At 68.9% G+C, this 56,210-nt stretch carries 50 protein-coding genes and 1 tRNA gene (2 of these 51 only partly in view); 25 read left to right on the top strand and 26 right to left on the bottom strand.

What is annotated here, in order from left to right; genetic code table 11:
* The 3 genes in view from ACQY46_RS06655 to ACQY46_RS06645 are tightly spaced (each overlapping or abutting the next) and all read right to left on the bottom strand, a layout consistent with a single transcriptional unit that may run on beyond the window.
* A protein-coding gene (locus tag ACQY46_RS06655; protein WP_428699483.1) for a sensor histidine kinase crosses the window boundary here: on the bottom strand, positions 1–1,391 show its 5' portion. Its footprint begins 46 nt before the window's first position; only the first 1,391 of its 1,437 coding nucleotides appear in the window; it begins with the start codon at positions 1,389–1,391; the stop codon falls past the left edge of the window.
* Positions 1,388–2,053 (bottom strand): response regulator transcription factor, encoded by a 666-nt coding sequence (locus ACQY46_RS06650; protein ID WP_428699482.1) that lies wholly within the window; start codon positions 2,051–2,053, stop codon positions 1,388–1,390. Before ACQY46_RS06650 ends, ACQY46_RS06655 begins: the two co-directional genes overlap by 4 nt.
* Positions 2,053–2,376: a PepSY domain-containing protein gene (locus ACQY46_RS06645; protein WP_428699481.1), complete on the bottom strand. Its 324-nt coding sequence runs from the start codon at positions 2,374–2,376 to the stop codon at positions 2,053–2,055. The genes ACQY46_RS06650 and ACQY46_RS06645 overlap by 1 nt, the downstream gene beginning before the upstream one ends.
* A 136-nt stretch (positions 2,377–2,512) precedes the next feature.
* Between ACQY46_RS06645 and ACQY46_RS06640 the strand changes: the two genes are divergently transcribed.
* Together ACQY46_RS06640 and ACQY46_RS06635 are read left to right on the top strand one after the other, a co-directional pair.
* Positions 2,513–2,806 (top strand): PepSY domain-containing protein, encoded by a 294-nt coding sequence (locus ACQY46_RS06640; RefSeq protein WP_428699480.1) that lies wholly within the window; start codon positions 2,513–2,515, stop codon positions 2,804–2,806.
* The gene (locus ACQY46_RS06635; RefSeq protein WP_428699479.1) at positions 2,806–3,402 is read left to right on the top strand and encodes a cytochrome b/b6 domain-containing protein; all 597 of its coding nucleotides are present in this window, start codon (positions 2,806–2,808) and stop codon (positions 3,400–3,402) included. Before ACQY46_RS06640 ends, ACQY46_RS06635 begins: the two co-directional genes overlap by 1 nt.
* A gap of 34 nt (positions 3,403–3,436) precedes the next feature.
* On the opposite strand, the gene ACQY46_RS06630 is transcribed toward ACQY46_RS06635, so the two are convergent.
* On the bottom strand, positions 3,437–5,329 hold the full coding sequence (locus ACQY46_RS06630) for an SLC13 family permease (protein WP_428699478.1): 1,893 nt from the start codon (positions 5,327–5,329) through the stop codon (positions 3,437–3,439).
* A 158-nt stretch (positions 5,330–5,487) separates the two neighbouring features.
* On the opposite strand from ACQY46_RS06630, the gene ACQY46_RS06625 reads away from it, so the two are divergent.
* Complete coding sequence (locus ACQY46_RS06625) at positions 5,488–6,486, top strand: class I SAM-dependent methyltransferase (RefSeq protein ID WP_428699477.1); 999 nt, start codon at positions 5,488–5,490, stop codon at positions 6,484–6,486.
* A gap of 372 nt (positions 6,487–6,858) precedes the next feature.
* On the top strand, positions 6,859–8,691 hold the full coding sequence (gene pabB / locus ACQY46_RS06620; RefSeq protein ID WP_428699476.1) for an aminodeoxychorismate synthase component I: 1,833 nt from the start codon (positions 6,859–6,861) through the stop codon (positions 8,689–8,691).
* Here the strand turns inward: pabB and ACQY46_RS06615 are convergent.
* The 5 genes from ACQY46_RS06615 to hemP all read right to left on the bottom strand — a co-directional run bounded on the left by ACQY46_RS06615 (position 8,619) and on the right by hemP (position 14,558).
* Positions 8,619–9,437 carry a nucleotidyltransferase family protein gene (locus ACQY46_RS06615; protein WP_428699475.1) on the bottom strand — a complete coding sequence of 273 codons (819 nt, stop codon included), beginning with the start codon at positions 9,435–9,437 and terminating at the stop codon, positions 8,619–8,621. The genes pabB and ACQY46_RS06615 overlap by 73 nt on opposite strands.
* A 174-nt stretch (positions 9,438–9,611) precedes the next feature.
* Positions 9,612–12,032 carry a phenylalanine--tRNA ligase subunit beta gene (gene pheT / locus ACQY46_RS06610; RefSeq protein WP_428699474.1) on the bottom strand — a complete coding sequence of 807 codons (2,421 nt, stop codon included), beginning with the start codon at positions 12,030–12,032 and terminating at the stop codon, positions 9,612–9,614.
* A gap of 62 nt (positions 12,033–12,094) precedes the next feature.
* Entirely contained in the window at positions 12,095–12,763 is a 669-nt protein-coding gene (locus ACQY46_RS06605; RefSeq protein ID WP_428699473.1) for a phenylalanyl-tRNA synthetase subunit alpha, read from the bottom strand.
* Complete coding sequence (pheS, locus tag ACQY46_RS06600; protein WP_428699472.1) at positions 12,760–13,842, bottom strand: phenylalanine--tRNA ligase subunit alpha; 1,083 nt, start codon at positions 13,840–13,842, stop codon at positions 12,760–12,762. The genes ACQY46_RS06605 and pheS overlap by 4 nt, the downstream gene beginning before the upstream one ends.
* 494 nt (positions 13,843–14,336) lie before the next feature.
* Positions 14,337–14,558: a hemin uptake protein HemP gene (gene hemP, locus ACQY46_RS06595; protein WP_428699471.1), complete on the bottom strand. Its 222-nt coding sequence runs from the start codon at positions 14,556–14,558 to the stop codon at positions 14,337–14,339.
* Positions 14,559–14,824: 266 nt separating this feature from the next.
* Here hemP and ACQY46_RS06590 point away from each other — a divergent pair, with 266 nt between their 5' ends.
* The 4 genes from ACQY46_RS06590 (at position 14,825) to argS (ending at position 19,604) form a co-directional block, all read left to right on the top strand.
* The gene (locus ACQY46_RS06590; RefSeq protein WP_428699470.1) at positions 14,825–16,120 is read left to right on the top strand and encodes a DUF2325 domain-containing protein; all 1,296 of its coding nucleotides are present in this window, start codon (positions 14,825–14,827) and stop codon (positions 16,118–16,120) included.
* Entirely contained in the window at positions 16,120–16,434 is a 315-nt protein-coding gene (locus ACQY46_RS06585) for an antibiotic biosynthesis monooxygenase family protein (RefSeq protein ID WP_428699469.1), read from the top strand. The genes ACQY46_RS06590 and ACQY46_RS06585 overlap by 1 nt, the downstream gene beginning before the upstream one ends.
* A gap of 149 nt (positions 16,435–16,583) precedes the next feature.
* Positions 16,584–17,687 carry an S-methyl-5-thioribose-1-phosphate isomerase gene (gene mtnA / locus ACQY46_RS06580; RefSeq protein ID WP_428699468.1) on the top strand — a complete coding sequence of 368 codons (1,104 nt, stop codon included), beginning with the start codon at positions 16,584–16,586 and terminating at the stop codon, positions 17,685–17,687.
* 90 nt (positions 17,688–17,777) lie between these two features.
* A complete protein-coding gene (argS, locus tag ACQY46_RS06575; RefSeq protein WP_428699467.1) occupies positions 17,778–19,604 on the top strand; it encodes an arginine--tRNA ligase in 1,827 nt (608 codons plus the stop codon).
* 710 nt (positions 19,605–20,314) lie between these two features.
* Here argS and ACQY46_RS06570 read toward each other — a convergent pair.
* The 5 genes from ACQY46_RS06570 to ACQY46_RS06550 all read right to left on the bottom strand — a co-directional run bounded on the left by ACQY46_RS06570 (position 20,315) and on the right by ACQY46_RS06550 (position 24,950).
* Positions 20,315–20,502, bottom strand: a tRNA-Pro gene (locus ACQY46_RS06570).
* 20 nt (positions 20,503–20,522) lie between these two features.
* The gene (locus ACQY46_RS06565; RefSeq protein WP_428699466.1) at positions 20,523–21,281 is read right to left on the bottom strand and encodes a class I SAM-dependent methyltransferase; all 759 of its coding nucleotides are present in this window, start codon (positions 21,279–21,281) and stop codon (positions 20,523–20,525) included.
* Positions 21,278–22,444 carry a saccharopine dehydrogenase NADP-binding domain-containing protein gene (locus ACQY46_RS06560; RefSeq protein ID WP_428699465.1) on the bottom strand — a complete coding sequence of 389 codons (1,167 nt, stop codon included), beginning with the start codon at positions 22,442–22,444 and terminating at the stop codon, positions 21,278–21,280. Before ACQY46_RS06560 ends, ACQY46_RS06565 begins: the two co-directional genes overlap by 4 nt.
* Positions 22,438–23,460, bottom strand: a complete 1,023-nt coding sequence (locus ACQY46_RS06555; protein ID WP_428699464.1) for a TIGR01459 family HAD-type hydrolase — start codon at positions 23,458–23,460, stop codon at positions 22,438–22,440. The genes ACQY46_RS06560 and ACQY46_RS06555 overlap by 7 nt, the downstream gene beginning before the upstream one ends.
* The gene (locus ACQY46_RS06550; protein WP_428699463.1) at positions 23,457–24,950 is read right to left on the bottom strand and encodes an aminotransferase class I/II-fold pyridoxal phosphate-dependent enzyme; all 1,494 of its coding nucleotides are present in this window, start codon (positions 24,948–24,950) and stop codon (positions 23,457–23,459) included. The genes ACQY46_RS06555 and ACQY46_RS06550 overlap by 4 nt, the downstream gene beginning before the upstream one ends.
* A 250-nt stretch (positions 24,951–25,200) precedes the next feature.
* Between ACQY46_RS06550 and ACQY46_RS06545 the strand changes: the two genes are divergently transcribed.
* Complete coding sequence (locus ACQY46_RS06545) at positions 25,201–26,256, top strand: dipeptidase (RefSeq protein ID WP_428699462.1); 1,056 nt, start codon at positions 25,201–25,203, stop codon at positions 26,254–26,256.
* A 77-nt stretch (positions 26,257–26,333) separates the two neighbouring features.
* Here ACQY46_RS06545 and ACQY46_RS06540 read toward each other — a convergent pair whose 3' ends face one another.
* Positions 26,334–26,630 carry a hypothetical protein gene (locus ACQY46_RS06540; protein ID WP_428699461.1) on the bottom strand — a complete coding sequence of 99 codons (297 nt, stop codon included), beginning with the start codon at positions 26,628–26,630 and terminating at the stop codon, positions 26,334–26,336.
* Positions 26,631–26,786: 156 nt separating this feature from the next.
* Between ACQY46_RS06540 and ACQY46_RS06535 the strand changes: the two genes are divergently transcribed.
* Entirely contained in the window at positions 26,787–27,626 is an 840-nt protein-coding gene (locus ACQY46_RS06535) for an ion channel (protein ID WP_428699460.1), read from the top strand.
* 40 nt (positions 27,627–27,666) lie between these two features.
* On the opposite strand, the gene ACQY46_RS06530 is transcribed toward ACQY46_RS06535, so the two are convergent.
* Complete coding sequence (locus ACQY46_RS06530) at positions 27,667–28,437, bottom strand: sterol desaturase family protein (protein WP_428699459.1); 771 nt, start codon at positions 28,435–28,437, stop codon at positions 27,667–27,669.
* A gap of 349 nt (positions 28,438–28,786) precedes the next feature.
* Between ACQY46_RS06530 and ACQY46_RS06525 the strand changes: the two genes are divergently transcribed.
* The 4 genes from ACQY46_RS06525 (at position 28,787) to ACQY46_RS06510 (ending at position 32,356) form a co-directional block, all read left to right on the top strand.
* Positions 28,787–30,211, top strand: a complete 1,425-nt coding sequence (locus tag ACQY46_RS06525; RefSeq protein ID WP_428699458.1) for a cytochrome ubiquinol oxidase subunit I — start codon at positions 28,787–28,789, stop codon at positions 30,209–30,211.
* 4 nt (positions 30,212–30,215) lie between these two features.
* Positions 30,216–31,223 (top strand): cytochrome d ubiquinol oxidase subunit II, encoded by a 1,008-nt coding sequence (cydB, locus tag ACQY46_RS06520; protein WP_428699457.1) that lies wholly within the window; start codon positions 30,216–30,218, stop codon positions 31,221–31,223.
* Positions 31,223–31,369, top strand: a complete 147-nt coding sequence (locus ACQY46_RS06515; protein ID WP_428699456.1) for a DUF2474 domain-containing protein — start codon at positions 31,223–31,225, stop codon at positions 31,367–31,369. Before cydB ends, ACQY46_RS06515 begins: the two co-directional genes overlap by 1 nt.
* A gap of 114 nt (positions 31,370–31,483) precedes the next feature.
* Positions 31,484–32,356, top strand: coding sequence for an alpha/beta hydrolase family esterase (locus tag ACQY46_RS06510; RefSeq protein WP_428699455.1), 873 nt, complete (start codon positions 31,484–31,486; stop codon positions 32,354–32,356).
* A 32-nt stretch (positions 32,357–32,388) separates the two neighbouring features.
* Here ACQY46_RS06510 and ACQY46_RS06505 read toward each other — a convergent pair whose 3' ends face one another.
* Together ACQY46_RS06505 and ACQY46_RS06500 are read right to left on the bottom strand one after the other, a co-directional pair.
* Entirely contained in the window at positions 32,389–33,702 is a 1,314-nt protein-coding gene (locus ACQY46_RS06505; RefSeq protein ID WP_428699454.1) for an OpgC family protein, read from the bottom strand.
* A gap of 118 nt (positions 33,703–33,820) precedes the next feature.
* Positions 33,821–35,245 carry a tetratricopeptide repeat protein gene (locus ACQY46_RS06500; protein WP_428699453.1) on the bottom strand — a complete coding sequence of 475 codons (1,425 nt, stop codon included), beginning with the start codon at positions 35,243–35,245 and terminating at the stop codon, positions 33,821–33,823.
* 285 nt (positions 35,246–35,530) lie between these two features.
* Here ACQY46_RS06500 and ACQY46_RS06495 point away from each other — a divergent pair, with 285 nt between their 5' ends.
* Positions 35,531–36,703 (top strand): YeeE/YedE family protein, encoded by a 1,173-nt coding sequence (locus ACQY46_RS06495; protein WP_428699452.1) that lies wholly within the window; start codon positions 35,531–35,533, stop codon positions 36,701–36,703.
* A 145-nt stretch (positions 36,704–36,848) separates the two neighbouring features.
* Positions 36,849–37,325, top strand: coding sequence for a DUF302 domain-containing protein (locus ACQY46_RS06490; RefSeq protein ID WP_428699451.1), 477 nt, complete (start codon positions 36,849–36,851; stop codon positions 37,323–37,325).
* A gap of 19 nt (positions 37,326–37,344) precedes the next feature.
* On the opposite strand, the gene ACQY46_RS06485 is transcribed toward ACQY46_RS06490, so the two are convergent.
* The 6 genes from ACQY46_RS06485 to mdoH form a co-directional block, all read right to left on the bottom strand.
* On the bottom strand, positions 37,345–37,533 hold the full coding sequence (locus tag ACQY46_RS06485; protein WP_428699450.1) for a helix-turn-helix transcriptional regulator: 189 nt from the start codon (positions 37,531–37,533) through the stop codon (positions 37,345–37,347).
* Positions 37,530–37,925 carry a hypothetical protein gene (locus ACQY46_RS06480; protein ID WP_428699449.1) on the bottom strand — a complete coding sequence of 132 codons (396 nt, stop codon included), beginning with the start codon at positions 37,923–37,925 and terminating at the stop codon, positions 37,530–37,532. The genes ACQY46_RS06485 and ACQY46_RS06480 overlap by 4 nt, the downstream gene beginning before the upstream one ends.
* Positions 37,926–38,036: 111 nt before the next feature.
* Positions 38,037–39,665, bottom strand: a complete 1,629-nt coding sequence (locus ACQY46_RS06475; protein ID WP_428699448.1) for a thiamine pyrophosphate-binding protein — start codon at positions 39,663–39,665, stop codon at positions 38,037–38,039.
* Positions 39,662–40,966: a CaiB/BaiF CoA transferase family protein gene (locus tag ACQY46_RS06470; RefSeq protein WP_428699447.1), complete on the bottom strand. Its 1,305-nt coding sequence runs from the start codon at positions 40,964–40,966 to the stop codon at positions 39,662–39,664. The genes ACQY46_RS06475 and ACQY46_RS06470 overlap by 4 nt, the downstream gene beginning before the upstream one ends.
* 44 nt (positions 40,967–41,010) lie before the next feature.
* The gene (locus ACQY46_RS06465) at positions 41,011–41,505 is read right to left on the bottom strand and encodes a hypothetical protein (protein ID WP_428699446.1); all 495 of its coding nucleotides are present in this window, start codon (positions 41,503–41,505) and stop codon (positions 41,011–41,013) included.
* 168 nt (positions 41,506–41,673) lie between these two features.
* Positions 41,674–43,572: a glucans biosynthesis glucosyltransferase MdoH gene (gene mdoH, locus ACQY46_RS06460; protein WP_428699445.1), complete on the bottom strand. Its 1,899-nt coding sequence runs from the start codon at positions 43,570–43,572 to the stop codon at positions 41,674–41,676.
* Between the two features lie 90 nt (positions 43,573–43,662).
* Between mdoH and ACQY46_RS06455 the strand changes: the two genes are divergently transcribed.
* From ACQY46_RS06455 to ACQY46_RS06440, 4 genes are all read left to right on the top strand, one after another.
* A complete protein-coding gene (locus ACQY46_RS06455; protein ID WP_428699444.1) occupies positions 43,663–44,664 on the top strand; it encodes a zinc-dependent alcohol dehydrogenase in 1,002 nt (333 codons plus the stop codon).
* A gap of 68 nt (positions 44,665–44,732) precedes the next feature.
* Positions 44,733–45,131 (top strand): 6-pyruvoyl trahydropterin synthase family protein, encoded by a 399-nt coding sequence (locus ACQY46_RS06450; protein WP_428699443.1) that lies wholly within the window; start codon positions 44,733–44,735, stop codon positions 45,129–45,131.
* Positions 45,131–46,288, top strand: a complete 1,158-nt coding sequence (locus tag ACQY46_RS06445; protein WP_428699442.1) for a glycosyltransferase family 4 protein — start codon at positions 45,131–45,133, stop codon at positions 46,286–46,288. The genes ACQY46_RS06450 and ACQY46_RS06445 overlap by 1 nt, the downstream gene beginning before the upstream one ends.
* Positions 46,285–47,112 (top strand): class I SAM-dependent methyltransferase, encoded by an 828-nt coding sequence (locus ACQY46_RS06440; RefSeq protein ID WP_428699441.1) that lies wholly within the window; start codon positions 46,285–46,287, stop codon positions 47,110–47,112. The genes ACQY46_RS06445 and ACQY46_RS06440 overlap by 4 nt, the downstream gene beginning before the upstream one ends.
* Before the next feature lie 67 nt (positions 47,113–47,179).
* Here ACQY46_RS06440 and pcaF read toward each other — a convergent pair whose 3' ends face one another.
* Positions 47,180–48,385: a 3-oxoadipyl-CoA thiolase gene (pcaF, locus tag ACQY46_RS06435; RefSeq protein ID WP_428699440.1), complete on the bottom strand. Its 1,206-nt coding sequence runs from the start codon at positions 48,383–48,385 to the stop codon at positions 47,180–47,182.
* Between the two features lie 409 nt (positions 48,386–48,794).
* Between pcaF and ACQY46_RS06430 the strand changes: the two genes are divergently transcribed.
* The 5 genes from ACQY46_RS06430 to ACQY46_RS06410 are packed head-to-tail and all read left to right on the top strand — an operon-like array spanning position 48,795 to position 54,684.
* Positions 48,795–49,052 (top strand): acyl carrier protein, encoded by a 258-nt coding sequence (locus ACQY46_RS06430; protein WP_428699439.1) that lies wholly within the window; start codon positions 48,795–48,797, stop codon positions 49,050–49,052.
* A gap of 5 nt (positions 49,053–49,057) precedes the next feature.
* Positions 49,058–50,239 carry an acyl-CoA dehydrogenase family protein gene (locus ACQY46_RS06425; protein WP_428700426.1) on the top strand — a complete coding sequence of 394 codons (1,182 nt, stop codon included), beginning with the start codon at positions 49,058–49,060 and terminating at the stop codon, positions 50,237–50,239.
* Positions 50,240–50,253: 14 nt separating this feature from the next.
* Positions 50,254–51,165: an amino acid--[acyl-carrier-protein] ligase gene (locus ACQY46_RS06420; RefSeq protein ID WP_428699438.1), complete on the top strand. Its 912-nt coding sequence runs from the start codon at positions 50,254–50,256 to the stop codon at positions 51,163–51,165.
* Positions 51,166–51,171: 6 nt separating this feature from the next.
* Complete coding sequence (locus ACQY46_RS06415; protein ID WP_428699437.1) at positions 51,172–52,170, top strand: DUF1839 family protein; 999 nt, start codon at positions 51,172–51,174, stop codon at positions 52,168–52,170.
* Positions 52,171–52,194: 24 nt separating this feature from the next.
* Complete coding sequence (locus tag ACQY46_RS06410) at positions 52,195–54,684, top strand: glycosyl hydrolase 2 galactose-binding domain-containing protein (protein WP_428699436.1); 2,490 nt, start codon at positions 52,195–52,197, stop codon at positions 54,682–54,684.
* Here ACQY46_RS06410 and ACQY46_RS06405 read toward each other — a convergent pair.
* Positions 54,669–56,210, bottom strand: the 3' portion of a protein-coding gene (locus tag ACQY46_RS06405; protein ID WP_428699435.1) for an alpha/beta fold hydrolase. It continues 264 nt past the right edge of the window; the window shows 1,542 of its 1,806 coding nt (coding positions 265–1,806); its start codon lies off the right edge, out of view; it ends in the stop codon at positions 54,669–54,671. The genes ACQY46_RS06410 and ACQY46_RS06405 overlap by 16 nt on opposite strands.

Here is a 56,210-nt window from a genome sequence, read left to right as displayed (position 1 = left end):
GGTGCTTCGTCCTCATCGCTGTTGCCGATCGACAGCCGCCCGCCCCAGGCCTCGGCAATGTCGGTGACGATGGCAAGGCCGAGACCGGCGCCGCTGCCTGTCCCCGGGCCGGGGCGCCCGCTTTCGGCACTTGTCCCCGCCGCGCCGCTTCCGGCGAGATCGAGCCGGCCGCCGCGCCCGACGAGTTCGGCGACCCGCTCCCGCGCCATACCGGGACCGTCGTCGCGCAGGACCAGCGCCGCCATGCGGGCGCCCGGTTCCGCCTCCAGCGTGAAGGCGACGCGCGAGCGCGCATGGCGGGCGGCGTTCTCGGCGAGATTGCCGAGCGCCTCGGCAAGATCGTCCGGGTCGATGCGCAGGCTGGCAGCCCCGGGAATGTCAATCCGCCAGTCGAGGCGACTGCCCGCCGGCGTGCGGGCGACGACAGCAACGACGCTGCGGGCGACATCGGCGGGACGCGCCGCCACGGAAAGGTCGACCACCGCCCGGCCGGAGGCGATGCGGGCGCGCACGAGCTCGCGCTCGACATGGCGCCGCATGGCGGTGGCGACGGTTTCGATCTCGCCGGCGATCTCGCTTTCGCCGCGTGCCCGCAGCCGCTCCACGTCGCCGGCAAGCACCTGCAAGGGCGTGCGCAACCCGTGGGCAAGATCGCCGGCCCGCGCCCGGGCACTGGCCACCTGTGCCTCGCGTGCCGCAATCAGCCCGTCGAACTCGCCGGCCAGCGGCCGGATCTCGTCCGGGAAAGCATCTCCGAGGCGGCGGCGGTCGCCCGAGCGGATCGCCGCAAGCCCGTCGCGCACCGCCTTCAACGGGTGCAGGCCGACGCTCACCTGGGCAAAGGCGGCGACAAGCAGGAACAGCGCCAGAACCGCCAGATAGGGCACGAGGTCGAAGGCGAAGGCCCGAACGGCCGCGTCGATCTCGGCCCGGTCGAGCGCCGCCGCCACCCGGGCCGTGCCGCCGCCGAGCCGTTCCGGCAGGGAGATGCGGCGCTCCAGCGCGAGAAGACGGGCCCCGTCCGGCCCCGCGATCATGTGCCTGTGCAACTCGCCGTCGACAGGATCATCGAGGGGAAGGGCTAGATCGCCGTCCCACAGCGAGCGGGAGCGCAGCACGAGACCTTCCTGCTCCACCCGCCAGTAGAGGCCGGACAACGGCAGGGCGAAGCGCGGATCGCCCGGCGGCCGGGCAACGTCAAGCGCATCGCCGCCCGGTCGTTCGAGACCGGCGATCAGCTGGTCGAGATGGACGGAAAGCTCCTGATCGATGCGCCGGTCGACATGACGCTCGAACAGCAGCACGAGACCGGCGGCGGACAGCGCCAGCGCCAGCAGGATCGAGATGGCGCCGGCCAGGAGGAGGCGCAGGCGCAGCGAGCCGTGCCTCACGGCGCCGCCTCCTCGACCAGGTAGCCGAAGCCGCGACGGGTCTCGACGGCACCGGGGCCGAGCTTCTTGCGCAGCCTGGCGATCACGGCTTCCAGCGCGTTGGGGTCGCGGGCGTCGTCGTCGCCGTAAAGATGCTCAAGCAGTTCGGTTGCCGGCACGACGCGGCCCTTGTGGTGCATCAGATAGGCGACGAGCCTGTATTCCAGCGGCGACAGGGCGAGCGGTGCGCCGTCGCGCGAGACGCGCATCTGGCGGGTGTCGAGCAGCAGGGGACCGGCCGCGATCGCCGCGCTGGCAACGCCGACGGAGCGGCGGATGAGGGCGCGGGAACGGGCGAGAAGCTCCTCCATGCGAAACGGCTTGGGAAGATAGTCGTCGGCGCCCGCGTCGATGCCCTCGACGCGCTCGGACCAGGAGCCGCGCGCGGTGAGGATCAGCACCGGCATGGCGCGACCGCCGGCGCGCCAGCGTTTCAGCACCGACAGCCCGTCCAGCACGGGCAGACCGAGGTCGAGCACCACCAGGTCGAAATCCTGGGTGTCGCCCGAGAACCAGGCCTCCTCGCCGTCCCGCGCGACCTCGACCAGATAGCCGGCCCCCTCGAGCGTCGCCGTCACGTCGCGGCGGATGCGCGCGTCGTCCTCCACGACCAGCACGCGCATCAATCGTCCTCGATCTCGACGACGCGGCCGCTGGCGGCGTCGACCATCACCTCCAGCAGGCGGCCGGAGGTCGTCACCATCTTGAACTCGTAGAAGTAGCGCCCGTCCTCGCGTTCCAGCTCGACCTCCAGGACGCGGCCGCCGATCCGGCTCTCGATGCCCGGAAGGATCTCCGCGAGCGGCAGCGCCCGCCCCTCGCGCACGGCACGCATGGCCTTCTCATGATCGCTGCCGGCGAAAGCGGAGGCACCGGCAAGGGATGCGCCCAGCAGAAGGGCGAGCGACAGGGCGGCGAACCGGCGGCGGGCGGGAGCTTGTTTCATCACAGGAGATCTATAGCGCGCCGAAACTGACAATTCACTGACTTCGCGCAAAGGCCTGACGTCAGGGTCGATGGCGCATTATCACTTCCATCGCCGGTGGCACGGGCCGCACGGCAGACCAACAGGAGACCGACACATGCGCAAGCCCATCCTTCTTTCCGTTCTCGTCCTGATCCTCGCCGGCACGGCCGGTGCCGCGTTCGCCGGCAATGACGGCCGCCAGCGCTTCAACATTGACGCGCCGCGCGACCAGTGGATGAGCGTCGCCCAGATCGCCGAGAAATACGAGGCGCAGGGCTTCAAGGTTCGTCAGGTCGAGCTCGACGACGGCGTCTACGAAATCTACGCCATCAACGCCCAGGGCCTGCGTCTCGAGGCCTATGTTCACCCGGTCACCGGCGAGATCCTCGCCCACGACAATGACGACTGATGACCTCGCATGAGGGCACGGCCCTGCCGGGCGGCGAGATGTCGCCCGGCGGCCAGACAGGCGAACCCGGCGCCGCCACCGTCCGGGTCTGGGATCCGCTCGTCCGCCTCTTCCACTGGTCGCTGGTCGCCGGCTTCACCGTCGCCTATGTCACGGCGGACGAGATCCAGCGCATCCACGAGCTTGCCGGCTACACGATCGCCGGCCTTCTCGTCCTCCGCATCCTCTGGGGCTTCGTCGGCACGCCGCACGCCCGCTTTTCGGATTTCGTCCGCCCGCCCGGCGAAGTGGCCTCGTTTCTTATCGACAGCATCCGCCTCAAGGCCCGGCGCTTCATCGGCCACAATCCGGCGGGCGGCGCCATGGTGCTGGCCCTGATCGCGGCGCTCGGCGGCGCCTGCGCCACGGGCTACATGATGACGACCGACGCCTTCTGGGGCACGGGCTGGGTCGAGGACCTGCATGAAGTGCTCGCCAACGGCGCGCTGGCGCTCGTCTTCCTGCATCTTGCAGGCGTCCTGCTGGCGAGCTTCGAGCACCGCGAAAACCTGGTCCTCTCGATGATCACCGGCCGCAAGCGCGGCGGCGGGACCTGATCCCGAGCCCCGGGGTTGAGCCGGCACGCGTTCGTCAGAGCGGCCAGACGAGCAGCAGCAGCGGCAGCGCCACCGCGGTGACGACCACCTCCAGCGGCAGGCCGAGGCGCCAGTAATCGCCAAAGCCGAAGCCGCCGGGACCGAGGATCAGCGTGTTGTTCTGGTGGCCGATCGGGGTCAGGAAGGCGCAGGAGGCGCCGATCGCCACCGCCATCAGGAAGGCATCGGCGGCAACCCCGAGCGCGGCGGCGATGCCGATGGCGATGGGGCACATCACCGCCGCCGTCGCCGCGTTGTTCATCACGTCCGACAGGAACATGGTGACCAGCATGACCATCGCCAGCGCGACGACGGGATGACCCTGGGCCACCGTGCCGACAAGGAAGGAGGCGAGGAGTTCGGCCGTGCCGGTCGCCTCCATCGCGCCGGCCACCGGAATGAGCGCTGCAAGCAGCACGACGATCGGCCAGTCGATCGCCGTGTAGACGGAGCGCAAGGGCACCGTCTTCAGCACCATCGAGGCCAGCACGCCGGCGGAGAACGAGACGGCGGCCGGCAGCAGGCCGAGCGCCGCGACAAGGATCGACAGGCCGAGAATCACCGCCGAAATGAAAGCCCTGCGCTTGTTCGGGATACGCAGCTCGCGTTCGGCCAGCGGAACGCAGCCCATGTCGGAGGCGAAATCGGAAAGCGCATCCGTGGGCCCCTGCATCAAGAGCAGGTCGCCGGACTGCAGCGCCATCGTCCTCAGCCGCGCGGTCGAGCGCCGGCCGTTGCGCGACACGCCCAGCAGGTTGAGCCCGTAGCGGGTCCTGAGCGACAGGTCGCGGGCCGAGCGGCCGACGATCAGAGAGCCGGGGCGCACGACGAGTTCGCGCAGCACGATCTCCTCGCTCTCGCTGGTCTGGCGGCTCTCCTGATGGTTCTCCCTGGAATTTTCCTGGCGGTCGTCCTCGCCGCCTTCCGCGGCCTTGTCCGTTTCGTTGCCGCCGTTGCCGTCTTCTGCGGTGTCGGCCTCGACAACCCTCGGCTCGGGTTTGACCTGTTCCTCCAGCTTGAGGTCGAGCTTCGACAGCGCCTCGGCGATGCCGTCCATGTCCGCTTCCAGCACGAGGATGTCGCCCGAGCGAATGCGGCGCGCGCCATGAGGGGCGCTGACGCGCACCTCGTTGCGCACCAGGCCGACGACCTGGGCAACGTCCGGGTCGAGCTTGGCCTCGATCTCGCGCAGGGTCATGCCGGCGGCCTTGCCGCCCTCCTTGACCCGGGCCTCGGTGAAATAGGCGCCGGTCTCGAAATCCTCGCCCGCCGCGGCCCGGGTCACCGGAACCAGGCGCCAGCCGGCGAAGACGACGAAGACAAGCCCGGCCAGCGCCACGCCGAGGCCGACGGGGGCGAAGTCGAACATGGCGAAGCCGCCGGCACCGGTCTCGGCCCGAAACCCGGAGACGATGAGGTTGGGCGGGGTGCCGATCAGCGTTGTCATGCCGCCCAGAATGGTGCCGAAGGCGAGCGGCATCAGCACCCGGCCGGGCGTCATCTCCAGTCTGCGGGAAAGCTGCAGGGCAACGGGCATCAGGAGCGCCATCGCCCCGACATTGTTCATGAAGCCGGACAGGGCTGCGCCAAGCCCGGTCAGCGCGGCAAGCGAGGCGGTGCGCCCGGCATTGGCCGGCAGAACCGTGCGGGCAAGCACGTCGACGGCGCCGGAGGACTGCAGCCCGCGGCTGAGCACGAGCACGCAGGCGACGGTAATCACCGCCGGATGGCCGAAGCCGGCAAACGCCTCGTCCGCCGGCACCAGGCCGGCGACAACGCAGGCGATCAGCGCGGCCAGCGCGACCACGTCATGGCGCAGGCGACCGGACAGGAACAGGCCCATCGTCGCCGCGAGAATGGCAAGGATCGCGATCTGGTCGCCGCTCATGGAGAACTCCCGGTTACGTCATCCCCTGTCTACAGGCTTGACACGCCAGTGGGAACGGCGCCGGCACAGGAATGGTTCCCTCCGGTGTTTACTTCCCGGAGAAACTTACTAGGGTCCGTCCGGGCTGATATTCTGGAAAACGGGAAACTGAGGGCGACATGGCAGACAATCCGGATGTGGGGCTGACGCTCGACAGCGAGCAGGCCTGCAGCATTTGCCATGGGCGCGAGCGGAAGGTCGTGTCGAAAATCGGCCGCGGCTTCGAAAAGCTCACCACGGTGATCTGCACCGGCTGCGGCCTTCTGCAAAGCCACCCGATGCCGACCGCGGCGGAGCTGGAACGCTTCTATGCGGTCGATTACCGCAAGAAATACAAGTCCACCCACGAACCGAAGCTGAAACACGTCTATCGCTATGCGCCGGGGGCGTATCAGCGGGTGGCGCAGCTCGCAGCACTCACCGGCCCCGAACAGCGCCGCTTCCTGGACATCGGCGCGGGCAGCGGCGAGATCCTCTACATGGCGCGCAAGATGGGGTTCGAGGTCACCGGCATCGAACCGAACACCGGTTATGCGCAATACACCCGGACAAAGCTCGACCTGCCGGTCCAGAACTGCAACTACGAGCAGGCGGGCCTGCCGAAGGACCACTTCGACATCATCAACCTGAGCCATGTTCTGGAGCACCTGCGCGACCCGCTCGCCTCGCTGCGCTTCCTCAACGGGTTGCTGCGGCCGGGCGGTATTTTGTGCGTCGCGGTGCCCGACATCGCCCATACCAGCCACGCGCCCTGGACCCGGTTCCACTACGCCCATGTCCACAATTTCAACCATGACACGCTGAAGGCCATGGTGCTGAAATCGGGTTTCGAACTGTTGCCCGAAAGCAATGACAGCACGACGCTGATCGTCCGCAAGACCGGCGCGGCGTTCTGCGACGTGCCGCGGCCGATGGAGGAAAACTATCGCCGGCTTTGGTCCGGCCTGACGGCATCGACCTCTGTTGCCGGCCATGTGGCGAGCCGGCGCGGGATCGGACGGTTCATCGGCAAGCTCTATCGCTACCCCAAGGAATATATCCTGGCCAAGACCCACGGCTCGCCGCGCGACATTCTCGACCACGTCTTCAAGCGGATGGACGCGGCCCGCAGGCCGTAGCGGCGACAAGGACGCTTATGCACCGCGCCCCGTCGCGCCGGCGCCTTTGCAACGCAGGCCAACTGCACTAGGACGTGAACTCATAATTCTGGCGAGAAACGGTATGAGGGAACGGACTGGATACCAGGAGCAAACCCGCAGGAAACCGCCCGGTTTTCAAGGGGGTGCGACGCCGTTGCCAGCCCGTTCCTTCATACCCGGAGGGCGCCCGTCCGGCTTCGACCCGCGGCGTCAGACCGCTTGACCGGGGTCCCGCCCCGGCCATCGCGGCCTTTCTGGCGGATCATTGCCGGACCGGACGCCGTTTCCGGCACAATTATGAGTTCACGTCCTAAGAGACGACCCGAGGGGCAGGGTTTGCAGGTTCATCCCATGAGCGAGACATCGAAGGCCGCCGGAACAGGGCTCGTCCTCGTCGACGCGATCGCGGGCGAGGCGCTGGTCTTTCCGCCGCCGCGCGAGGTGCTCGCCTGCCGGAAGATCGGCGAGGTCGAGGCGGTGCTGCAACGGGCCGAGGCCGCGGCCCGCGCCGGCGCCCATGTCGCCGGCTTTCTTGCCTACGAGGCCGGATTCGCCTTCGAGGAGAAGCTCCTCCCCCTTGCCCCCGCCGATCCCGCCCTGCCGCTTGTCTGGTTCGGCCTGCACGAGGCGCCCGAACGCCTGCCGATGGCGGAGGCGCTCGCCCGGCTCCTTGACGAGGAGGACGGTGCGCCGAACGAGGAAACCGGCGCCGGGATCGACGGCTTCGACATGTCGCGGACGGAGTATGACGCGGCCTTCGCCGCCGTGCGCGACCATCTGGCCAAGGGCGACATCTACCAGGCCAACCTGACGATGCGGGCGCACGGGCGCTGGCGCGGCAGCCTCGCCCGCCTGTTCACCCGGCTGATCGCCGCCCAGCCGGTCGGCCACGCCGCCTTCCTGCGGCTTGACGGCACCACGCTGCTGTCGCTGTCGCCGGAGCTGTTTCTCGAGCGACGCGGCTCCCGCCTCCTCACCCGGCCGATGAAGGGCACGGCGCGGCGCGGCGCAAGCGCCCCGGAAGACCGGGAGATCGCCGCCGAACTTGCCCGCGATCCGAAGTCCCGGGCCGAGAACGTGATGATCGTCGACCTGATGCGCAACGACCTGTCGCGCATCGCCGAGACCGGCAGCGTCCAGGTTCCGCGCCTGTTCGAGGTCGAGCGCTACGCGACGCTGTTCCAGATGACCTCGAGCGTGGAGGCCCGCGTTCCGGCGGAAACCGGCTTTGCCGAATGCATGCGGCAGCTCTTCCCCTGCGGCTCGATCACGGGTGCACCGAAACTGTCGGCGATGCAGATCATCCACCGGTTGGAGCACGGCCCGCGCGGCGTCTATACCGGTGCCATCGGGCATCTGGAGCCCTCCGGCGATTTCCGCTTCAACGTGGCGATCCGCACCATGGTTGCGCATGACGATGGCCGCTTCGAGATGGGTGCCGGCTCGGGTCTCGTCTTCGATTCCGCCGCCAGCCCCGAATATGACGAATGCCGGCTGAAGCTCGCCTTCCTGGAGCGGCCGGCGGCCGGTTTCTCGCTGTTCGAGACGATGGCCTGGCACCCGGGCGAGGCGGAAGGGCTTGCCGGCTACCTGCTGCTCGAACGCCATCTGGACCGCATGGCGACAAGCGCCGCGCGGCTCGGCTTCGCCTTCGACCGGCATGCGGCGAGCGCCCTGCTTGCCGGACACGCGACAGACTTTCCGGCGGCGCGCCGGGTGAAGCTGACGCTCGATCCGGATGGAACCTTGAGCCTTGAGACAGGCGAGATGCCGCCCGCGCCGGCGCGCTGGAAGGTGGCGCTCGCCGATGTCGCCATCGATGCCGGCGATCCCCTGCTTGCCCACAAGACGACGCGGCGGGCGCTATACGACGGCACGCGGGCGCGCCTTGCCGCCGGGACCGGCTGCGACGAGGTGCTGTTCGTCAACCGGGACGGGTACCTGACGGAGGGGAGCTTCACCAACCTCTTCATCGCCCGCAACGGGCGGCTGCTGACGCCCGCGCTGCGGCACGGCCTGTTGCCCGGCACCTTGCGCGCCGCACTGATCGACAGCGGACGCGCCTTTGAGGCGGATCTCAGGGTTGCGGACCTGGACGGCGCCGGGCGCATTTATCTCGGCAATTCGCTGCGCGGGCTGGTCGAAAGCGTCATCCAGTCGCGCTTGCGCGAGGCCGCCGAATGAGGCGCGGCCGCGTCGCCTGAGGGGGCGGCCGTGCCGGACCCCCGCACCTTCGGCGCCACCGGCCCGGGCGCGGCATCGCTTGCCGCCGCCGGCCAGGGCACGATCTCGATCTCCGGCCAGGCGGCCTTCATCCTGACCGCCTTTTCCATGTAGGTGGCGGCGTTGTCGAGCACCGGATTGGGCACCAGCCGCATGGCGAAAATGTCGGCCAGGCCGAAGGGCGCGACAATCGACAGGCGGCCGTCGGCCTCCAGCCGGACGGCGACCGCGTGGGTGCGCGCGGCATAGTTCAGCAGGGCCGCATCGGTGCAGGACAGGCGCGGATAGGAAATGCCGTGCTTTTCCGCGAACCAGAGATGGACACGGGCCTGGTTGCGGATCTCGAGCGGCGCCGGCAGGCCGGCGAACAGCGGCCGGGCGCGGGTGATGACCCGATCCTCGGCCTCGTAGCTGGTGTCGCCGTCGAAATAGATGAGGTCGAGATCCTTGATGCCGTGTCCGGCCGGGCGGCGGGTCAGCGCGTTCCAGACAGTCTGGTAGATCGCGCCGCTGGCCAGCCGCCAGTCGGGCAGCCCCAGGCGGCGCGCGGTCTTCAGCACCTGCATCACCACCGGATCCATGCGCAGAATCAGCTCCAGCACGCGCCGCCGGTCGTCCTCGCCGGTCAGCGCCGGATCGCCAAGCGTCGTGCGCCCGAAGGCAAGACCGGGGCCCCGGTCAACCGCCGCAGCCTGCGCCGCCGTCATCTGATCCCCTCGTCATTCGCGCCGCTTCGCGCAACGCATGCCCCCTGCCCGACAGGATGCGGGCTCATCGCGCGCGGTGCAAGCCTCCGAACGGGATCGGGATACGGCGCGAAAAGGGCACGGGATGTTCTCGCGCGCCCTTTCGTTCGCTTGTTTTCGTTCACCGGCGCCGGATCAGGCGCGCAAGGTGCCGCCGGTCGCCTTTTCCACCGCGGCGCGGATCTTCGCACCGACCGCGTCGATTTCCTCCTCGGTCAGCGTGTGCTGGCGCGGCTGGAGGGTGACGTCGATGGCCATCGACTTGGCGCCTTCCGCAACACCGGCGCCGCGATAGACATCGAACAGCGAGACGTCGACGATCAGCGCCTTGTCGGCACCGCGCGCCGCCTTGATCAACCGGTCGGCAGTCACCGCCTCGTCGACGACGAAGGCGAAGTCGCGGCGCACCGGCATCAGGTCGGAGGCCTCGAAGGCGCCCTTGGAGCGCCCCGGCTTGGCCTTGGGCTGCGGCACCGCGTCCAGATAGACCTCGAAGACGGCGAGCCGGCCGTCGAGATCGAGCGCCCTGGCAACGCGCGGATGCAACTCGCCGAAGCGGGCGAGCACGGTCTTCGGCCCAAGGCGCAATTCGCCCGACCGGCCCGGATGCAGCCAGGACGGGGCTTCTGCAAAGACCATCAGCTTGTCGACCGGCGCGCCGATGGCGGCGAGCGCGGCTTCCGCGTCGGCGCGGGCGTCGAAGACATTCACCTGCGGCGCGTTGCCCGACCAGTGGCGGTCCGACCCGGTCATTGCCGCGGTGCCACGGCGCACGCCGGCGGCAACCATCGACTGGCCCTCGGGCGTGTCGTTGGCGAAGACCTGGCCGACCTCGAACAGCGCCACATCGTCATAGCCGCGATCGGCGTTGCGCTGGGCGGCGGCGGCGAGACCCGGCACCAGGCTCGGGCGCATGTCGGACATGTCGGCGGAAATCGGGTTGGCCAGCTCCAGCAGACGCGATCCGCCGCCAAAGGCTTCCGCCTGGGTACGAGAGATGAACGACCAGGTGACCGCTTCCTTCATGCCGCGCACCGCGAGCGCGCGGCGCGCCTGCGAACGGCGCGTCTGGCCCGGCGTCAGCACGCGGCCGGCAACGCTTTCAAGGCGCGGCAGCGGCGTCGAGACGACCTTGTCGAGGCCGACGATGCGCACGACCTCCTCGACGAGGTCGGCCTTGCCGTGCACGTCCGGGCGCCAGGAGGGCGGCGCCACCTTGACCGTGTCGCCGCTGCCGGTGACCCAGAAGCCGAGCCGCGTCAGCACGCCCTTGATCTCCGCGTCGGAGACGGACAGACCGGTCAGCCGCTTCACCTCCGAGAAGGGGAAGTCGATGCTGCGATCGGTCTCCGGCACCTTGCCGGCCACCGAGACCTCACTCGGCGTGCCGCCGCACATGTCCATGACGAGGCGGGTGGCCAACTCGACACCGGGCACGCAGAAGGCCGGATCGACGCCGCGCTCGAACCGGTAGCGCGCGTCGCTGTTGACGCCGAGCTTGCGGCCGGTGCGGGCAATGTTGGTGTCGTCCCAAAGGGCCGATTCGATCAAGACGTCGGTGGTGTCCTCCGTGCAGCCGGACGCCTCGCCGCCCATGATGCCGGCCAGCGATTCCAGTCCGTTCTCGTCGGAAATGACGCAGACCGTGTCGTCGACCTTGTAGGTCTTGCCATCGAGCGCCAGCAGTTCCTCGCCCTCGCGGCCACGGCGCACGACGAGATCGCCCCTGACCCTGGCGGCGTCGAAGACGTGCAAGGGGCGGCCGCGATCGAAGGTGACATAGTTGGTGATGTCGACCAGCGCGTTGATCGGGCGCAGGCCGATCGCCTTCAGCCGCTTCTGCATCCAGTCCGGCGACGGGCCGTTCTTCACGCCGCGCACCAAGCGCAGGGCGAAGGTCGGGCAGAGCGGCGGCGTGTCGCCGAACTCGAGCCGCACCTGCACCGGGCAAGGGCCGTCGCCGGGGATCTGCGCCGGACGATTTTCCTTGAGCTTGCCGAGGCCGACGGCGGCAAGGTCGCGGGCAATGCCGGCAACGCCCGTGCAGTCGGGGCGGTTCGGCGTCAGGCCGATCTCGATGACCGGATCGTCGAGCCCGGCCCATTCGGCATAGGAAACACCGACCGGCGCGTCGGGGCCAAGGTCGATGATGCCGTCATGCGAATCGGAGAGCTCCAGCTCGCGCTCGGAGCACATCATGCCGAAGCTTTCGACATCGCGGATCTTGCCGACCGACAGCGTCACGTCGATGCCGGGGACATAATCGCCCGGCCGCGCCAGCACGCCGACAAGGCCTGCGCGCGCGTTCGGCGCGCCGCAGACGATCTGCAGCGGCGCGACGCCGTTGCCGGCATCGACGGTGAGCACCTTCAGCCGGTCGGCATTGGGGTGCTGCCTGGCGTCGACGACCCTGGCGATGGTGAAGGGTTTCAGCCGGTCGGCCGGGCTGGCGACATCCTCGACCTCAAGGCCGACGCGGGTCAGCGTCTCGACGATCTCGTCGAGGCTCGCGTCGGTCTCCAGGTGTTCCTTCAGCCAGGAGAGGGTGAATTTCATGGGCTTGGTCTCTTCGTGTCTTGCAGCCACGGGCGCCGGGCGGCCGGCGCGGGCGCGAGCGGTCAGTTCGTCGGGGTGAAGCGGTCGAGATCGGGGACGATGGAGGCATCGCCGTAGCTCGTGGCGAAGCGAACGCCGATCTGGTGCAGCCGGTCCGTCCAGCGGCGGATCTGCGCGTCGTCGAGCAGGCGACCGCCGGCGATCGCATGCGAGGCCTCGACCTCGATCTGGTCGCGCAACAGGCCGAGCTCCAGCATCGTCGCGTCCTCGGCCCGGTACTTGTCGAGCCAGCCGAGCGTCATCGTTCCGGCCATCACCAGCACGGCGGCGGCGGAGGTGACCGACGACCACTTGGCAATGCCGGTGATGCGCCGCTCGCTGACCACCAGCAACATTGTCGCGATCGACAGGAAGGCAACGATGGCGACCGCGGTCAGGAAACTCTCGTAATTGCTCTCGGCATTCACTTCCTGGCTGGCGCGCAGGGTGGTGATCCGGTCGCGCAGGTAGAGAACGGCGTCGGCCTGCGGGCCGAGCGCATCGCGAAAGTAGGCATCGCAGTAGCGCAGCCGGCCGCGCTCGATGGTCTTGTCGGCGCAGACCTCGACGAAGGAGGCGGGCGTGCCGGTGCCTTGCGCGGCGGCCGGCAGGGCCAGGGCTGCGGGCGCGAGAAGGAGCGCGAGCAGCACGAGCAGGCGGCCGGCACGCGAAAGTGTCAGGGCGGCGCTCATCGCGACAGGCCTCCGAACAGGGTCGGCAGGTCGAGCGGGCGGAAGCCGTAATGCTCGATCCAGCGGATGTCGGCGTCAAAGAAGGCACGCAGGTCCGGCATGCCGTATTTCAGCATGGCGATCCGGTCGATGCCCATGCCCCAGGCGAAGCCCTGGTAGACATCCGGGTCGAGACCGCAATTGCGGATGACATTGGGATGAACCATGCCGCAGCCGAGGATTTCCAGCCAGTCGTCGCCCTCGCCGATCTTCACCTCGTTGCCGGAGCGGTCGCAGCCGATATCGACCTCCATCGACGGCTCGGTGAAGGGGAAGAAGGACGGACGGAAGCGCATCTTGATCTCGTCGACCTCGAAGAAGGCCTTGCAGAACTCCTCCAGGATCCATTTCAGGTGGCCGATATGGCTGCCCTTGTCGATGACCAGTCCCTCGACCTGGTGGAACATCGGCGTGTGGGTCTGGTCGCTGTCGCAGCGATAGGTGCGCCCGGGCGTGATGACCCGGATCGGCGGTTCTTGCGACATCATCGTGCGCACCTGCACCGGCGAGGTGTGGGTGCGCAGCAGCATGCGCTCGCCGTCTTCCTTGGGATGCAGGAAGAACGTGTCGTGCATCTCGCGCGCGGGATGGTCGGGCGGGAAGTTGAGCTGGGTGAAGTTGAGATGGTCGGTCTCGATGTCCGGGCCTTCGGCGATGGAAAAGCCCATGTCGGCGAAGATCGCGGTAAGCTCGTCGACGACCTGGCTGACCGGATGGATACGGCCGGCCTCGGCCGGTGCGGCCCGCAGCGGCAGGGTGACGTCGACGCGCTCGGACTGCAGACGGGCATCAAGGGCCGCTTCCTGCAGGATGTCGCGGCGGGCGGCGAGTGCCTCGGTGACGCGGGTCTTGAGGCCGTTGATCGCCGGCCCCATCTCGCGGCGTTCCTCGGGCGAAAGCGCGCCCAGCGTCTTCAGCTTCTCGGAGACCGAGCCCTTCTTGCCGAGGGCGGCAACGCGAACTTCTTCCAGCTCGGCTTCGGAGGACGCGGCGGCGACGGCCGCGAGAATCGCAGTTTCAAGGGATTGCAGTTCGGACATGGCACCGTCGGACTTGGCGGCGCGCGGCCGGCTTGCCGGCGCGGCACGTTGACAGGGAGTTGAGGTCTTTTAGCAGACTTTCAGCCGGTTTCCAGCGGCAGCGCACAGGCTTGCGCGGAACCGGAAGGCGCGGGAGAGCGCCCGGGGTCAGGAGCGTCTAAATCGTCCGCAGGCGGGGCCCTGCGCCAGGGCGCGGGCCGGCGGGAGAACGCAAGCGGCCGGGCTCGGCACGGCGATTGTCTCGCCCTGCGCCACGCGCGGCGCGCGCCTCGTTTCCCGGAAGTGGACGAGGGAGATCCTCACGTCTGTTCCTGCCTGTTGCCGATAACGGGATCAAGTCCTGCCAGATCGACCGGCCAAAGGCAAGCGGCAGCGCCGCCGCGCGCGCAGCCCGAGGGTGGAGAAGCGGCCCGGACCCGCGCCGCGAAGGGCGCGGGCCGTTTCCTGCCGGCGCGGGGAAGAAGCTTCAGTCAGGCAAGCAGGGCCAGTCGGACCTATTTGGTCAGGAGCAGTTTCTCGAAGCGGGTGATCGACAGGCGATAGACCATGTCCTTGTGGCGGATATGCACCTCGCGGGCGCCCTGGAAGAGGACGGAACTGTCCAGCTCCAGCGGCGCGGCCTGCTGCTGCGCGGCCTTGGGCAGGGTCAGGGTGCGCTGCGTGGTGCGCGGCCGCCGGTAGAGCGTGGCATGGGCGTGGTTGGGCGACTGTGTCATGATCGTCTTGCTCCTTCGATCGCGTGACGGGCGAGCCCGTGGTTTGGAACCGCTCTAAACTTGCGAACCGTTCGCAAGATTATTCTTGACTCAAATACTCATGTTTTATAGCAAAGGCAATGTCCGTTTCGCCTCTCGCTGTGCCCGGGGAGAGCGCTACGGAGATCCAAGCGCCAGCAAGCCACCCGTCAACTCCCTCGACGGCCAGCTAGCCACGCTCTTGCAAGGACGATCATTTCCAACCCTTCGGGAAGGCTCTCGGCTCCATGTGTGCCAGACATCAGGACTTGCGGCAGGCGATCCAGGACGCGGTCGCCGCCGAGGCGGCGGCGACCCGCGACACAGGCGCGGCCGGGCCCTGCGCCGCGCGGCGGCGCATCGCGCTGTGGGACCAGGGCGACAGCGTGCACTGCTCGATCGTGGGCACCTGCGCCAGCGTCGACGACCTGCGCCGGGTGGCGCGCAAGACCGGCATCGAGGTGGCTCCCGACACGCCCGACTATGACGTGCACGGCCATTTCGTGCGCCTGTCGACCACCGACTGCGCCTTTTCGCGCGCCTTCCAGAAACTGCTCGACAGCCGCTTCGAGGGTGCCCTGCGCCGGGTCGGACGGGCGCGCGACGCCGCCGCGCTCGATGCCCTGTGGAGCGAGATGTGCGAACGCGGCCAGGTGGCGCCGGCCTATTGGGCCTTCATGACGCATGCGCATGTTCCCGCAAGCCTGAGGGCCAGGATCTTCGGCGAGGTGCATATGTGGTCGCATCTGGCCGGGGCCTCCTTCCGGCGCAAGAACGAGGAAGCAACGGCGCTGCGCGACCAGTTGCAGGACGCGGACGAGCGCGCAAGGCGGGTCGAGGCCGGCCTGCGCGCGGCGCTTCTGGCCCGCGACAAGGAGATCGCCGACTTGCGCGAGGCGGTGGCGCGGCTGCGCGCCGACCGCCTGCAGGACGCAGCCGAGACATCGGAGACGGCAACCGTTGACGGCGAGGCGCTGCGACGGCGGCTCGACAAGACCGGACGGGCGCTACAGTCGGCAAGGGTGCGCGCCCGCATGGCGGAGGCGCGGCTGCGGGAGATCGGGAACGGCCACGGACGCCGGGGCCAGGCGGACACGGCCGTCGCCGATACTGTGCAGGCGCCCCGGCAGCCGGCGGCAGCGGCGCGGATCGACGCGGGCCCGGCGCATCTCACGCCCGTGGCGGGCGAGCGTCCGCGCGCCATCCTCTATGTCGGCGGCATGCACGGCCACCGCGACCGGCTGCGCGGCATCGCCGAGACCTTCAACACCACATTCCTGCATCACGACGGCGGCGTCGAGGACGCCCCGCAGCGCCTCGACCACCTGCTGCCGTCGGTCGACTGCGTCTTCTGCCCGGTCAATTGCGTCAGCCATGACGCCTGCCTCAGGGCCAAGAAGATCTGCCAGAAGCTCAACAAGCCCTTCGTGCCCCTGCGCAGCACCGGCCAGACCGCTTTCCGCAAGGCGTTGCAAACCCTTGTCGGAACGGCCGCCACGGGCCAGATGGCAGGGGACGACACCAACCCGGGGGAGACTGCCTGATGTACATCGCCATGAACCGGTTCCGCGTGAAGCTCGGCAACGAAGACGCTTTCGAGGAGGTCTGGCGCAACCGCGAGCGGCGGCTCTCGGAGATGGAGGGCTTCGTCGAGTTCCAGCTGCTGAAAGGCCCGGAGCGCGACGACCACACACTCTACGCCTCGCACACGGTCTGGCGCGACAAGGACACGTTCCTCGCCTGGACCAAGAGCCAGGCCTTCCGCGATGCCCACAAGAATGCCGGCGACAACAAGCCGCTCTATCTCGGTCCGCCGGAATTCGAGGGCTTCGAGGCGGTGATCAGCGAGACCGCCTGAGCCGCAACATCCGGGCGGCGGAACCTGGCCGGGAACGACAACCTTGGCCTTTCCGGTCGCACGCGAAAGTTGCACGGCCGGGCGTTCCGTCCGTACTGCCATCCGTGATAGGGTCCGCTCCTCCCGAGACGAGACACGGACCCGAGCCCATGAAGATCGACGGCACGCCCTATCGCTCCATCTGGCCGGTTGCGACCGGCGAGGCGGTGCGCATCATCGACCAGACCCGCCTGCCGCATGAATTCCTGACGGTGGACCTTGTCTCGCTGGACGACGCGGCGACCGCGATCCGCGACATGTGGGTGCGCGGCGCGCCGCTGATCGGGGCGACCGCCGCCTACGGCATGGGGCTGGCGCTGCATCGCGATGCGTCGGACGCCGCCCTGGAAAAGGCCTATGCGACGCTGATCGCGACCCGGCCGACGGCGGTCAACCTGCGCTGGGCGCTCGATGCCTTGCGCAATCGCCTGATGCCGCTCGCCCCGGGCGAACGGGCCGCCGCGGCCTGGCAGCAGGCCGGCGAGATCTGCGAGGAGGACGTCGCCGTCAACCACGCCATCGGCGGCCACGCGCTGACCATCATCCGCAAGATCGCCGCCCGCAAGCCGGCCGGCGAGCCGGTCAACATCCTCACCCATTGCAATGCCGGATGGCTTGCCACCGTCGACTGGGGCACGGCGACCTCGCCCATGTACCAGGCGCATGATGCCGGCGTTCCCGTGCATGTGTTCGTCGACGAGACCCGGCCGCGCAACCAGGGCGCCGGGCTGACCGCCTGGGAACTGGGGCGGCACGGGGTGCCGCACACGCTCGTCGTCGACAATGCCGGCGGTCACCTGATGCAGCACGGCCTTGTCGACATGGTGATCGTCGGCACCGACCGCACCACCGCCACCGGCGATGTGTGCAACAAGATCGGCACCTATCTGAAGGCGCTCGCCGCCCATGACAACGGCGTGCCCTTCTATGTCGCCCTGCCCTCCCCGACCATCGACTGGACGGTGCGCGACGGCCTCAGGGAAATCCCCATCGAGGAGCGCTCGGGCCGCGAGGTCACGCATCTGCAGGGCCGCACCGAGGACGGACGGATCGAGACCGTGCTGATCACCCCGGAGACGACCCCGGCCGCCAATCCGGCCTTCGATGTCACCCCGGCGCGGCTTGTGACCGGGCTGATCACCGAACGCGGCATCTGCGCGGCAAGCGCCGACGGACTGGCCGGCCTCTTCCCCGAGCGCGCGGCGGCCGCCTGAGCGGTCAGCCGACTCGGTTGCGCCGGACTTGATTAAACATCCGATAGTTGCAAATCTCGGTTTCGCACCCATCACAGGCGGAGCCGGAGCATGCAACGCGTCACGACACCGGACAGCGGACCCGAGGCGCCCGTTCCCGGGCGCGCTGTTCCCGCATGCCTTCTTCCCGGAGAGCTGAGCGGGCGGATCGAGGCCCTGCTCGACCGGGTGGCGCCTGGCATCGACCGGCAGACCGACTTCCGGCGGAGCCCGCAAGGCGCCGCCGACGGTTCGGTGATCTTTCGCGGCCGGCTTGACAAGGCGACGGGCAAGGCGGTGCTTGCCGAGGCCGGGGCGGATCCGCTGGTGGAAAGCGCAAGGCTCTCCGGCAACCGGCTGACCCTGCGCTTTTCCGCGCCCGTCTTTGATGCACTGCATGCCGGCTTGCGGGCCGACCCCGCCGATCCGCTGCGCCTTTCCGCCACGGCCAGGGACATGCGGGTCGCCGTCGATTTCCTCGATCCCAACGCCAACAAGGCCCTGCATGTCGGGCATCTGCGCAACGCCGCGCTTGGCCATGCGCTCGCCAGCCTGTGGCAGGCGCGCGGCGCGAGCGTTGTCCGGCAAAGCGTCGTCTGCGACATCGGCCGCAACATTGCCGAGGCGATGGCGGGACTGATCGCGGCTGGCGCCGAGGAGGTGCTGGCGCGGCCCGCCCGGCTCGACCGCGATCTCGGCGGGCTCTACGGTGCCTATGTCGCCGCACAGACCGGGCAGAACGACACGGGCACAGGCCGGAACGAGGGAGAGGTCGCGCTCGCCGACCAGCCGATCGCGCGCGAGTTGACGGTGAACGGCGATGCCGCCGACGACGTGCTGGCGCTCTGGCGCGCGGAGGATCCGGGAACGCTGGCGCTTTGGCGACGGGTGATCGACCGGGTTCTGGGTGACCAGGCGGAAACACTGAGCCGGCTTGGCATCCGCTTCGACCGGACCTTGCTTGAATCCGCCGCGGTGCCCGGCTGCGAGCGGCTGGGCGCGGAGATCCTCGCCGCCGGGCTCGGCACCCTCGACGAGGCCGGCATCGTGCTGGAGACCGGGCGCGAGGACTATCCGCGCTGCCCGCTGACCCGCAGCGACGGGTTCGCGACCGAGCACCTGCGCGCCCTCGTCCTGTGGCGGGACGAGGCGCTGGCGGCGGATGCGGACGCCGATGCGATGCCGGACCGCTTCATCCATGTGATGGGCGAGGAATGGCTGGTCTCCTCGGAAATCCGCATCGACACCCTGCGCCGGCTCAGGGCGGGCGCGCTGTTCGATCGATACACAATGGTGGCGCACCAACTGGTGCGGGTGGCCGGCTCCGACATGAAGTCGAGCGCCGGCAACGCGATCCTGATCGACGACCTCGTCGACGCGCTCGAGCGCACCATGCCGGACGACCTTGCCGCCGCCACCCCAGCAGCCCGGCGAATGGCGCTCGTCGCGGCCGCGCTTCTCCCTTTCCTTCTTGCCGAGACCGGCACGACGCTCGACATCGATCTCGCCACCCTCGCCGACGGGGCTGCAAATCCCGGCTGGGCAGTGGCGCGGCTTGCCGCCGCTGACAGTGTGGCCGCCACCGGAGGAAACACGGAGACGCCCGAGGCGCGCCATGCGCTGCTGCAGGGCGAAAGGCTGCGCCGGGTCGTGCTGCAGGCGTGCGAGCGCAACGATCCGGTTGCGGTGGCGCGGTTCCTGCAACGGCTTGCCGAACCGAGAGAGGAGACGGGGGCAGAGACGGGGGCAGAGGCGGGGCCGGCGACGGGGGAGGAGACGGGAGACCGGGATCAGGCGGTGACCGACGTGACCCGGGCCGTGCTTGCCCGGCTGGCGGCCGCGGGACTTGCAGCGCTCGGGATCGGCGGCGACACGGCAAAAGCCGGCCGCGCCGGATAGGCCGCCACGGCGAAGCGGCGATCAGGCGGAGGCGTCAGGGGCGGAACGGGCGAAGGTTTCCCTAAGCAAGGCGACCGCGGAAGCGGCCTAAAGGCCTGCCTCCCGCGGCGCCGTGTTCTACAGGGCATCGTTTCCAGGGCATCATTTCCAGGGCATCATGTGCACGTCCGTAATCCGAAAGCGTTCCGGTGCGGCGGGGCCGGGCGGCAGGGCCGCCGTCTTCCGCCTGCCTGCAATCAGCGGGCTGGAACGGCTTCGAACCTGGCGAGTGCGCCGGCGACGACTGGTGCCGCGCTGGCGATTGGCGCCGCATCACGCGCCAGTGGATGCGCCGCTGGTACCGACAGATCATCAAGATCCGCAGCTGGTACGCTCAGTGGCACGCCAAACGGTGGAGCACCGGCTGGCACGCCCTTGCCCGCTGGAACAGCGGGTGGAGCAGCCAGTTTTGGCATCGCGGCTGGCAAGCCAGACGCTGGCACGGATCGCTGCGCCATTGGAGCAGCGGTTTCGGAGAGACGCGAGCTCGTCAGTGCGAGCGCTGCCTTGATCTCGCGAATGGCCATCACTTTGTCCATGATTTTCACCTCCTTTCCTTTCCATGGCTGGAAATCTCCGGGTCTCGACCGGCAAGGCCGGGAAACCCCGCGGGCCGGCCGAACGTGACGGACGGCCCGCATAGTCGTGGTTCCGGCGACATGCCGGAAAAATGGCGCACCCGACGGGACTCGAACCCGCACCTACCAACTCCCAAAGCTGGTGCTCTTTAGCCGCATTTGGTCCGCCGTTCCGGGATCCGGGTCGGGGTGGAATGACGATGCCCTGGTGAAATCATTCCCCAGTCGCCAGGCCTTCCAGGCATTCCGCTGCAGCATTTCACCGGTTAAGCTACGGATGCATTCGTGGACCTTTTCTGTTTCACAACAAAGGCTTGCGGGCGATGAACACGACATTCTCGCGTCCGTCGAGCGCGATATAGTCGGGCGTACCGGCCCGATGGAAAAAATGCGCCTCCTCGACCTCAAGGCCGGCCGCCCGCGCCGAGCGCGACAGCACGGCGGGATCGAGCAGGTGCAGGAAATCGGGCAGTTCGGCGATCGTCGGATCGTCCGAACGGGCATGCAGGTCGTGGCATTCGCCGGGCCAGTCGAGACCGGCGGCGACATTGGCCTCGTAGACCGGAATGAAGCCGCGGATATTGGCCGAATAGGGCGAGCCCGACATGGACAGGAAGCGACCGCCCGGCGCCAGCCAGCGAAAGATGCCGGCAAAGCCTGCGTCGATCTCCGTGCCCGTGAGAAAGTTGAGCAGGTTGGAGGCATGGACGTGGGCAAGGCTGCCATCGTCGAAATCGAGCCCGGCCGGGAAGGCGCCGGGTGCAAGTCGAAGCCGGTCGCCCGTGCCCGGCGGCGCGTTGCGCGCCGTCTCCTCCAGATGGAGGGGATCGATGTCGTTGGCGATCACCGTGGCGCCGGCGGCAAGCGCCGCATGGGCGGCGACCCCGAAGGCGCAACCGAGATCGAGAACCGGAAGCCTCGCCTCCCCGGCAAGCTGCGCGAAGCGCGCGTTGATCTCGTTCAGACGCGTCGTCGTGCGGCCGCGCCGGTTGGCGGTGACCAGGCTTTCGCCCGGGCTGCCGGGCGGCGCGTCCTTGCGGCTTTCGGCGGCGGAATTCATGCGTGCGCTCCCTCGACCGGCACGCCATGGCGGGCCGCATAGGCGGTGTAGCGGGCCTGCAGGTCGCCGACCCAGTCGTCGACCTCGTCGACATGCATGCGGGCGCAATCGTACCCGAACGCCTCGCGCAGAACCGCCATTTCCGGCTCGCCATAGACGATGGTGCCGTCGGGGCGGATTTCGGCGATGCCTTCCACGGTTTGGCCCTCGAGATTGACGCGGATGGCATCGTCCCGGTCGAGCCCCTCCGGCAGCGCCAGCTCCACCCGGCCACGCCCCACGCGAGCCGGATAGCCGCCGGGCAGCGCGTTCGGCCCCGGCACATGCATCAGCCGGTCGCCGTCGGTGCGGGCGAGCGCGCTGACCACCGCCGCGACGCCGGAGGCGGCGACGATCTGGCCGGTGATGCCGCGCACCCGGCGGAACTCCCCGGTGACGCTGGCGAACAGCGCCGTGTGGTCGAGGTCATCGGTCACCTCGCGGTCCCCGTCCATCACCCGCAGCCAGTAGGGCGCGGTGCCGGGAGATCCGTTGGAGGAGATCGCGTTGCAGGCGACGTGATGGGCGACGAAGACGAGATCGAGATCGGTGCGCTCCCGGCCAAGCTGGCGGGCGGCGGCCCGGGTCAGGGTCGGCACGATATTGGCGATGTTGCCGCCGCCCACCAGCGGCGCGAGACCGACGGTGGCAAGCGCCGGATTGACCGCGTCGGGGAAGGAGGCATTGACGACCGGCACGGAGCTGCCGGCGGCGCGCATCGCCCGCATCAGGGCGCGCGCAGTGGCCAGGTGATTGGGCAGCCAGGGGCCGATCTTGGCCTGCTCGAGACGCTTGTGGCATTCCCCGGGGAGCTGCGAGATGCGCCAGAAGGTCTGCACGCTGGTGGCATTGACGACAATGTCGGGATCGACCTGCGCGATCAGCGCCGCGCAGCGGTCCGTCTGCGTCACGTCGCAGGGGACGGCGACGACATCCGGCTGGTGGCCGAGACAGAGCGCCGAGGTGATGGTCAGGTTGGCCCGCTCGTTGAGCCGGGCGGCGTTGCGCGCCGCGACGACGATGCGAAAGCGGTCGTCCATGCGCGCCAGCAGGTCGCAGACCTGCCCGCCGATAACGCCGGCGCCGAAGACGAGAACGGTCGCACGCGGATGCTGGTCTACCATTTGAGCGCCTCCATGACATGGTCGGGCCTGATGCCCGTTTCCTCGATAAGGCCGGCAAGCCCGCCGGCGCAGAGCGCGCCGCCCGGGCCCGGATGCAGGGTCGCGGCATGCGAGCCTTCCCTGCTGACCAGCAGTGTCCGGGCACCCAGCGCGGCGGCGCCCGCAATGTCGGTCGTCAGCGTGTCGCCGATCATCAGCGCCTCGCGCGGGGGAACCCGCCCGGCAAGCGCCAGGCCCGCGCCGAACACCGCCCGCCCCGGCTTGCCGAAGACGGTGACGGAACCGCCCGGCCGACCACCCGGCGCGCGATAGGCATCGGCGAGTATTCCGATGCCCGCATGCAGGCGGCCGGCGAGGCGCACCCGCCGGTCGGCATTGGTGAGGATCATCGGCAGGCGCCGGACGGCGGCACGGCGCAGGATTTCAAGGGTCGGCGCATCGGGGCGCTCCTGCCCGCAGGGCACCGCCTCGTCGAGCTCGCCGAGAATGCCGACGCCCAGCACGAGGTCGGCCGCATCCGGGTCGTCCGTCGCCGCCAGCCCCGCCGCCGCTGCCCAGTGCCCGCCCGGCTGATGACCGAGCACCAGCGCGGTGAGTGGCGGACGGCCCTCCAGCCGGCGCGGCTCGCTCAAGGCCCGCACGTGGTGGAAGGCCAGCTCCCCGCCGGTGACGATGGCATCGAAATGCGTCTCGCCGATGCCCTGGACCGCAAGCATCGCGGCAAGCTCACCCGAGCGGCGCGAGGTGTTGGAAACGAGCACGACCGGCACCCCGAGGGCGCGGGCGGCGGCGAGAGCCTCAAGCGCCTTGGGAAAGGCTCTCGTCCCGTCCGTCAGGACGCCCCAGACATCGACGAGAAGCGCGCGCGGTCGCGACCCGGCAGCGGGCGCACCCTGTCCGGGAGCAAGAAGCGCGCGCAGGCCGGCAACACGCGGCGGCAGCCCGTCCGGCCATAGGCAGGGGGTCGGCGCCGGCGACGGGACGGAGGCCGCACGCTGCAGGCCGGCGCCGGTCACGACACGGCTCCCGCATGCGCGGCGCCATCGCCCGGCAACCGCTCGCGGCGCGGCAGGGCGGGCCGCGCGATCCTGGCCGGACGGGCCGGGGCCAGCAGGCGCAGCAGGGCCGGCTCGATACGCTCGGCGAAGGCCGCCGCGATCTCGTCCCGCCCCCTGGCAAAGCCTTCGTCGAAGGTGCGTTCCTCGGCATCGCCCCAGCCGGCGGGCGGATCGATCTCGAAGACCCGCGAGGCCGCATAGGTGTGCTGCGTTCCCAGCGAGGCGACATTGGCCCGCAGCCTCAGCCCGTCGAAGCCGTGCGAGAGGGCGGGGGCGAAGGCGACGCCGGCCTCGCGCAGGAAGAAGGACGTGAGGTCGGCCCCGTCGACCAGTTCGGCACCGTCGGGTCCCGCATGGCCCTCAAGGCCCGGAAACTCGATCAGCAGCGAATGGCCGGCGGCGACCGGATGACCGATCTCGACAACCGGCGAGGAACTCCCCGTCGCCCGGCGCAAGCGCGCGTCGAGGCTGCCGACGAGATCCTCCACGAGGGCGATGCGGTCGCGGCATTCCGCGACATTGCGGCGGATGAAGCGTGCCGGCGCCTGCAGCGCGCCGAGCGCAGCCGCCTTGCCGACATGCGGCAGGCTGGCGGAGGAGGAGGTGATGAAGTCCTTCAGCGCCGCGATCATCCATGCCGGCCCGCAGCCCCAGCCGATGCGCAGGTTGGCAAGGCAATGCAGCTTGCTGGCGCCGGCGACCGTCAGGCAGCGGGACCCGGCCCGCGTTGCCGCCAGCCGCGCCCGGTCGGCCGCCTGATCATGCTCGGATCCGGCGAAAAGCGCGTCCTCGACCGCGATCATGCCATGGGCCAGCAGCACGTCGGCGATGGCCTCGAGCTCGGGCCGGGAATAGACCGCGCCGGTCATGGTCGGGTTGAACAGCAGCAGGACCGGCGGCCGCTCGGCCCGGTGACCGGCGAGGAAACGCGCCAGCGCCTCGGCGCTCAGCTTGTAGTCGCGCGAGCGCTCGCCAGGCACGACATGCAGGGTGCGCCGGAGATAGGCGCACCAGCCGGCGAGCGGATGGTAGAAACCCGGAGCCGTGACGACCTCCGCCCCCTCCCGGGTCGCCAGCGCAAGGGCCGCGACAATCAGCCGGGTCGAGCCGGCATCGAGAACAACTTCGCCGGCAGAGCTTTCGGGAACCCCGTTGCGGATGAATTCATCGCGGATCGCTGTTTCCAGATCGGGAAAGGGGCGCAGGAACATGTAGTTCTCGATCGGACTGCCATTCGCGTCCGCGATCGCGCCCAGTGCCGCACGCACCGCACCGTGCCAGGGACGGCGCACCCCCTCGCCATGGGCGAAGGAGACCACGCCGGCATCGAACATGCCCGGAGAGCAGGGAAACCCGGCCTCGTCCACCCCCATCAGGGCCTGGCGGGCACGTTGCAGTTTTCGATAGGTTTCACCCTGAGGAGGGTCGGCCAGCCGCTCGACGAACATGCCATCACCCAATGCGCTGCAAAATTTCTATACTGAAACTGTTCTGGCAATCCCATCACGGACCTTAGGGAATTGCAACCTCAAAGTGCATATTTAATTATTATGCAATTATAAATAAATATGAGAACGATGACACACAACCCGCTCACAGACCGTCACGCCGGCTCTTGCCAGCCGCGAAGGCGGCGGCGACACTCCGGCCACGCCAACGTGTCCAGGCCCGCGGGCCCGAACGACAAGGATCTCCCGAATGGTGGCTGCTCCCGTTCCCGTCTTCGACGGGCACAACGACACCTTGCTGAAGCTGGAACTGGGTGCCGGAACGCCGCGCGGACGCTCCTTCTTCGAGCGCGCCTCGCGCGACCATATCGACCTGCCCCGGGCGCGGGCGGGCGGCTTTGCCGGCGGGCTCTTCGCCATGTATGTGCCCTCACGCCTCGGCGAGGGGGTGAACCTGCGCTACGATCCGGAGGATCCCGCCAATTTCGCGGAAGTCCAGCAGCCCGCGGCCCTCGCCTTCACGCTTCGCATGGCCGCGAGGGCATTCAGGCTGGAGCGTGAAGCGGCCGGCGACATCACCATCTGCCGCGACGCGGATGCCATCCGCGCGGCGATGGCCTCGGGCTCGCTGGCCATGGTGCTGCATATCGAGGGGGCGGAGGCGATCGACCCGGATTTCATCGCCCTGGACGTGCTGCACGCCGCCGGCCTGCGCTCGCTCGGCCCCGTGTGGAGCCGCTCCAACATCTTCGGTCACGGCGCGCCGATGGCGTGCCCGGCTTCGCCCGACAGCGGGCCCGGACTGACCGACGCGGGCAAGGAGCTGGTGCGCGCCTGCAACCGGCTGAAGATCATGATCGACCTGTCGCACCTCACAGAGAAAGGCTTCTGGGACGTTGCGGCCCTGAGCGACCGGCCGCTGGTCGCCTCGCATTCCAACGCCCATGCGGTGTGCCCGTCGGCGCGCAACCTCACGGACAGGCAGCTCGACGCCATCGCCGAAAGCGGTGGCCTTGCAGGCCTGAACTTCCATGTCGCGTTCCTGCGGCCCGACGGCGGTCATCGCGCCGACACGCCGCTCGAGGTCATGGTGCGGCACATGGACCACATGATCGCGCGGCTGGGCGAGGACGGGGTGGCGCTGGGGTCGGATTTCGACGGCTGCCTGGTGCCGCGAGCGATCGCGGACGTCGCCGGGCTGCCGGTTTTGCTGCAGGCTTTTCGCGATGCCGGCTACGGCGAGGAGCTGATCGGGAAGATCGCCTGGAGGAACTGGCTGTCGGTGCTGGACAGAACCTGGGCGTGAGCGTCGCAGGTCGCCGCGGACCCGGTCGTGTCGGCGTGCCGACTTCGGATTGCCGGAGCCCGGCGACCGGATCCGGATTACTGGTGAAACGGCAGGTTCGGCGTTTCCGCCTCGATCCGCTCCTCCAGGTATTGCGCGATGCTGGTGGCGACCGCATGCAGCCGGCGCAGCTCCGCCTCGCGGCGAGTGGTGGCGAGTACCTCGCTCGGGCTGCCGCTCCTGGCGCCATTGCCGAAGCGCCCGGTGCCGCGCACGATGAAGCGATAGGCGGCGCCGTCCGGCGATTTCGGCGTGTGCAGGATGTCGCCGACATGCTGCTCTGCGAAACGCAGGCTGTCATTGAGCGTCGGCAGCGAAGTGACAAAACGGGCCATGACGAACTCTCCAACCCGGCCGCCGCCCCATTTCGCGGCGCCCGAAACTAAAATGGTTAACGAAAAGTTTGCGCCGATTCGCGAAAGAGTCAAAAGCCGATGTTTTTCCGGGGGCTGCGCCGGTCCGCGGGCAGCCCTTCCATGAGGACAATTGACGTGGCCGGACGCCTGCGGTCTCATCGCGCGATGACCGCAAAGACCTCTCATGCCGAAGATGACAGCTCCACCTATCGGCGCCTGCAGGCCCGGGTCCGCCGGCTCTATTTCGGCACCGACGCGACCGCGCGGCGCTGGCGACTGGCGCTGATCGCCTTCGACCTGGTGACGATCACCTATTTCATCGCCTCCTCGATGTTCGAGGCCGATGAGGTCGATCATCGCCTCGACTACCTCATCGGTGCGGTGCTGGCCGCCGACTATGTGCTGCGCCTGATCGCGGCCGCGCGGCCCTGGCGGGCGGCAATCGAATTCACCGCGCTGGCCGACCTCATCGTCATCGCCTCGCTGTTCGCCAGCGCCCTGGTCGAGAGCCTCGCCTTTCTCAGGGTGGTGCGCATGCTGCGGCTGATGCGCTCCTATCACCTGCTGCGCGAGATGCGGGAGTTCTCCTCATTCTTCCGCGCCAACGAGGAGATCATCCAGTCGACGGTCAACCTGATCGTCTTCGTTTTCGTCATCACCGCCATGGTCTACGTGACCGAAGGCCACCGCAATCCGGGCATCAACACCTATCTCGACGCGCTTTACTTCACCGTCACGACGCTGACCACGACCGGCTTCGGCGACATCACCATGACCGACGAGTACGGCCGTTTCCTCACCGTGCTGATCATGATCTTCGGGGTCGGGCTGTTCCTGCGTCTGGTGCAGACGATTTTCCGGCCGCAGAAGGTCATCCACAAATGCCCCGATTGCGGGCTGAGCAGGCACGATCCGGACGCGGTCCACTGCAAGCATTGCGGATTGATGCTGAACATCCCCACCGAGGGGATGTGAGGGGCACCCGTCATGCGCGACTGCCGGACGGGACGCGGCATCACGCGCCGCCGCCGGGCCTTTCCCGCGCGGGGTGTTCCATCTCCTCCACCTTGCGGTCATAGGCCGGATGCAGCGTGCCCATGATGCGGTCCCAGAGGGAGAACGTGTTGCTGAAGTTGCAGCGAAAGTTCGAGTGATGCTGGTCATGGTAGACGGTGCAGACCAGCGGCCAGGGCGTGCGCGCGGCCGGCGAAGCCACATGTTCGAACCCGCAATGGCCGACCATTCCGCTGGCCTGATCGTAGAGCTTGTGCAGGACCAGCACGAGCGCGGGTATCGGCAGAAGCAGCGGCGCCACCAGGAAATAGCCCTGCTCCACCGCCGTGCCGACAAAACTGTCTGAATTGTTGGCCCAGACCGTCGGCGTGACCGAACGGTGATGCAGGGCGTGGAACCGGAACAGCGCCTTGCTGTGCATTGCCCTGTGACCCCAGTAGAACCAGGTATCGTAGGCGATGGCCGAGACGACGCACCAGCCGAGGAAGGAAAGCAGGGTCAGATCCGCGGACGGGAAGAGGCCGTAGCCGTTCGCCTGGAGGCAGAGACCGCCGGCGACATAGCCCGCAACCGATACCAGGGCGACAAGGCTCTGGCGAATTTCGGCGCGGACCCGGTCGGAGCGCCGCCTTTGCTGGATACGGCGTTCGGGATGGCGGCGGTTCACGGCAACCAGCGCCGCACCCAACCCGAAATACAGGATCACGAGCGCGATGTAGGACGCGGCCCACACCGCCAGGAAGCCGGACCAGCCCGGCGGAAGCGAGATCATTCGGCACCCCTATGCTGCATCGCGGCAAGCGTAGAAGGTTTCCGCCGGGGTTGGAAGGGACCTCCGCACGCGCAGCGGCCGTCCGGCTGCGCCCTTCACCCGTCCGCACGGTCCAGACTGTCCTGCCCGTCCGCACTGCCATGCCCTGCCTGTCCTGACTGCGGGGTTGCGGCCGGGGCTTGCAGGCTTCAATCTGTCGCATGGGCACAACCGCCTGCCGACACAGTATTCCTGTCAAGCGTGTGCAAGGGTGCACGCGGCGCGCACAAGCCGGCGGATGCCGGTGCGCATGCGGGACGCCGGACAGCGTCCGCAAGGCGACCGCCAGCGAGAGGATGGAGACGGCAGCATGGAGTTTTCCGCACTAGACCTGGCCCGGTTCCAGTTCGCCTTCACGATCTCGTTCCACATCATCTTCCCGTCCTTCACGATCGGGCTCGCCAGCTACCTGATGGTGCTGGAGGGGCTGTGGCTGGCGACCAAGCGGGACGTCTACCTGACGCTGTTCAAGTACTGGCTGAAGATCTTCGCCGTCGCCTTCGGCATGGGCGTCGTCTCGGGCATCGTCATGACCTACCAGTTCGGCACCAACTGGTCGGTCTTTTCCGACAAGACCGGGCCTGTGCTGGGCCCGCTGATGGGTTACGAGGTGCTGTCCGCCTTCTTCCTGGAAGCCGGGTTCCTCGGCATCATGCTGTTCGGCCTGACACGGGTCGGACCGCGGCTGCATTACCTTGCCACCGTCATGGTCGCCTTCGGCACGGCGCTTTCCGGCTTCTGGATCCTGTCGGTCAACAGCTGGATGCAGACGCCGGCCGGCTACGCCATCAACGAGGCCGGCCAGTTCATTCCCGAAAACTGGTTCGAGATCGTCTTCAATCCGTCCTTCCCCTACCGGCTGGTTCACATGATGCTGGCCGCCTACCTGACCACCGCCTTCGTCGTCGGCGCGGTCGGCGCCTGGCATCTCCTGAAGGGCAGACGCGGCCCGGCAGGGGGCAACGAGGGCGCGCGCGTGATGCTGTCGATGGCGATGTGGATGGCGGCGATCGTCACCCCGATGCAGATCTTCGCCGGTGACCAGCACGGCCTCAACACGCTGGAGCACCAGCCGGCCAAGATCGCCGCGATGGAGGGCCATTTCGAGGGCGAGGAAGGCGCGCCGCTGATCCTCTTCGGCCTGCCCGACATGGAGGCGGCGGAAACCCGCTACAAGGTCGAGATCCCGAAGCTCGGCAGCCTGATCCTCACCCATTCGCTCGACGGCCGGGTGCCGGGCCTGAAGGATTTCCCGCGCGAGGACTGGCCGAACGCGGCCATCGTCTTCTGGTCGTTCCGGGTGATGGTCGGCATCGGCTTCGCCATGCTCGGGATCGGCCTGTGGAGCCTCTATCTGAGGGCGCGCGGGCGGCTTGCCGACACGCCGCTGTTCCATGGGGCGGTGCTTGCCATGGGGCCGGCCGGCTTCATCGCGGTGCTCGCGGGGTGGATCACGACGGAGGTCGGCCGCCAGCCCTATACGGTCTACGGGCTGCTGCGCACGGCCGACAGCATGTCGCCGGTCGACGCGCCGGCGGTGGCGACCTCGCTGGTCGTCTTCATCGTGGTCTATTTCATCGTCTTCGGCATCGGCACCGGCTACCTGCTGAAATCGATGGCCAAGACCCCGGACGCGGGCAGCGACGGACCGGAAAGCGGAACACCCTCGCGGGCGGCCGGCGTAACCCCGGCAGCGGCCTATAACGAGCGTTCCAGAAACCAGCCGGCGGAGTAGAGAGATGGATATCGACCTTGCCCTCGTCTGGGCCTTGCTTATCGCCGCTTCCGTGTTTCTGTACGTGGTGCTCGACGGCTTCGACCTCGGCATCGGCATCCTGTTCCCCACCGCCCGCTCCTCCACCGAGCGCGACGTGATGATGAACTCCATCGCACCCGTGTGGGACGGCAACGAGACGTGGCTGGTGCTGGGCGGCGGCGGGCTCTACGCGGTGTTCCCGCTCGCCTACGCGGTGCTGATGCCGGCGCTCTACGCACCGATCATGGCGATGCTCTTCGGTCTCGTCTTCCGCGGTGTCGTCTTCGAGTTCCGCTTCAAGGCCCCGCCCGAACGCCGCTGGGTCTGGGACATCTCCTTCTTCCTCGGCTCGCTGACGGCGGCACTGGCGCAGGGACTGGCGCTCGGCGCCATCGTCCAGGGCATCGAGGTGGAAGGACGCGCCTATGCCGGCGGCTGGCTCGACTGGCTGACGCCGTTCTCGGTGATGACCGCCATTGCCGTGGTCATCGGCTATGCGCTGCTTGGCGCGACCTGGCTGATCTGGAAATGCGAGGGGCCGATGCAGGCGCATTTTCGCGCCAAGGCGCGTCTTCTCGGCGGGCTGATGCTGGCGATGATCTGCATCGTCAGCCTGTGGACCCCGGCGCTCGACCCGCAGATCGCGGCGCGCTGGTTCGCCTTCCCCCAGATCCTCTACACCGCGCCGGTGCCGCTGATGGTGCTGGGCCTTGCCGTGCTGCTGTTCAACAGCCTCGCCTCGACCCGCGACGCGACACCCTTCCTGGCAAGCCTCGGCCTGTTCCTCGTCACCTTCGCCGGGCTCGGTATCAGCCTCTACCCCAACATCGTGCCGCCGGCGATCTCCATCTGGGATGCGGCCGCGCCCGACAGTTCGCTTCTCTTCCTGCTGGTCGGCGCGGCGGTGCTGATCCCGATGATCCTGGCCTATAGCGGCTATGCCTACTGGGTGTTCCGCGGCAAGGTGCGGCCAGACGAGGGCTATCACTGATGGCGGGCATGGCGAGCGAGCGGCACGGCGGCGACAGGAAGCCGGGCGGCCTCGGCCGCCGCCTCGCCTGGTTCGCCGCCCTGTGGATCGCCGGCGTGACGACGCTGACGCTCGTTGCCGGGGCGATACGCTGGGCGATCCTGTAGGGTCGCCCGGCCCCTTCACCAAAGCGTGAGCGGCCGGCGGCATGTCCGCCCTTGCCCCCGTGGCCGGCATGGCCATCCTTGTGACAGGTGCTTGCCAGCCTGTCAGGAGCGCAGATGATCCCCCGCCATCGACACCTGCCCGTTGCCGCCGTTGCCGCCCTGCTTGCCCATGCCTGCCTGTCGATGCTCTCTCCGCCCGCAAGGGCCGCCGGGATCGGCACCGATGCCGTCTGCGGGATCGAGATCCCCTGCCGCATCGCCGGCGGGGAATACCGGATCCGCTTTCCCGGGGACTGGGACGGAAAGACGCCGCTCGGCGCCATCGTCTTCCTGCATGGCTGGCGCGGATCGGCGGAGGCCGAGATGCGCAACCAGGCATGGGTGCGACTGGCCGACCGGCTGGGCGTCGCCTTCGTCGTGCCGCAGGGCGAGGGCGGAACCTGGTCCTATCCCGGCGCGCCCCGGCAGCTGCGCGACGAGTTCGACTTCTTCGGGGCGCTTGTCGAGAACCTGACGACGCGGTTTCCTCTACGCCGCGACCGGCTGATGGCGACCGGCTTTTCCATGGGCGGCTCGATGGTGTGGAACATCGCCTGTCGTCGCGGCGATCTTTTTGCCGGCTATGCACCCATCGCCGGCGCCTTCTGGGACCCGGTGCCGCAAACCTGCCCGTCGGACGTGCCGGTGCTCTTCCACGTGCACGGGACAAGCGATCGCACCGTGCCGCTGGAGGGACGGCCGATCGGCGACAAGTGGCGGCAGTCGGATGTCGCGGAAAGCCTTGCCGTGTGGCAGGACAAGGCCGGCCTGCCGCATGATTTTCCCGAAACCGCTCCGGCGCAAGGGCTCGCCTGCCAGCGGCAGGAGGCCGGAACCGGCCCGGGCATTCTCGAGGTCTGCCTGCACAAGGGCGGGCACAGCGTGCGCGCGGAATGGGTGGAGCGGGCGTGGCGGGCGCTGGCTGCACGGCTGGGCTGGAGCAGCTAGCCGCCCGCGCGCGGGCCCCTGGAGAACCGTCCCTATTCGGCCGGCTCGTCCTGGCGGGCGCGCTTGGCGCCGCCGCTCTCCGCCTCGCGCGTCGCCTCGGGACGCGCCGCAGCGGTGCGGGAGGCCTGTGCCGGCGAACCGGTCCCGGAAGAAGACCCGGCATGGGCCGGCGTCGCACGCGGCCGGCGCCAGGGCTCCTTCTTGAACCATGAAACCAGATAGGCGACGGCGATCAGACCGGCAAAGCCGCCGAGATTGGCCAGCAGTTCCATCAGCGGATCGCCGCGGCCCCACGCCATGTCGCGCAGGATGCCGATCGCCTGGGCAAGAACGAGACTTGCCAGGAAGACGGCCAGCGACTGCTGGCCGACCCGCTGCACGACGCGCACGAAGCGCCCCCAGAGGTTGTCGACGACGAGATAGCGCCCGCCGGCGCCGACCGCGATCCAGGCGAGATAGGCAAGCGCCAGGAAATGCACATAGCGCAGCAGGCCGAACGTCGTCTTGTCCCAGAGCGGCATGACCGCATCCCGGGCGGCGAAAAGCTGCGGCACGGCATCGTAGGCGACATGCCAGGCAAAGGGCACGGAGGCGAGGACGACGAAGGCGGCGGCGGCAATCAGCGTGCGGTTGACCGGCGGCGCCGGCAGCCAGCCGCGCATCAGGGCGAAGCCGGTGAAGAAGACAAGCTGCCAGGCGAAGGGGTTGAAGAACCACGTCCGGTCGGACCAGGGTTCGGCCGGCAGGTCGAGAAACCCGAAGCCGGCGGCAAGCCAGAGCGCGGCCATCAGGCCGAAGACGGCCGGCCGCGACACCCGCGAGACCGCCATCATCACCGGCAGCAGCAGCAGGATGACGATATACATCGGCAGGATGTCGAAATAGTTGGGCACATAGGTGAGCGTCAAGAGGCCGGGCAGGTTCTCTCCCGCGCGCTCGAAGAAATGCCAGAGATTGAGCGAGCCGACATAGTCCTCGGTGAGGCCGCAGCAGGCCTCCAGATAGCCGCTGTTGTGGATCGCCACGAGACCGGCGGCGATCAACAGGAACTGGCAGACATGGGCGAAATAGACCTGCCAGACGCGGTGGCCGACGCGGGCGACGCCCATCGCCCAGCCGTGCTGGTCGAAGACCTTGCCGAAGGCGATGGCCGACGCCATGCCCGAGCAGAAGACGAACATCTCGGTGGCGTCGGAAAACCCGAACCGGGCCGGGATCCACAGGGTCCAGGTGTTGTTCGGCAGATGCGCAATAAAGATGATGAACATGCCGATGCCGCGAAAGAAGTCGAGCCGCGGGTCGCGCGGCCTCGGCACGGCGGCAGCCGGTTTTGCATGAACGTTCACGATCCGCCAGTCTCCTGTTCGTTTCCCGGTTCCCGGAATTCGCGCCCATTCACCCGCCGATCATGGCCCAATTCGGGCGACGGGCACGCGCATCCACCGGGATCTGTCCGCCCCCCGCTCAGGCGGGAACGGCGCGCAGGCTCTCGTCCTGCATGATACGGGCCGCCGCACGCATGCGCGCTGCCCGCTCCAGCCGGACTTCCGCGAAGCGGTCGAGGCCGCCGCGCAGGGCCAGCCGCTCGCGCAGCACCCGCTCGGCATCCCCGGCAAGACCGGCGCGCAGCGCCGCCTCCACAGCCAGCCGCTCGAAGACATCCCGCTGCGCGTGGCTGCCGCCGACCGAGCGCAGCGCCGGGCGCGCCTGATCGAGATGATGGAAGGCGGAGAAGAAATTGCCACGGCCGTAGGCTTCAAGGCCCCGGGCCGCCGGCAGGCCGGCCGCACCCGCGACACGGCCCATGTCGGTTTCCTCCTCCGCATGGGCGCCCAGCGAGGCGAGCAGGTGGTCGGCCGCCTCGCGCCGGTCGCCCCCCTCAAGAGCCATCAGGTAGTGCAGGTCGGCGAAGATGTTGCAACGATCGTCGACGCGCCCCTCCGACAGCCGCGCCAGTTCCTCCCAGCGACCGCCGACATTGGCGCCCTCGATCTCGAGCCGCACCAGCAGCGAGGCGGCATTCGAGATATCGCGATAATCGTCGGTCCGCTCAGCGCGGATCTCCTCGTCATAGAGATCGAGCACGCGGGCGATATCGCCCTTGTCGAGATACATCAGCGCCAGATGCCACCAGACATGGAAGCGGAAATTGTTGCAGTGGGCGAAGGCGGCGGTGTTGGCCTCCAGCCATTGCCGCCCGGCATCGGCGCGCGCCGTCATGTCGTAGACATGGGCGACCGCATGCAGCCCCCAGGCATCGTCCGGCGCGTGCTCGACGGCCTGCCGGCCGAGCCGTTCGGCCGTGACGTAATCGCCCGCCTCCTCGAAAGCGAAAGCGCGACAACCGAGGAAATAGCCATAGGCAGGGTGGTCCGCGCCCACCGCACCGGCGACGCTTTCCAGGGAGCGATGCATGCCGGCGGCGTCGCCGAGCACGAAGCGGATCGCATGAACGAGCTTCATCAGCAGCGGATCGGCGGGATGCGCCTGCAGGGCGGCATCGAGGCGGTCGGCGGCGCGCGAGGGATATCCGCCGAGCCAGTCGGCAAGCGCGTCGACCACAGCCGCTTCCCGCGCGCTCGCGCCGACAGCCTTGCGTGCCTGGTCGGCGGTTTTCCAGTCCGCCCGCGCCACGTCGACCAGCTCGCGCCGGCCGAGCAGCATGCAGAACAGCCCGTGGGCGGCATGGCCCATGGCGAAATGAGGATCGAGCCGGAGCGTTTCGGCGATCAGGTCGGGGGTGCGTGTGCCATGCGAGAGAAACGCATGCACCGTGCCCGTCCAGGGCGCCAGCGCGGACGCCTGCCCGAGTGTCAGGGGATAGCCGTAGCTGTCGAGGATCGTCATCGGTACCGTCCTGCCGGCGGCCAGCGGCCGCGTGGTCGTCATGTCCGCGCCATGTCCGCGCGCCATCCCCGTGCGGGGGGCCCGCACCAGCGGGCCGTGGAGGCGGCGGCGCGGCGCGGATCGTCCGCCCTGTTCCTGCAAAGTGTTCCGCTGCCAAAGTTGACAAGCAATACACAATAACTTGTGACGGCCGTGTCCGTTCCCTTCGCCATGAAAGGATCCATGTTCCAATCATGGCAAAAGCCCGGAACCGGACTTGCGCGCGCGCCGCACGGGATGGAAACGAATACCTTTCGGGACGTTCGGGAAAACGGTAAACGATTGAGCATGACAGCCCTCGTCCAAAATCTTTCGAAGACCCTCTCGAACGCGAACCGCACGGTTCTGGCGCTGGCGCTCGCCGCGCTCGCAGCCGTTGCGCTCGCCGCCGGCAACACCGGCGGCATGCGGCTCGGCCTTGCCGTTTTGATCGGCGGGTTCGCCGGCACCGCGCTCTATCACGCCAGCTTCGGCTTCACCGCCGCCTGGCGGCGCATCGTGACGGAAAAGCGCGGCGGCGGATTGCGGGCCCAGTTCCTGCTGATCCTGCTGACCTCGGCGATCTCCTTTCCGCTGATCGCCTGGGGCGCCTCCTTCGGCATGCCGACAGGCGGGTTCGTCTTCCCCTTCGGCGTGGCGGCTGCGATCGGCGCCTTCGCCTTTGGCTTCGGCATGCAGCTGGGCGGCGGCTGTGCCTCCGGCACGCTGTTCACCGCCGGCGGCGGCTCGACGCGGATGATGGTGACGCTCGCCGCCTTCGTCACCGGGTCCGTCGCGGCGACCCCGCACATGCATCTGTGGGGGGAGCTGCCGAAGCTGCCGGCCCTGTCGCTCGTCACCGAGTTCGGCCCGCTCGGCGCCTATGCGGCGACGGCTGCCGTGCTCGGCCTGGTGGCGCTGTGGAGCATCAGGGTCGAGACCCGCGCCCATGGCAGCCTCGCCGAGCCGAAGCCGACCGTCTCGGTGCTCGCCGGACCCTGGTCGCTGGTCTTCGGCGCGGTCGCCATCGCGCTGGTCGGCATCGCCACCTTCCTCGTGCTCGGCCGGCCCTGGGGCATCACCTCGGGCTTTGCCCTTTGGGGCGCCAAGATCTGGCAGTTCCTCGGCGGGCCGGTCACCGACTGGCCCTACTGGCAATGGCAGAAGGGGGCGCTGGAGGCGTCCGTCTTCGCCGACGCCACCTCGGTGATGAATTTCGGCATCCTGCTCGGCGCCATGGCGGCGGCCGCCATCGCCGGCAAATACGCGCCCGTATGGAAGCTGTCGCGCCGGGATCTCGCCACCGCCATCATCGGCGGGCTCTTGATGGGCTACGGCGCGCGGCTCGCCTATGGCTGCAATATCGGCGCCTATCTCGGCGGCATCGTCTCCGGCTCGATGCATGGTTGGCTATGGCTGGTCTTCGGCTTCATCGGCAGCCTTGCCGGCACGCGCCTGCGCCTCAGGCTCGGCATGGGCTGAGGCGAAGGTCGAGGCTGGGCCGAGACAAGCGGACCCGCCTTCAGCAAATCGTGACTGCCGCTCAAGCGGGCGTGCGACGCATCTCGCAGGCAATGGCCTTAGGCTCCAACGGTCACCGACGATCCGTCACAGCTGGAGCCCCGTCATGCGCGCCACCCTCGCCCTTCTCGCCGCCTTCGTGTTCCTTGTCCTGCCCGCAAAAGCGGAAATCGCACCGCGTCCGGGCTGGGTCGTGATCGGGACCGGTCACGGTTTCGCCAAGCTGGTCGAGCGGGTGAAGCAGGCCGTTGCCGAGGAGCAGATGGGGCTCGTCACCCAGGCGAGCGCCTCGGACGGGGCGGCGATGCAGGGCATCGCCATTCCCGGCAACCGGGTCCTTGGCGTCTATCGCAACGACTATGCGCGGCGGATGCTGGCGGCGAGCCTCGCCGCCGGCATCGAGGCGCCGATCCGCTTCTACGTCACGGAAGACAGCGACGGCGGCGCGACGCTTTCGTGGAAGACGCCGGGTCATGTCTTCGCCCCCTATATGGACGAAGGCGGCGCGGCACTGAAAGAACTTGCCGGGGAACTCGACGCGGTCTTCGCAAGGATCGGCGAACGGGCGGCGCGGGCCGACTGACCCGCCCGGTGCCGCCCCTTCACGGCTGGAAGACATCCTCGATGGCGACGCCGAACAGGCGGGCGATGCGGAAGGCGAGCGGCAGGCTCGGGTCGTAGCGGCCACGCTCCAGCGCGTTGACCGTCTGGCGCGAGACCTCCAGCCGCGCGGCAAGGTCGGCCTGCGACCAGCTCCGCTCGGCGCGCAGCTGCTGGATGCGGTTGTTCATCGGTAGCGCCACTGCGCCACAAAAGTGCCCAGCGCCCAAAAGCTGCACATCAGCGGCAGGACGATGAAGAGCGACAGTTTCGGAAAGCCGACATTCTCCAGAAAGCCGTAGCTGAAGGTTGCCAGCGCCGTCGCGGCGAAGGACAGCGACAGGGCCTCGAGCTGCACCCTCCGCTGCATCTCGTCCATGCCGCGAATGAGCCGGACAATGCAGACGCACAGCGCGATCACGGGAATGACCGGGCTGAGCGAGACGGCAAGCTCGGCCATCCGCCCCTCGACGCCATGGGCAAGCATGCGCAGCGACACGACGAGCGTGACCACATAGGCGGCGAAGGCGAGCAGGCAGGGCATCGCGCGGCGAAGAAGAAGAGAAGCGGATCGCTTGTCCATGAGAACTTCCTGTAAAGCGTGCTTTACATTTGGCGTCCCGACCGGATGATGTCAAGCACGCTTTACATTTCGACGCCGGACATCTCGACGCCGGGCCCCGTGGTCGTCCCTTCAGAACTTGCCGTCATAGGCGCGCCGGCCGATGCGGCAGGCAAGCAGCGTGTAGGTGTCGCGGGCAAGGGCGGTGCGTGCCTCGCGGGCCAGCGTTTCCGTGTCGTCCACCCAGACGCCATGGCCGCCCATGGCACGGGCAAGGGCCGGGAAATCCGTACCGGCGAAGTCGACACCGACATTGGCGCGCTGGCCGGCGCGCTGTTTCAGCTCGATCAGCGCAAGGCTCTCGTCGACCAGCACGCAGACGACGACCGGCAGGCCGAGATCGCGCAAGGTCGCCAGCTCGCCGAGGCCCATTTCAAGGCCCGCATCGCCGACGAAGACGACAACGGGCCGTTCCGGCTCGGCCAGCGCATGCCCCATGCCAAGCGGCAGGGCGCAGGCCATGGTGCACAGCGCGGAGGACTGCAGCATGGCGCGCGAAAAGCCCGCCCGCCAAACCTGCGAGGCGAGGATGCGGTGGGCGCCGCTGTCGGCGGTGGCGACCGTCTCGGCCGGAAGCGCGGCGCGCAGCGTATGGAAGACGCTTGCCGGTCCCCAACCGGAGGGTTCTTGCGCGAACTGCGCGGCAAGGGCGGTGCGGACGCCTTCGATCTCGCCGCCCGGCCATGTGGCGCGCGGCGACAGCCCTTCGGCAAGCGCTGCAAGTCCCGGCGCGACGCCGCAGGGGAGAAGATGGCGGACGGCATGCATGCCGTGCCGGCGCGGGGCGGCGGCGATTTCCACGACCGGAGCATCGGGGGCCCAGGGATCGCGCCAGTTGATCCGCATCTCGATCGGGTCGTAGCCGAGGAGCAGGACGCAGTCGGAGGCCTCAAGCAGCGGCAGGAGATGCGCATCGGCGCGCGGCGAAAGGCCGGCGCCACCAAGGGCGAGCGGATCGCTTTCGTCCAGAAGCCCCTTGGCCTTGTAGGTGGTGACGAGCGGCACGTTGAACCGGCGGCAGAAATCGGCGACCGCAGCGCCGGCGCCCTCGTTGACAGCATCGACGCCGGCGATGGCGATCGGGCGTTCGGCCGCCGCAAGCAGCGCCCGGGAAGCCTTCAGGCTGGCACCCGCCGGCACGAGATCGCGAGGATCGGCAAGGGCCGGCAACGGAAGAAGAGCCTCGTCCGTCTCCCCTTCGGCGACGCCGATGGGCACATCCACATGCACCGGGCCGGGCTGGCCCTCCATCGCCGTGAGGATCGCCTTGTCCATCATGGCGGAGAGCGTGCCGCGACTGGCGCGGAAGCTCGCCTTGACGACGGGGCGCAACAACTGCTGGTGATCGAAGACCTGATGGGTATAGGTCTCCGCCTCGGCGGCATCGACGCAGCCGGTCAGGAAGATCAGCGGCACCCGGTCCTGCCAGGCATTGGCGACAACGTTGACCGCGTTGGCAACGCCGGGCCCGAGGGTCGCAAGCAGCACGCCCGGCGCGTTATGGCCGGCGCGTGCCTCGGCATGCCAGACGCCCTCGGCCATGAAGCCGCCGGCATTCTCGTGCTTGACCAGATGGAAGGCGATGCCGGCTGCATCGAGCGCGCCCATCAGCGCCAGCACCTCGCCGCCGGGGATGCCGAAGGCGTGGCGGCAGCCCGCCTGGCCAAGCTTCGCCGCGATCACATCCGCGCCGCTGGTCATGCCTCGTCGTCTCCCGCTTCCCCGTCCGTGGCAATCGCGCCGCTTCGCGCCAGCTCCCCGATATCCCCCTCGCCAAGGCCAAGCCAGTCGGAGAGAACCGGTGCGGCATCCGCGCCGAGGCGCGGCGGCGCATGGCGATAGGTCACCGGCGTTTTTGAGAGTTTCAGCGGATTGCCGATCAGGGCGACCTCGCCGGTGGCCGGGGTCTCGTGCTTCATCGAAATGCGCATGCCGCGATGGCGGATCTGCGGATCGTCAAACACCTCGCCGACATCGTTGATCGGGCCGCAGGGCACGCCGGCTCTCTCCAGCGCGGCGATCCAGTCGGCCTTGTTGCGCGCGCCTGTCAGCCGCTCGATTTCCGGTTCCAGCGCGGCGCGGTTCCGGACCCTGTCTGCATTGCGGGCAAAACGCGGGTCGCGGGCAAGCGCCGGGTCGCCCGCCACCTCGCAGAAGCGGGCGAATTGCGCGTCGTTGCCGACCGCAAGGATGAAGGCGCCGTCGCGCGCCGGATAGGCGTTGTAGGGAACGATGGCCGGGTGGGCGTTGCCGCGACGCGGCGGCACGTTGCCGTCGGTGAGATAGGCCGCCCCCTGGTTGATCAGCCAGGCCACCTGGGTGTCGAGCAGCGCCACGTCGATATGTTGCCCCTCGCCGGTCGCGCCGCGGTGGTGGAGCGCCGCGAGGATGGCGTTGGAGGCATACATGCCGCACATCACGTCGGCGATGCCGACGCCCGCCTTGGTCGGTTCGCCGCCGTCCGCGTCGGGACGGCCGGTCAGCGACATCAGCCCGCCCATGCCCTGGATGAGGAAGTCGTAACCGGCGCGGCCGGCATAGGGCCCGTCCTGGCCGAAACCGGAGATCGAGCAATAGATCAGGCCGGGGTTTTCCGCCGCAAGCGCCTCGTAGCCGAGCCCCTTGCCGGCAAGGTCGCCGACCTTGAAATTCTCCACCAGAACATCGGCCTCGCGCGCCAGCCGTCGGATGAGCGCGACGCCCGCCTCGCTCGCCAGGTCGACGGCGAGCGAGCGCTTGTTGCGGTTGGAGGAAAGGTAATAGGCGCTCTCGCGCGTCTCCCTGCCTTGCGAGTCGCGCAGGAAGGGAGGCCCCCAGCCGCGCGTGTCGTCGCCTGTTCCCGGACGCTCGATCTTGACCACGTCGGCGCCGAGATCGCCGAGCAGCTGGGTGGCGGTGGGACCGGCCAGGATGCGCGAAAGATCGAGAACCCTGAGGCCGGAAAGCGGACCGCTCCCGCCGGTTGCGGCGGAAGCGGCTGTGTCGGGATCAGGCAGCGTCATGTTCTCTCGCGTTCACGGGTGGGCGTCTCGCCTGAACGGGCCGCTCAGGACGGCGTGCGCAGCCGGACAACGAGGCCGGTAACCAGGCCGAACAGCAGATGGCCGACAAGCGAGGCCCAGGTCAACTGGATGAAGCCGAGGAAGGGCGACAGTCCCGCGATCAGATGCGCCATGATGTAGAGCGCGAAAACCCACAGGCCGGTTCCGAAACCGAGCGCCACGACCGGCCAGGGCAGGAAGGGAAGGAACCGGTCGGCGATCGGCTTGGCGATGAAGAGATAGCCGAGCGGATAGAACACGACGCCGACGACGAGATGGACGATCTCGGCGATCGTGAAATTGCTGAAGCCGAAGACCGACTGGACAAGGGCTGCCGGTTGCAGCGGGCCGCCGACCCAAAGCGGTGTGATGAAGCGCGCCCAGATCTCCCAGGTGCCGTCGGCGAAGACGCCGGCGATCAGCGCCGTGACGAGCGTGGCGAGCGTGAGCGGGGGAAAGAACCCGGCGGTTCCCTCCCGTGCGGTGACGGACTGTTGCATGGCGTGTCTCCCTGGCCCCGATCCGCGGCCCCTGCCGCGGTGACATGCCCAAAGTGGGTCGGCGCGCCGATCCGTGCAAATCAACGGCGCGCGATGGCCAAGTCAAGCAGGATCACGCCGACGCGACATCGGCGTGACCCGGGGACGCGCTCCGGGACAGGCGGTTCGTCATGCCTCCGCCTTGGCCATCTCGCCGGCAAACAGCGGCGCGGGCTGCCCGAAGCGGACACCGAGCGAGGCATGCGCCGGCAGGCGAAGGGGCAGCAGGCATTCCGGCGGCGCGGTTTCCTCCGGCAGCCGCCAGAGCCGCGAGGCCAGCGCCAGACGGCCCGCCGTCTCGCCCGACGTCAGCCGCGCGAAGGGGATCGCCAGCGCGGGACCGAGGATGACGGGCAGCAGCGGCCAGACGAGCCCCGGCGCGAAGGCGGCCGCCCAGGCGAAGCCGGCCAGGCCGAACAGCGTCTGCGGCCAGAGCTTGGCCGCGCACAGGGTGAGCGGCAAGGTGCGGTTGTCGCGGATCTGGGCGCCCCAGCCGATCGCCTTGCCGAAGGGCAGCCCGGCGATGAAGAGCGACACGGCAACGGCGATGACCGGCGCCATCAGGGCGGCGAAGACGAGCTCGACGAACCAGCTCGCGGCAATGCGCGGCGCGCCGCCAAAGGCCCGGCGCTGCTTTGGATCGGCGAGAATGTCGAGAAAACTCGCGATCTTCGGCGCGAAGATCATCGTCAGGACGATGACAAAGAGCGTGAAACCGGTGACTTCCTCGAAGCGGATCAGCTCGGCACCGCCCAGCGCGACGATGACCGCGCCGGTGGCCATGAAGGTCAGCCAGGCGGGGGCGGAGACGAACATCAGGATCGCCAGCACCAGCTGGACGCGGCTCACCGGCTTCAGGCCGGCCAGGCGCAACAGCTTCAGGTACTGGAGATTGCCCTGGCACCAGCGCAACTCGCGGCGGATGAACTCGAGCAGGTTGGGCGGGTTTTCCTCGAAACTCTCCGTCTCCACCGGCAGCACCCGCACCTCGTGGCCGGCGCGGCGCATCAGCACCGCCTCGACCTGGTCGTGGCTGAGCACCCAGCCCGACAGCGGTCCCCTGCCCGGCAGGACGGGAAGCTCGCAATGCTCGGTGAAGGGCTTCACCCGCCAGATGGCGTTGTGGCCCCAATAGGGACCGCAATCGCCCTGCCACCATGCACTTCCCAGCGTGTAGGAGCGCATGCCGAGCCGCATGCCGAACTGGAAAACGCGGGCGAAGGCGCTGACCGTCGGACTGCCGACGACCAGCGTCTGGAGAATGCCGAGACGCGGATTGGCATCCATCCGGGCGACAAGGTCGAGCATGGTGCGCGCCGACAGGAAGCTGTCGGCGTCGAGCACGATCGCATAGTCGTGGGCCGCGCCCCAGCGCTCGAGGAAATCGCGGATATTGCCGGCCTTGAAGCCCGGATTGTCGGCGCGTCGGCGATAGACGACCGGCATCCGGTCGGCCCAGCGCTCGGCGAGGGCGGCGAAGACATGCGCCTCGCGTGCTGCGATCTCCTCGTCATTGGTGTCGCTGAGCACATAGAGGGTGAAGCCCGGGGCGCGGCCGGCACGGTCGATATCCGCGGCCATCGCGTCGAGGCGCTGGGACACCTCGTCGACATCCTCGTTGCGGATGCAGGAGAGGATCGCGGTCGAGGCGGGGCTCGCCTGACGCGGGTCGCCCGGCGCTATCGGGCAGACGGCGGCCACGGGATCGCGCGACAGGCGCATCAAGGCCAGGCCGATGACCGCGTTCCAGAAGCCGATCGCCGTCCAGGGCAGGGTGAGCAGGAAACAGGCCATCATCAGCGCTTCCGCCCAGCTGATGCCGCCGGTTGCAAAGCTGGCGCCGAGCAGCGCGGTCAGCGCCGCGACGGTGCCGAGCACCAGCGCGGCGAACGCGACCCGGCGCAGCGCCACGCGGCGCGCATCGACGGGTTCGGTCTCCATGCGCGCGCGCCGGTCGCCGACCGCCTCGGCAACGCATCCGCCTGCTGTGTCCGGATTGAGAAAGGTCGGCAATTTCCTGTAAAACATGAAACAGAACCTCGTAGACAGATGGTCGGCGACAGCGGATGCCCGGCCCGTTCTGTTGCGCTATACGTCGCGCCGGACTAAGGAGGATTTGTGACGCAGCGCAACATCCCGAAAATAATTCCGCAGACCGCGCAGGCGCTCTGGACCGTCGGCCCCGGGCAACTGGAAATACGCGAGACGCGCCTCCCCGGACCAGATGCCGGGAGCCTGCGCATCCGCGCCCTGTGGAGCGCGGTGAGCCTTGGCACGGAGCGCCTCGTCCTTGCCGGGGACGTACCGGAAAGCGAGCGGGAACGCATGCGCGCGCCCTTCCAGGAAGGCGAGTTCCCGTTCCCCGTGAAATACGGCTATGCCTGCGTCGGCGAGGTCGCCGGCGGCGATGCATCGCGCCTCGGCGAGATCGTCTTCTGCCTCTATCCGCATCAGTCCCTCTTCAACATTCCGGCCGGGGCCGCGGTCCCGGTCCCGGCCGGCGTCCCGCCCCTGCGCGCCATTCTCGCGGCCAACATGGAGACCGCGCTCAACGGGTTATGGGACGGCAACGCCTCACCGGGGGATCACATTGCCGTGGTCGGCGGCGGGGTTGTCGGCCTCCTCGTCGCCCGGCTCTGCGCGCAACTGCCGGGGACGCGGGTGACGCTGGTCGACACCGATCCGGCAAAGGAAGAACCCGCACGCGCGCTCGGTGCCGGTTTCGCGATGCCGGCCAACGCGCCCGCCGGACAGGATCTCGTCTTCCATGCGAGCGGACACCCGGCCGGGCTCGACACGGCGCTGGCGCTGGCGGGAACCGAGGCGACGGTGGTGGAGATGAGCTGGTACGGCACGAAACCCGTCACCGCCACGCTCGGCGGCGGCTTCCACAGCCAGCGGCTGACGCTGCGTTCCAGCCAGGTCGGCCGCATCCCGCCCGGGCGGCAGGCGCGCTGGACCCATCGCAGGCGGCTGGAGACGGCGCTGTCACTTCTGCGTGATCCCGCGCTTGATATCCTGCTTTCATCGCCGATCCGGCTTATCGACGCCCCACAGGCCCTGCCGGACATCCTGGCAGGCAGGCGCGTGGTCCTGGCGCAGCCCATCGCCTACGGCTGAAAGTGCGCCGGCCATCGCGAGGGCCGGCCGATCCGGCGAAACGTTCCGACAAAGCGGAGACACGATAGATGCATGCTGTCGAAGTTCGCGATCACATCATGATCGCCCATTCCTTCAAGGGCGCGGTCTTCGGACCGGCGCAGAAGATGCACGGCGCGACCTTCGTGGTCGATGCCGCCTTCATGGCCGAGACGCTCGACGGGAACGGCATCGTCATCGATATCGGGCGGGCGCACGAGGTGCTGAAGGAGGTGCTCGAACCGCTGAATTTCCAGAACCTCGACGAGGTTCCCGCCTTCGCCGGCAAGAACACCACGACGGAGTTCCTGACCCGGCACATCTTCGAAGCCCTGGCCGAAGCGGCACGCGGCGACCGGCTCGGCCGGCCGGGCAGCGAACTTGCCGCGATCCGGGTCACGCTGCATGAAAGCCACGTGGCGCGGGCCTGGTACGAAGGCCGGCTCTGATGCCGACGGGCGATGCCGCCGATATCGGCATCGGCGCCGGCGCGGATCTCGTTTTTCTCTATCCGGACGCGCTGGAGACGCCGACCGGCGGCTATGTCTATGACCGGCAGTTGCTGACGGCGCTCGCGGACGCGGGCCTTCGCATAGAGGCGCACTCCCTCGGCGGCGGCTATCCCGCACCGACGCCTGAAACGCTCGTTCGCGCCGAAGCGGCCCTTTCCCGCCTCCCCGACGGCCAGGCTGTGATGATCGACGGGCTCGCCTTCGGCGTGATGGCCGATGTCGCGCGGCCGCATGCCGGGCGCCTGCGCCTTGTCGCGCTGGTGCATCACCCGCTTGCCCATGAAAGCGGAATACCGGAGGCGCGAGCGGCCGAACTGCTGGCCAGCGAGCGCGCCGCCCTCGCCCTTGCCGACCATGTGGTGACGACGAGCCATGCGACGGCCACCGCCGTCGCCGCCGGGTTCGGCGTGCCGCGCGGACGGATCACCGTGCTGGAACCGGGGCTGTCGGTCCAGGCGGCGAAGGAGCGTTCGCCTTGCGACCACGGTGACGGGCGGCCGCTGCGGCTTCTCGCGGTCGGCTCGCTGATCCCGCGCAAGGACTATCCGACCCTGCTTGGCGCCGTTGCGCGGCTTTCCGACCGGGCGCTGCGGCTCGATATCGTCGGCAGCCCGGCGCTCGATCCGGCTTGCGCCGCCGCCATCAAGACGGAGGTCGACCGGCTCGGGCTCGGCACCCGCGTCCGCCTGCATGGCGCGCTGGAGCGCGCGGCGCTCGACGCACTCTATGCAGAGGCCGATATCTTCACCCTCACCACCCTCTACGAGGGCTACGGCATGGCCTTCGCGGAAGCGATGGCGCATGGCCTGCCTGTGATCGCCACCGGCGAGGGCGCGGTGCGCGACACGGTGCCGCCCTCGGCCGGCATGGTGCTCGCCACAGGCGATGTCAGCGGCGTCACGGAGGCCATCGCCCGGCTCTGCGACAACCCGCTCGTCCGGTCCGAGATGGCTGCGGCGGCGCGAGCCCACGCGGCAAGCCTGCCGACATGGCGCGATCAGGCGCGGCGGCTGGCGGACCTGCTGGACCTGCTGGCACGCAACGACCCGGCCGGCGAGCTTTTCGGCGATCCGGCGACAGGGAACATCACATGAGCGGTTTTTCCGGCGACTGGCTTACGGCGCGCGAGCCGGCGGACCTTCGCGCCCGCAATCCGGAGGTGCGCGCCGCCTTCTGCGCCCATCTTCGGGAAATCGCCCGCGGCACCGACGCACCGCTCACCGTCCTCGATCTCGGCGCCGGCACCGGCGCGACCATGCGGGCACTGAGCCCCCATCTCGGGATGCCCCATCTCGGAGTTTCGGTGCGCTGGCGGCTCGCCGAGCACGATCCGGCGCTGATCGCGCTTGCCGGCGAGCTTGCAAGACGCGACGGACATGAGGCGGAGGTGGTGGCCGCCGATCTCTCGCAAGGGATTTCGCGGGACCTGCTTGCCGGCGTCGACGCGGTGACGACCTCGGCCTTTCTCGATCTCGTCTCTGCGGATTGGCTGGACGGGCTTGCGGCAACATTGACGCGGGCCGGCCTGCCGTTCCTCGCCATGCTGACCTATGACGGGCGCCAGTCGCTCGACCCCGAACACCCGTTCGACGCGGTCGTGCGTGCCGCCATGACGGCGCATCAGGGCGGCGACAAGGGGTTTGGCGCCGCGCTTGGCCCCGCCGCCCACGCTCATGCGGCGGCAAGCTTTCGCCAGGAGGATTACCGCGTCGTCGAGGGTGCGTCCGACTGGCGGGCGCTGCCCGAAGAGACCGCCTTCCAGACGATGCTGGTCGAGGGCTGGGCGCAGGCGGCGCGCGAAACAGGGGCCCGCGAGGGCGAGCTCGACGACTGGCTGGCGCTGCGACGGTCGCAGATCGCAGACGCGCGTCTCGTCACCCGCGTCGGCCACCGCGACCTTGCGGCACTCCCCGGCTGACATGAAAAGGGCGGCGCCGCGGCACCGCCCTTTTCATTTCAAAGTCCCATGGCGACAGGCTCCCGCCTCACGCCTTTTCGATGGCGCAGGCAATGCCCTGGCCGACGCCGATGCACATGGTGGCGAGCGCCCGCGCGCCGCCGCGCGCGGCAATCTCCAGCGCCGCCGTGCCGACGATGCGCGCGCCCGACATGCCGAGCGGATGGCCGAGCGCGATGGCCCCGCCATTCGGGTTGACGTGCTCGGCGTCGTCGGCGATCCCGAGTTCCCGCATCACCGCCAACCCCTGCGCGGCGAAGGCCTCGTTCAGCTCGATGATGTCGAAATCCGCGATCGACAGCCCGAGGCGTGCCATCAGCTTGCGCGAGGCGGGAACCGGGCCGATACCCATGACGCGCGGCGGCACGCCGGCGGCGGCACCGCCCGTGACGCGGGCGATCGGCGTCAGGCCATGGGCCTTCACCGCCTCTTCCGATGCGATCAGCAGCGCCGCCGCGCCGTCATTGACGCCGGACGCGTTGCCGGCGGTCACCGAACCGCCCTGGCGAAACGGGGTCGGCAGCTTGGCGAGCTTCTCCGCCGTGGTACCGGCGCGCGGATGCTCGTCGCGCTCGACCACGACCGGATCGCCCTTGCGCTGCGGAATGGAGACCGGAACGATCTCCCGGGCAAGACGGCCGTTTTCCTGTGCGGCGACGGCGCGGGCCTGCGAGCGGGCGGCGAAAGCGTCCTGGTCGGCACGCGAGACCGCGTAGTCCTCGGCGACGTTCTCCGCCGTCTCGGGCATGGAATCGATGCCGTATTGCGCCTTCATCACCGGATTGACGAAGCGCCAGCCGATGGTCGTGTCGTGGATCTCGGCATGGCGCGAGAAGGCCGCCTCGGCCTTGGGCATGACGAACGGTGCGCGGCTCATGCTTTCCACGCCGCCGGCGATCATCAGGTCCGCCTCGCCGGCGCGGATGGCGCGCGCCGCCATGATCACCGCATCCATGCCCGAACCGCAAAGGCGGTTGACCGTGGTGCCGGAAACCTCCTGCGGCAGCCCGGCGAGAAGCGCCGCCATGCGGGCGACGTTGCGATTGTCCTCGCCCGCCTGGTTGGCGCACCCGTAGATCACGTCATCGACGCGGGCCCAGTCGACACCGGCATTCCTTGCAAGCAATTCGCGGATCGGCACGGCGCCGAGATCGTCGGCCCGCACGGGCGACAGCGCGCCGCCGAAACGGCCAATGGGAGTGCGGACATAATCGACGATATAGGCGTGGCGCATGGCGAACCTCCCTGTGGCCGGTCTTGACGGAAGGCGGCCCGAACCGGAATCCGGTTTCGCCCCTTCCGCAGTCGAGCGCTGTTTTCGGCTGTCATGCCGGTCGGCGTCAATGACGAATGGCGGCATTATAATAATTGATCGACCGGACGGTCAATTAAAACGGATGCCGCCTGGCATGACCTGGATGGCGTTCTCCTGCGGGGCCGGGGCGGAGCGCGGCACGCCCTGAAGCGAGACAGGCGCGCAAGTCTTTGTTAACCCTTAGAGCAACAGATGCCGCTCCGCCCGCCGATTTTAGAGATTGTCAATCGCGGTGTGAGACAAGCGAGCAAAGACCTGCCCCGGATCTCAAGTCCATGGGCGGCCAAGAACATTGCATTCGATTTACAACATTACCAGGAGAGCGAACATGTCGGTCATCGACGAAGTCCGCAATATCGTCGCCAGCCACGGCAAGCTGCCGGTCGACGTCGGCACACTCGCCGACGAGGCCGATCTTTATGCCGCCGGGCTGTCATCCTTCGCCTCGGTCCAGCTGATGCTGGCGCTGGAGGAGAAGTTCGACATCGAGTTCCCCGAGAACCTGCTCAACCGCAAGACCTTCGCCAGCATCGCGGCGATTTCCGCCGCCGTGTCCGGTCTGGTCGCAGACCACCAGGCCGCCTGATGAACATGCACAGCCCCGCCCGTGCCGGAACACCGGCGCTTTGCGACAGGATGCGCCGCGTCGCCAAGGTCGCGGCCGTTCACGCGGATGACGTCGACGCCCGGGCGCGCTTCCCGCACGAGGCGGTCGAGGCGCTGCGCGCCGAGCGCCTGCTCGGGGCGCAGATCCCGGCGGAGCTGGGCGGCGATGGCGCCACCATCGCGGAAATCGCCGAACTTTGCGCCATTCTCGGCCAGGCCTGTTCGGCCGCCGCGATGGTCTTCGCCATGCACCAGATCAAGGCGTCGAGCCTCGTCAGCCATGGCGAGGGAGCCTCCTGGCACCGGGACTTCATGACGCGTGTCGCGAGCGAGCAGCTGCTGCTGGCCTCGGCGACGACCGAAGGCGGCATCGGCGGCAACCTGCGCAACTCGATCTGCGCGATCGCGGTCGAGGGCGACACCTGCCGGCTGGAGAAGGACGCCACCGTCATCTCCTATGGCGACATGGCCGACGCCATCCTGATCACCTCGCGCGCGCATGCCGAGGCGGCCGCCAGCGACCAGGTGCTGACGGTCTTCCTCAAGGACCAGTACACGCTGGAAAAGACCCATGTGTGGGACACGCTGGGCATGCGCGGCACCTGTTCCGACGGGTTCCTGTTCAAGGGCGAGGCGCCGGCGGAGCAGATCCTGCCGCGCCCCTTCGCCGAGATCGCGGCCCAGTCGATGCTCGCCTATTCGCACATCCTGTGGAGCGCGGTCTGGTACGGCATCGCCGCCGACGCCTTCTCCCGGGCGCAGGCCTTCGTGCGCGCCGCCGCAAGGCGCAGCCCCGAGCAGACGCCGCCGGGCGCATTGCGCGTCGCCGAGGCCTCCAGCCTGCTGCAGGGGGTCAAGGCCAGCATCGTCGCCGCGCTGGAGAAATACGCCGCCGCGCAGGGCGACGAGGACAAGCTGTCGGCGATGAGTTTTTCCGTCGCCATGAACAACCTGAAGATCGCCAGCTCGCAGACGGTGCTGACCATCATCAACCACTGCATGCTGATCTGCGGCATCCTCGGATACAAGAACGGCACGCCCTTCAGTCTCGGCCGGCACCTGCGCGACGCGCATTCGGCCCAGCTGATGATTTCCAACGACCGCATTCTCGGCAACACGTCGACCATGCTGCTCGTCCACAAGCAGGACACCAGCCTGCTGGGCTGAGGAGGGGAACACTCATGGACATGCAGAGCTCGCTGCTCGACCGGCTGTTCGATGCCGGCCTGCTGATCGACACCGGCGTCGACGGCCTCTACGGCCGCGGCGGCGCCTTCGAGGACGTCATCACCCGCTTCGAGGCGCTGATCGACGCCCACGCGCCGCAGGCCGAGAGGCCGGAAGTGATCCGCTTCCCGCCAGGCATGAACCGCGCCCATTTCGAGGGCTCGGGCTACATGAAGAGCTTCCCGCAGCTGGCCGGAACGGTGCACAGCTTCTGCGGCTGCGAGCTCGACCACATGAACCTTTTGCAGTGCATCTCGGAAGGCGGCGACTGGACGGAAGGGCAGAAGGCGACAGAGATCGTGCTCACGCCGGCGGCCTGCTACCCGCTCTACCCGACCATCGCAAGGCGCGGCGCGCTGCCCGAGGGCGGCGGGCTCTTCGACCTGCAGTCCTACTGCTTCCGCCACGAGCCGTCCAAGGACCCGGCCCGCATGCAGCTCTTCCGCATGCGCGAATACGTCCGCATGGGCACGCCCGACCAGGTGATGGATTTCCGCGAGGACTGGATGGAGCGCGGCCAGAAGCTGATTGCCGCCGTCGGCCTCGATCCGGAACTCGACACGGCCAACGACCCGTTCTTCGGCCGTGCCGGCAAGATGATGGGCAACAGCCAGCGCGAGCAGAAACTCAAGTTCGAGCTGCTGATCCCGGTCACCTCGAGCGCCAACAAGACCGCGTGCCTGAGCTTCAACTACCACCAGGACCATTTCGGCACGACCTGGGGCCTGACGACCGCCGACGGCGAAACCGCCCACACCGCCTGTGTCGGCTTCGGGCTGGAGCGGATCGCGCTGGCGCTCTTTGCCCGCCACGGCCTCGACACGGCCGACTGGCCGGCGGACGTGCGCAAGGCGCTGTGGGGCTGAGCCGCGATGTTCGACCGGCTACGCAATCTCTCGGCCGAGGGCTACCGTCCGCACGCGCTGCATGACGCGGAGCGCGTCTGGCCGGAAACCAACTGCTACGTCGACCTGTGGATCGAGGTGCTCTCCGCCCTCGGGCTCGAGCCGCGCGCCATGCTCGGCTTCACGCTCGCCCAGGATTTCGAGGGCGACCAGTTCACCTTCTTCAAGGTGCCGCTGGAGGATCTCGAAACCCTGTACGGCATCCGCGCCACGGAGCTTGCGATCTACGACCCGGCGGAACGGCATGTGGCGACACAGATCGCGCGCGGCCGGCTCTGCCTCGTCGAGGTCGACAGCTTCTTCCTGCCGGACACGCAAGGGGTGAGCTACCGCATCGAGCACGGCAAGACGACGGTCGCGATCACCGCGCTCGACGCGGCCGGTCGGCTGTTGCGCTATTTCCACAATGGCGGTTTCTTCGAGCTTTCCGGGGACGATTTCGACGGCATCTTCCAGCGCGGCGAGTTCGCGCAGGCCCTGCCCTTCCTGCCCTATACCGAATTCGCCAAGTTCCCCGACGAAGCGCCCGCAGGCGACCTTCGCGACACCGCGCGGACGCTGCTTGCCGGACACTTTTTGCGGCGGCCGGCGGAAAACCCCTTTGCCGCCTACGCAACGACCTTCGCCGCCGATATCGAGGCGCTTTCCGAGCGTCCCTTCGAGGCCTTCCACAAATACGCCTTCAACACGCTGCGCCAGGCGGGCGCCAATTTCGAGCTTGCCGCGACCCATCTCGACTGGCTTGCCGGCGAGGAGCTGAAGGGAGAAGCGGACGCTGCCCGTGCCATCGCGGAGTGCTGCAAGACCATCCAGTTCCAGCTCGCCCGGGCGCTTGCCCGCAAGCGCTTCACCGGCCTTGGCGAAGCGCTTGCCCCGGCCGCCGCCGGCTGGGACGCCCTGACCGCCGGCCTGGAGGCAAAGCTCTGCCAGGACGCCACGACCGGAGGGCGGCACCGTGCCGCCTGACCGGGCGATGCGGAGCAGAAGCTCATGATCAGCCTTGCCGGGATCGCCGCCGACGCCAGCCTTCTTGGCTTTGCGCAATGGCACATGACCGTAACGCCCTCCGGCGCCTGGTCGGACCCTGCCGCGATGGGCGCGGCTGCCGACTGGTTCCCGGCCACCGTGCCCGGCACGGCCGCCGCCGCGCTGGAGGCAGCGGGGCGGTTTTCGCGCAACACCCCCACCCCCTTGCATGACAGCGACGTCTGGTATCGCTGCCGGATCGAGCCGGACGCAGCCGGGCCCCATGTGCTTGCCTGTTCGGGCCTTGCCACGATCTGCGAGGCCTGGCTCGACGGCGCGCCGATCCTCGTCTCGGACAGCATGTATGCCGGCCACGAGATCCGTCTCGACATCGACGGGCCGGGCGAGCTCGTCTTCTGCTTCCGGGCGCTCAGTCCGCATCTTTCGCGCAAGGGCCCGCGCGCCCGCTGGCGCACGCGGCTTGCCAGCGAACCGGGCCTGCGGCTGGTGCGCACGACGCTTCTCGGCCACATGCCGGGCTGGTGCCCGAACGTGCATGCGGCCGGGCCCTGGCGCGAGATGGCGCTGGTGCCGGCAGCCAGGATCGCCGTCGAGGACCTGCGCATCGAAAGCAGCCTGACGGATGACGGGACCGGGCGGCTTTCCGTCTCCTTTCGTCCCGGTCCGGGCTTTGCCTCGCGGGACGCTCCCGCCTCGATCGCCTGTGCCGGCTGGGACGCACCGCTGGAGGAGGCAGGCGGCGGACGGCTTGCCGCCGGGTTGCTGCTGCCGGGCATCGAGGCCTGGTGGCCGCACACCCATGGCACCCCGCATCTGCACGAGATCGGGCTCGTCCAGGGCGATGCGCATATCCGTCTGGCGCGCGCCGGCTTCCGCCGCATCAAGGTCGAACGCGGCGCCGACGGCAAGGGTTTCGGCCTCCGTGTCAACGGCGTGCCGGTGTTCTGCCGGGGCGCGGTGTGGACCAGCGCCGACATCGTCGCGCTTCCCGGCGACCGCGCGACCTATGAGCCGTGGGTGCGGCTTGCCCGCGACGGCAACATGAACATGCTGCGGATCGGCGGCACGATGGTGCCGGAAACGCCGGCCTTCTTCGAGCTCTGCGACGAGGCGGGCATTCTCGTCTGGCAGGACCTTCCCTTCGCCAATTTCGACTACCCGGTCGCCGATCCGGTCTTCGCCGCCGCGGTCGAGGCGGAAACGGAGGCTCTGCTCGCCCGGGCGCAGGCCTCGCCCTCGCTCGCGGTCATCTGCGGGGGCAGCGAGATGCACCAGCAGGGCGCGATGACGGGCCTGCCGGAGGAGCGCTGGCGCACCCCGCTCACCGAAGAGATCCTGCCGCGCGCCGCCGCGCGCGCCCGGCCCGACGTGCCCTATGTCGCCAACTCGCCGTCGGGCGGCGCCATGCCGTTCTCGCCGAACGAGGGCATCGCCCACTATTACGGCGTCGGCGCCTACCGCCGGCCGCTGGAGGACGCACGCCGCGCCAATGTGCGCTTCGCGGCCGAGTGCCTGGCCTTTTCCAACGTGCCGGAGGCGGGCTGCCTGCCCGGCATCGAAACCGCTCCCTGCCATCACCCCGACTGGAAACGCGGCGTGCCGCGCGACCGCGATGTCGGATGGGATTTCGAGGATGTGCGCGACCACTACGTGCGGGCGCTCTACGATGTCGATCCGCTCGACCTGCGCTACGGCGATCCCGCGTCCTATCTCGACCATGGCCGGGCGACTGTTGCCGAGGTGATGGAAGCGACCTACGCCGAATGGCGACGGGCCGGCTCAAGCTGCCATGGTGCGCTGGTGTGGACCTTCCAGGATCTGATGCCCGGCGCCGGCTGGGGCGTCGTTTCAGCCGACGGCACGCCGAAGTCGGCCTGGTATGCGCTGCGCCGCGCCTTTGCCCCGTTGCGGGTGAGCACGACCGACGAAGGCACCAACGGGCTCGACATCCACATCGCCAATGACGGACCCGATCCGCGCCGGCTTCGCCTCACGCTTTCCTGCCTGCGCGACGGCGCGCTGCCGGTCGCCGGCGGCACCCGGGATTTCGAGATCGACGCGCATGGCACGGCCTGCTTCGCCGCGACGGAGCTGATCGGCGCCTTCTTCGACACGACCTTCGCCTTCCGCTTCGGCCCGCCCTCGCATGATTGCGTGCATGTCGCGCTCGGCGATCCGGAGAGCGGCGCCATCCTCGACGAAGCGTTCCACTTCCCGCTCGGCCGCGCAAAGGCGGCGCGCGGCGCGCGCGTCGAGGCGTGCGTGTCGAAGGCCGAAGACGGATCGTGGGAACTGCACCTGACAAGCGACCGGGTCGCGCAGAGCCTCGCCATCGAGGACCCGAACTTCCTGCCGCGCGACAACTGGTTCCACCTGGCGCCGGGTGCGGTTCGCAGGGTGACCCTCGTGCCCCGCGATCCGGGTACGGATGCCGTGCCGCAAGGCAGCGTCAGGGCGCTTGGCGGAACACCGGTTCCCTATTCCGCCGCCTGATCGCCCGACCGATCCTCGAACGCATGCCGCGCCCCGGCCGCGACCGTGACATGATCGATGACGATCCGGCGCGCGGCGCGCGGTGTCAGGTTGTGATCGGCGTCGGCAATCATCGTGACGCGGATGTTCGGATACGCGGCGAGCCGCGCCCAGCCGGCGCCGAAGAACAAGTCCATCTGGGCAAGCCCCGGGTCGCCCTCGCTGAACACCAGGTCGAGCGTGACATCGCGGCCCGCCAGCACCGCCAGATTGGCGTGGACGCGGTTGTAGAGCCGCGAGAAAGGCAGGAGCCCGAACAGCCAGGGCGCCAGCCGGCGCTCCCCCGTCCGGTAGACGCGGTTCGCCAGGCTGCGCAGGATGCCGAAAGGGTTGGTCTTGCCCGACAGCACCCGCTTCCACTTCTCCGCGCTCAGCATCTTGCGACCGTAATCGCGCGCCGAGGTATGGCCGAAGCGCAGCACCTCCGCCACGTCGTCGCGCGGGTCCCAGAGGAAGCGCTGCAGGTTGACGGCAACGATCTGGGCGATGCGCGGGTCCACGGCCGCGCCGTTAAGCGCCAGATAGGCCCCGCCACAGGCCCCGGCAACCACGGCGCCGTCTGCCGGCGCGCGGGCAAGCGCCAGGTCGAGCGCCGCTGCAAGTTCCCCGTTCTGACCGGCGTGATAGTGAACCACCGGCGGCGCGCCGGGCCCGGGCCGGCTGTCGCCGATATCGGCAACATCGAAACGCAGCGAGGCGATGCCGGAACGTGCAAGGTCGCGGGCAAGCTCGACCGCGCCGCGTGCCCAGCCCGCATGCGGAACGCCGCCGGCATTGAGCAGGATCACCGGGCGCATTCCGGCCACGACGCCGTCGCGCGGCGCGCACCAGATGCCGTAGAGATTTTCCTGCGCGCCGAAGACCAGCGCCTCCTCGGAGAGGCCATCGACGCCAAGGACCGCCGGCGGCAGATCGCGCGCCGTGCGGCCCGCGCCCGTCCGGCAAGGGCATGCGCGGGCGAGCCAGGTCGCGACCCGGTCGAAATCGGCGAGCGGCGGCACGGCCCCTGTCGGGTCGCCCATCATCTCGTCATACCCGGCCATGACACCTTGCGCGCTTTCGCCGCCCGCGCAGAGCGAGGCGGCAAGTGCGAGCTCCGCCGGGCGACCGTCGCGGGCCAGCACCAGCACCGGAAGCGTACCGGCAAGCCTTGCGGCGGACATGTCGAGACCGCGAATCTCGGCCGCCAGCCCCTCGCTCATCGGCAGGCCGGCAATCGCCAGCGCCTCGCCGTCGCGGGGGGCGGGCGCGCTGCCGGTCAGTTCGCCGATCATCATGGCGCGCGCCTGCACCTCGCGCAGCCACGTGCGGCCCTTCACCATCGGCGCGAGCAGCACGAGGCCCGCGATCCCGTCGGGATGCGCCTCGGCATGGCCCGCCGCGAGAGCCGCGCCAAGCCCGAGCCCGACGAGAACCACCGCGCGCACGCCCGTTGCCTCTCGCAAGGTGTCGCAGGCCTCGGCAAGGGTCGCGCGGAACGGTTCCAG

Origin of the sequence: Stappia sp., from assembly GCF_965276915.1 — a bacterium.
Taxonomy (GTDB): Bacteria; Pseudomonadota; Alphaproteobacteria; order Rhizobiales; family Stappiaceae; genus Stappia.
The sequence above is the reverse complement of the archived record's forward strand: the minus strand, read 5'-3'. Positions and strand labels throughout refer to the sequence as shown.

Bases quoted from the DNA above. Each gene is read 5' to 3' on its own strand.
- ACQY46_RS06650 (WP_428699482.1), bottom strand. From the start codon at position 2,053: ATGCGCGTGCTGGTCGTGGAGGACGACGCGCGCATCCGCCGCGACGTG.
- ACQY46_RS06645 (WP_428699481.1), bottom strand. From the start codon at position 2,376: ATGAAACAAGCTCCCGCCCGCCGCCGGTTCGCCGCCCTGTCGCTCGCC.
- ACQY46_RS06640 (WP_428699480.1), top strand. From the start codon at position 2,513: ATGCGCAAGCCCATCCTTCTTTCCGTTCTCGTCCTGATCCTCGCCGGC.
- ACQY46_RS06635 (WP_428699479.1), top strand. From the start codon at position 2,806: ATGACCTCGCATGAGGGCACGGCCCTGCCGGGCGGCGAGATGTCGCCC.
- ACQY46_RS06630 (WP_428699478.1), bottom strand. From the start codon at position 5,329: ATGAGCGGCGACCAGATCGCGATCCTTGCCATTCTCGCGGCGACGATG.
- ACQY46_RS06625 (WP_428699477.1), top strand. From the start codon at position 5,488: ATGGCAGACAATCCGGATGTGGGGCTGACGCTCGACAGCGAGCAGGCC.
- pabB (WP_428699476.1), top strand. From the start codon at position 6,859: ATGAGCGAGACATCGAAGGCCGCCGGAACAGGGCTCGTCCTCGTCGAC.
- ACQY46_RS06615 (WP_428699475.1), bottom strand. From the start codon at position 9,437: ATGACGGCGGCGCAGGCTGCGGCGGTTGACCGGGGCCCCGGTCTTGCC.
- pheT (WP_428699474.1), bottom strand. From the start codon at position 12,032: ATGAAATTCACCCTCTCCTGGCTGAAGGAACACCTGGAGACCGACGCG.
- ACQY46_RS06605 (WP_428699473.1), bottom strand. From the start codon at position 12,763: ATGAGCGCCGCCCTGACACTTTCGCGTGCCGGCCGCCTGCTCGTGCTG.
- pheS (WP_428699472.1), bottom strand. From the start codon at position 13,842: ATGTCCGAACTGCAATCCCTTGAAACTGCGATTCTCGCGGCCGTCGCC.
- hemP (WP_428699471.1), bottom strand. From the start codon at position 14,558: ATGACACAGTCGCCCAACCACGCCCATGCCACGCTCTACCGGCGGCCG.
- ACQY46_RS06590 (WP_428699470.1), top strand. From the start codon at position 14,825: ATGTGTGCCAGACATCAGGACTTGCGGCAGGCGATCCAGGACGCGGTC.
- ACQY46_RS06585 (WP_428699469.1), top strand. From the start codon at position 16,120: ATGTACATCGCCATGAACCGGTTCCGCGTGAAGCTCGGCAACGAAGAC.
- mtnA (WP_428699468.1), top strand. From the start codon at position 16,584: ATGAAGATCGACGGCACGCCCTATCGCTCCATCTGGCCGGTTGCGACC.
- argS (WP_428699467.1), top strand. From the start codon at position 17,778: ATGCAACGCGTCACGACACCGGACAGCGGACCCGAGGCGCCCGTTCCC.
- ACQY46_RS06565 (WP_428699466.1), bottom strand. From the start codon at position 21,281: ATGAATTCCGCCGCCGAAAGCCGCAAGGACGCGCCGCCCGGCAGCCCG.
- ACQY46_RS06560 (WP_428699465.1), bottom strand. From the start codon at position 22,444: ATGGTAGACCAGCATCCGCGTGCGACCGTTCTCGTCTTCGGCGCCGGC.
- ACQY46_RS06550 (WP_428699463.1), bottom strand. From the start codon at position 24,950: ATGTTCGTCGAGCGGCTGGCCGACCCTCCTCAGGGTGAAACCTATCGA.
- ACQY46_RS06545 (WP_428699462.1), top strand. From the start codon at position 25,201: ATGGTGGCTGCTCCCGTTCCCGTCTTCGACGGGCACAACGACACCTTG.
- ACQY46_RS06540 (WP_428699461.1), bottom strand. From the start codon at position 26,630: ATGGCCCGTTTTGTCACTTCGCTGCCGACGCTCAATGACAGCCTGCGT.
- ACQY46_RS06530 (WP_428699459.1), bottom strand. From the start codon at position 28,437: ATGATCTCGCTTCCGCCGGGCTGGTCCGGCTTCCTGGCGGTGTGGGCC.
- ACQY46_RS06525 (WP_428699458.1), top strand. From the start codon at position 28,787: ATGGAGTTTTCCGCACTAGACCTGGCCCGGTTCCAGTTCGCCTTCACG.
- cydB (WP_428699457.1), top strand. From the start codon at position 30,216: ATGGATATCGACCTTGCCCTCGTCTGGGCCTTGCTTATCGCCGCTTCC.
- ACQY46_RS06515 (WP_428699456.1), top strand. From the start codon at position 31,223: ATGGCGGGCATGGCGAGCGAGCGGCACGGCGGCGACAGGAAGCCGGGC.
- ACQY46_RS06510 (WP_428699455.1), top strand. From the start codon at position 31,484: ATGATCCCCCGCCATCGACACCTGCCCGTTGCCGCCGTTGCCGCCCTG.
- ACQY46_RS06500 (WP_428699453.1), bottom strand. From the start codon at position 35,245: ATGACGACCACGCGGCCGCTGGCCGCCGGCAGGACGGTACCGATGACG.
- ACQY46_RS06495 (WP_428699452.1), top strand. From the start codon at position 35,531: ATGACAGCCCTCGTCCAAAATCTTTCGAAGACCCTCTCGAACGCGAAC.
- ACQY46_RS06490 (WP_428699451.1), top strand. From the start codon at position 36,849: ATGCGCGCCACCCTCGCCCTTCTCGCCGCCTTCGTGTTCCTTGTCCTG.
- ACQY46_RS06485 (WP_428699450.1), bottom strand. From the start codon at position 37,533: ATGAACAACCGCATCCAGCAGCTGCGCGCCGAGCGGAGCTGGTCGCAG.
- ACQY46_RS06480 (WP_428699449.1), bottom strand. From the start codon at position 37,925: ATGGACAAGCGATCCGCTTCTCTTCTTCTTCGCCGCGCGATGCCCTGC.
- ACQY46_RS06475 (WP_428699448.1), bottom strand. From the start codon at position 39,665: ATGACCAGCGGCGCGGATGTGATCGCGGCGAAGCTTGGCCAGGCGGGC.
- ACQY46_RS06470 (WP_428699447.1), bottom strand. From the start codon at position 40,966: ATGACGCTGCCTGATCCCGACACAGCCGCTTCCGCCGCAACCGGCGGG.
- ACQY46_RS06465 (WP_428699446.1), bottom strand. From the start codon at position 41,505: ATGCAACAGTCCGTCACCGCACGGGAGGGAACCGCCGGGTTCTTTCCC.
- mdoH (WP_428699445.1), bottom strand. From the start codon at position 43,572: ATGTTTTACAGGAAATTGCCGACCTTTCTCAATCCGGACACAGCAGGC.
- ACQY46_RS06450 (WP_428699443.1), top strand. From the start codon at position 44,733: ATGCATGCTGTCGAAGTTCGCGATCACATCATGATCGCCCATTCCTTC.
- ACQY46_RS06445 (WP_428699442.1), top strand. From the start codon at position 45,131: ATGCCGACGGGCGATGCCGCCGATATCGGCATCGGCGCCGGCGCGGAT.
- ACQY46_RS06440 (WP_428699441.1), top strand. From the start codon at position 46,285: ATGAGCGGTTTTTCCGGCGACTGGCTTACGGCGCGCGAGCCGGCGGAC.
- pcaF (WP_428699440.1), bottom strand. From the start codon at position 48,385: ATGCGCCACGCCTATATCGTCGATTATGTCCGCACTCCCATTGGCCGT.
- ACQY46_RS06430 (WP_428699439.1), top strand. From the start codon at position 48,795: ATGTCGGTCATCGACGAAGTCCGCAATATCGTCGCCAGCCACGGCAAG.
- ACQY46_RS06425 (WP_428700426.1), top strand. From the start codon at position 49,058: ATGCACAGCCCCGCCCGTGCCGGAACACCGGCGCTTTGCGACAGGATG.
- ACQY46_RS06420 (WP_428699438.1), top strand. From the start codon at position 50,254: ATGGACATGCAGAGCTCGCTGCTCGACCGGCTGTTCGATGCCGGCCTG.
- ACQY46_RS06415 (WP_428699437.1), top strand. From the start codon at position 51,172: ATGTTCGACCGGCTACGCAATCTCTCGGCCGAGGGCTACCGTCCGCAC.
- ACQY46_RS06410 (WP_428699436.1), top strand. From the start codon at position 52,195: ATGATCAGCCTTGCCGGGATCGCCGCCGACGCCAGCCTTCTTGGCTTT.